General features: G+C 67.6%; 57 protein-coding genes, 1 tRNA gene and 3 pseudogenes (2 of these 61 cut by a window edge). 28 read left to right on the top strand and 33 right to left on the bottom strand.

All coding sequences use genetic code 11. From position 1 onward, the window contains the following. A protein-coding gene (locus A3OM_RS0112335; RefSeq protein ID WP_043764331.1) for a transporter substrate-binding domain-containing protein crosses the window boundary here: on the top strand, positions 1 to 691 show its 3' portion. 158 nt of this gene lie to the left of the window's left edge; 691 of the gene's 849 nt are visible here — the last part of the coding sequence; its start codon lies off the left edge, out of view; the stop codon is at positions 689 to 691. A gap of 37 nt (positions 692 to 728) precedes the next feature. Here A3OM_RS0112335 and A3OM_RS0112330 read toward each other — a convergent pair whose 3' ends face one another. Continuing rightward, positions 729 to 1,793: a nitronate monooxygenase family protein gene (locus tag A3OM_RS0112330; protein WP_018044069.1), complete on the bottom strand. Its 1,065-nt coding sequence runs from the start codon at positions 1,791 to 1,793 to the stop codon at positions 729 to 731. 249 nt (positions 1,794 to 2,042) lie between these two features. On the opposite strand from A3OM_RS0112330, the pseudogene A3OM_RS26660 reads away from it, so the two are divergent. From A3OM_RS26660 to uraD, 5 genes and pseudogenes are all read left to right on the top strand, one after another. Further along, positions 2,043 to 2,450 (top strand): annotated as a pseudogene (locus tag A3OM_RS26660) (MFS transporter); the annotation flags it as partial. A gap of 70 nt (positions 2,451 to 2,520) precedes the next feature. After that, positions 2,521 to 3,411 (top strand): MFS transporter, encoded by an 891-nt coding sequence (locus tag A3OM_RS23940; protein ID WP_245257789.1) that lies wholly within the window; start codon positions 2,521 to 2,523, stop codon positions 3,409 to 3,411. A 46-nt stretch (positions 3,412 to 3,457) separates the two neighbouring features. Beyond that, a complete protein-coding gene (gene uraH, locus A3OM_RS0112320; RefSeq protein ID WP_018044066.1) occupies positions 3,458 to 3,994 on the top strand; it encodes a hydroxyisourate hydrolase in 537 nt (178 codons plus the stop codon). A gap of 51 nt (positions 3,995 to 4,045) precedes the next feature. Beyond that, positions 4,046 to 4,399, top strand: coding sequence for a hydroxyisourate hydrolase (gene uraH, locus A3OM_RS0112315; protein ID WP_018044065.1), 354 nt, complete (start codon positions 4,046 to 4,048; stop codon positions 4,397 to 4,399). Between the two features lie 5 nt (positions 4,400 to 4,404). Next, on the top strand, positions 4,405 to 4,923 hold the full coding sequence (gene uraD / locus A3OM_RS0112310; RefSeq protein WP_018044064.1) for a 2-oxo-4-hydroxy-4-carboxy-5-ureidoimidazoline decarboxylase: 519 nt from the start codon (positions 4,405 to 4,407) through the stop codon (positions 4,921 to 4,923). Between the two features lie 48 nt (positions 4,924 to 4,971). On the opposite strand, the gene A3OM_RS24775 is transcribed toward uraD, so the two are convergent. Continuing rightward, positions 4,972 to 6,477 carry a calcium-binding protein gene (locus A3OM_RS24775; protein ID WP_018044063.1) on the bottom strand — a complete coding sequence of 502 codons (1,506 nt, stop codon included), beginning with the start codon at positions 6,475 to 6,477 and terminating at the stop codon, positions 4,972 to 4,974. A gap of 258 nt (positions 6,478 to 6,735) precedes the next feature. Here A3OM_RS24775 and A3OM_RS0112300 point away from each other — a divergent pair, with 258 nt between their 5' ends. Continuing rightward, complete coding sequence (locus tag A3OM_RS0112300) at positions 6,736 to 8,436, top strand: lysine--tRNA ligase (RefSeq protein WP_026175983.1); 1,701 nt, start codon at positions 6,736 to 6,738, stop codon at positions 8,434 to 8,436. A gap of 16 nt (positions 8,437 to 8,452) precedes the next feature. On the opposite strand, the gene A3OM_RS0112295 is transcribed toward A3OM_RS0112300, so the two are convergent. The 9 genes from A3OM_RS0112295 to A3OM_RS0112250 all read right to left on the bottom strand — a co-directional run bounded on the left by A3OM_RS0112295 (position 8,453) and on the right by A3OM_RS0112250 (position 17,528). Continuing rightward, positions 8,453 to 8,701, bottom strand: coding sequence for a type II toxin-antitoxin system RelE/ParE family toxin (locus A3OM_RS0112295; protein ID WP_245257788.1), 249 nt, complete (start codon positions 8,699 to 8,701; stop codon positions 8,453 to 8,455). 65 nt (positions 8,702 to 8,766) lie between these two features. Continuing rightward, complete coding sequence (locus tag A3OM_RS0112290) at positions 8,767 to 9,018, bottom strand: type II toxin-antitoxin system ParD family antitoxin (protein WP_018044060.1); 252 nt, start codon at positions 9,016 to 9,018, stop codon at positions 8,767 to 8,769. Between the two features lie 116 nt (positions 9,019 to 9,134). Then, positions 9,135 to 9,995 carry an SDR family oxidoreductase gene (locus tag A3OM_RS0112285; RefSeq protein ID WP_018044059.1) on the bottom strand — a complete coding sequence of 287 codons (861 nt, stop codon included), beginning with the start codon at positions 9,993 to 9,995 and terminating at the stop codon, positions 9,135 to 9,137. 46 nt (positions 9,996 to 10,041) lie between these two features. Then, positions 10,042 to 10,221 carry a DUF1328 domain-containing protein gene (locus A3OM_RS0112280; protein ID WP_018044058.1) on the bottom strand — a complete coding sequence of 60 codons (180 nt, stop codon included), beginning with the start codon at positions 10,219 to 10,221 and terminating at the stop codon, positions 10,042 to 10,044. A gap of 48 nt (positions 10,222 to 10,269) precedes the next feature. Then, the gene (locus A3OM_RS23930) at positions 10,270 to 11,640 is read right to left on the bottom strand and encodes a chloride channel protein (RefSeq protein ID WP_051074321.1); all 1,371 of its coding nucleotides are present in this window, start codon (positions 11,638 to 11,640) and stop codon (positions 10,270 to 10,272) included. A gap of 272 nt (positions 11,641 to 11,912) precedes the next feature. After that, entirely contained in the window at positions 11,913 to 13,331 is a 1,419-nt protein-coding gene (locus tag A3OM_RS0112270) for a deoxyribodipyrimidine photo-lyase (RefSeq protein WP_018044056.1), read from the bottom strand. Between the two features lie 439 nt (positions 13,332 to 13,770). Further along, entirely contained in the window at positions 13,771 to 14,868 is a 1,098-nt protein-coding gene (dctP, locus tag A3OM_RS0112265) for a TRAP transporter substrate-binding protein DctP (RefSeq protein ID WP_018044055.1), read from the bottom strand. A 121-nt stretch (positions 14,869 to 14,989) separates the two neighbouring features. Further along, positions 14,990 to 16,081 (bottom strand): branched-chain amino acid ABC transporter substrate-binding protein, encoded by a 1,092-nt coding sequence (locus A3OM_RS0112260; RefSeq protein WP_018044054.1) that lies wholly within the window; start codon positions 16,079 to 16,081, stop codon positions 14,990 to 14,992. Positions 16,082 to 16,358: 277 nt separating this feature from the next. After that, positions 16,359 to 17,528 (bottom strand): polysaccharide biosynthesis/export family protein, encoded by a 1,170-nt coding sequence (locus A3OM_RS0112250; protein ID WP_018044052.1) that lies wholly within the window; start codon positions 17,526 to 17,528, stop codon positions 16,359 to 16,361. Positions 17,529 to 17,899: 371 nt separating this feature from the next. Between A3OM_RS0112250 and A3OM_RS0112245 the strand changes: the two genes are divergently transcribed. The 8 genes from A3OM_RS0112245 to A3OM_RS0112210 all read left to right on the top strand — a co-directional run bounded on the left by A3OM_RS0112245 (position 17,900) and on the right by A3OM_RS0112210 (position 24,951). Then, positions 17,900 to 19,120 (top strand): hypothetical protein, encoded by a 1,221-nt coding sequence (locus A3OM_RS0112245; RefSeq protein ID WP_018044051.1) that lies wholly within the window; start codon positions 17,900 to 17,902, stop codon positions 19,118 to 19,120. A gap of 41 nt (positions 19,121 to 19,161) precedes the next feature. Continuing rightward, the gene (locus A3OM_RS0112240; protein WP_051074406.1) at positions 19,162 to 19,674 is read left to right on the top strand and encodes a gluconokinase; all 513 of its coding nucleotides are present in this window, start codon (positions 19,162 to 19,164) and stop codon (positions 19,672 to 19,674) included. Next, positions 19,671 to 20,498 carry a Cof-type HAD-IIB family hydrolase gene (locus A3OM_RS0112235; protein ID WP_157196480.1) on the top strand — a complete coding sequence of 276 codons (828 nt, stop codon included), beginning with the start codon at positions 19,671 to 19,673 and terminating at the stop codon, positions 20,496 to 20,498. The genes A3OM_RS0112240 and A3OM_RS0112235 overlap by 4 nt, the downstream gene beginning before the upstream one ends. Positions 20,499 to 20,725: 227 nt before the next feature. After that, positions 20,726 to 21,637, top strand: coding sequence for a transglycosylase SLT domain-containing protein (locus A3OM_RS0112230; RefSeq protein WP_018044048.1), 912 nt, complete (start codon positions 20,726 to 20,728; stop codon positions 21,635 to 21,637). 434 nt (positions 21,638 to 22,071) lie between these two features. Then, complete coding sequence (locus A3OM_RS0112225) at positions 22,072 to 23,028, top strand: helix-turn-helix transcriptional regulator (protein ID WP_081612664.1); 957 nt, start codon at positions 22,072 to 22,074, stop codon at positions 23,026 to 23,028. Positions 23,029 to 23,245: 217 nt separating this feature from the next. After that, a complete protein-coding gene (gene cysE, locus A3OM_RS0112220) occupies positions 23,246 to 24,106 on the top strand; it encodes a serine O-acetyltransferase (protein ID WP_018044046.1) in 861 nt (286 codons plus the stop codon). Positions 24,107 to 24,227: 121 nt separating this feature from the next. After that, complete coding sequence (locus tag A3OM_RS0112215; protein WP_018044045.1) at positions 24,228 to 24,440, top strand: DUF3126 family protein; 213 nt, start codon at positions 24,228 to 24,230, stop codon at positions 24,438 to 24,440. Between the two features lie 184 nt (positions 24,441 to 24,624). Next, positions 24,625 to 24,951 carry a hypothetical protein gene (locus A3OM_RS0112210; protein ID WP_018044044.1) on the top strand — a complete coding sequence of 109 codons (327 nt, stop codon included), beginning with the start codon at positions 24,625 to 24,627 and terminating at the stop codon, positions 24,949 to 24,951. 103 nt (positions 24,952 to 25,054) lie between these two features. Here the strand turns inward: A3OM_RS0112210 and A3OM_RS0112205 are convergent, their stop codons facing one another. The 4 genes from A3OM_RS0112205 to A3OM_RS0112190 all read right to left on the bottom strand — a co-directional run bounded on the left by A3OM_RS0112205 (position 25,055) and on the right by A3OM_RS0112190 (position 28,265). Continuing rightward, a complete protein-coding gene (locus A3OM_RS0112205) occupies positions 25,055 to 25,738 on the bottom strand; it encodes a transglutaminase-like cysteine peptidase (RefSeq protein WP_018044043.1) in 684 nt (227 codons plus the stop codon). Between the two features lie 153 nt (positions 25,739 to 25,891). After that, positions 25,892 to 26,488: a transglutaminase-like cysteine peptidase gene (locus A3OM_RS0112200; protein ID WP_156462872.1), complete on the bottom strand. Its 597-nt coding sequence runs from the start codon at positions 26,486 to 26,488 to the stop codon at positions 25,892 to 25,894. A 420-nt stretch (positions 26,489 to 26,908) separates the two neighbouring features. Beyond that, on the bottom strand, positions 26,909 to 27,535 hold the full coding sequence (locus tag A3OM_RS0112195) for a PilZ domain-containing protein (protein WP_018044040.1): 627 nt from the start codon (positions 27,533 to 27,535) through the stop codon (positions 26,909 to 26,911). A 112-nt stretch (positions 27,536 to 27,647) separates the two neighbouring features. Further along, positions 27,648 to 28,265, bottom strand: a complete 618-nt coding sequence (locus tag A3OM_RS0112190; RefSeq protein WP_018044039.1) for a PAS domain-containing protein — start codon at positions 28,263 to 28,265, stop codon at positions 27,648 to 27,650. A gap of 317 nt (positions 28,266 to 28,582) precedes the next feature. Here A3OM_RS0112190 and A3OM_RS0112185 point away from each other — a divergent pair, with 317 nt between their 5' ends. Both A3OM_RS0112185 and A3OM_RS0112180 read left to right on the top strand, forming a co-directional pair. Further along, a complete protein-coding gene (locus A3OM_RS0112185) occupies positions 28,583 to 29,407 on the top strand; it encodes a rhomboid family intramembrane serine protease (RefSeq protein ID WP_018044038.1) in 825 nt (274 codons plus the stop codon). A gap of 127 nt (positions 29,408 to 29,534) precedes the next feature. Then, positions 29,535 to 29,966, top strand: coding sequence for a CBS domain-containing protein (locus tag A3OM_RS0112180; RefSeq protein WP_026175981.1), 432 nt, complete (start codon positions 29,535 to 29,537; stop codon positions 29,964 to 29,966). A 28-nt stretch (positions 29,967 to 29,994) separates the two neighbouring features. On the opposite strand, the gene A3OM_RS0112175 is transcribed toward A3OM_RS0112180, so the two are convergent. Genes A3OM_RS0112175 through folE form a run of 3 tightly spaced genes read right to left on the bottom strand, consistent with a single transcriptional unit; the run spans position 29,995 to position 32,341 of the window. Beyond that, on the bottom strand, positions 29,995 to 31,008 hold the full coding sequence (locus A3OM_RS0112175; protein WP_026175980.1) for a patatin-like phospholipase family protein: 1,014 nt from the start codon (positions 31,006 to 31,008) through the stop codon (positions 29,995 to 29,997). Positions 31,009 to 31,055: 47 nt separating this feature from the next. Further along, complete coding sequence (gene hisI, locus A3OM_RS0112170) at positions 31,056 to 31,496, bottom strand: phosphoribosyl-AMP cyclohydrolase (protein WP_018044035.1); 441 nt, start codon at positions 31,494 to 31,496, stop codon at positions 31,056 to 31,058. Between the two features lie 17 nt (positions 31,497 to 31,513). After that, positions 31,514 to 32,341, bottom strand: a complete 828-nt coding sequence (folE, locus tag A3OM_RS0112165; RefSeq protein ID WP_026175978.1) for a GTP cyclohydrolase I FolE — start codon at positions 32,339 to 32,341, stop codon at positions 31,514 to 31,516. 231 nt (positions 32,342 to 32,572) lie between these two features. On the opposite strand from folE, the gene A3OM_RS0112160 reads away from it, so the two are divergent. From A3OM_RS0112160 to A3OM_RS0112150, 3 genes are read left to right on the top strand one after another with little or no spacing between them, the layout of a single operon-like run. Next, on the top strand, positions 32,573 to 33,016 hold the full coding sequence (locus A3OM_RS0112160; RefSeq protein WP_018044033.1) for an iron-sulfur cluster assembly scaffold protein: 444 nt from the start codon (positions 32,573 to 32,575) through the stop codon (positions 33,014 to 33,016). A gap of 4 nt (positions 33,017 to 33,020) precedes the next feature. Beyond that, complete coding sequence (gene yidD, locus A3OM_RS0112155) at positions 33,021 to 33,353, top strand: membrane protein insertion efficiency factor YidD (RefSeq protein WP_018044032.1); 333 nt, start codon at positions 33,021 to 33,023, stop codon at positions 33,351 to 33,353. A 40-nt stretch (positions 33,354 to 33,393) separates the two neighbouring features. Next, entirely contained in the window at positions 33,394 to 33,864 is a 471-nt protein-coding gene (locus A3OM_RS0112150) for an OsmC family protein (RefSeq protein ID WP_018044031.1), read from the top strand. On the opposite strand, the gene A3OM_RS0112145 is transcribed toward A3OM_RS0112150, so the two are convergent. Then, positions 33,851 to 35,212, bottom strand: a complete 1,362-nt coding sequence (locus A3OM_RS0112145; RefSeq protein ID WP_018044030.1) for a 2-hydroxycarboxylate transporter family protein — start codon at positions 35,210 to 35,212, stop codon at positions 33,851 to 33,853. The genes A3OM_RS0112150 and A3OM_RS0112145 overlap by 14 nt on opposite strands. Positions 35,213 to 35,567: 355 nt before the next feature. Between A3OM_RS0112145 and thrS the strand changes: the two genes are divergently transcribed. Continuing rightward, positions 35,568 to 37,595: a threonine--tRNA ligase gene (gene thrS, locus A3OM_RS0112140; protein WP_018044029.1), complete on the top strand. Its 2,028-nt coding sequence runs from the start codon at positions 35,568 to 35,570 to the stop codon at positions 37,593 to 37,595. Between the two features lie 553 nt (positions 37,596 to 38,148). On the opposite strand, the gene A3OM_RS0112135 is transcribed toward thrS, so the two are convergent. The 6 genes from A3OM_RS0112135 to A3OM_RS0112110 form a co-directional block, all read right to left on the bottom strand. Further along, positions 38,149 to 39,270 (bottom strand): branched-chain amino acid ABC transporter substrate-binding protein, encoded by a 1,122-nt coding sequence (locus A3OM_RS0112135; RefSeq protein WP_026175977.1) that lies wholly within the window; start codon positions 39,268 to 39,270, stop codon positions 38,149 to 38,151. A gap of 76 nt (positions 39,271 to 39,346) precedes the next feature. Beyond that, positions 39,347 to 39,703 (bottom strand): DUF6867 family protein, encoded by a 357-nt coding sequence (locus A3OM_RS0112130; protein ID WP_018044027.1) that lies wholly within the window; start codon positions 39,701 to 39,703, stop codon positions 39,347 to 39,349. Positions 39,704 to 39,893: 190 nt separating this feature from the next. After that, positions 39,894 to 40,664, bottom strand: a complete 771-nt coding sequence (locus tag A3OM_RS0112125) for an ABC transporter ATP-binding protein (RefSeq protein WP_018044026.1) — start codon at positions 40,662 to 40,664, stop codon at positions 39,894 to 39,896. Continuing rightward, on the bottom strand, positions 40,661 to 41,473 hold the full coding sequence (locus A3OM_RS0112120; RefSeq protein WP_051074405.1) for an ABC transporter ATP-binding protein: 813 nt from the start codon (positions 41,471 to 41,473) through the stop codon (positions 40,661 to 40,663). Before A3OM_RS0112120 ends, A3OM_RS0112125 begins: the two co-directional genes overlap by 4 nt. Before the next feature lie 104 nt (positions 41,474 to 41,577). Next, complete coding sequence (livM, locus tag A3OM_RS0112115; protein ID WP_026175974.1) at positions 41,578 to 42,906, bottom strand: high-affinity branched-chain amino acid ABC transporter permease LivM; 1,329 nt, start codon at positions 42,904 to 42,906, stop codon at positions 41,578 to 41,580. 25 nt (positions 42,907 to 42,931) lie between these two features. Beyond that, the gene (locus A3OM_RS0112110; RefSeq protein ID WP_018044023.1) at positions 42,932 to 43,849 is read right to left on the bottom strand and encodes a branched-chain amino acid ABC transporter permease; all 918 of its coding nucleotides are present in this window, start codon (positions 43,847 to 43,849) and stop codon (positions 42,932 to 42,934) included. Positions 43,850 to 44,163: 314 nt separating this feature from the next. On the opposite strand from A3OM_RS0112110, the gene A3OM_RS0112105 reads away from it, so the two are divergent. From A3OM_RS0112105 to A3OM_RS0112090, 3 genes are all read left to right on the top strand, one after another. Then, complete coding sequence (locus A3OM_RS0112105; protein WP_018044022.1) at positions 44,164 to 44,790, top strand: acyl-homoserine-lactone synthase; 627 nt, start codon at positions 44,164 to 44,166, stop codon at positions 44,788 to 44,790. Positions 44,791 to 44,869: 79 nt separating this feature from the next. After that, positions 44,870 to 45,061, top strand: coding sequence for a hypothetical protein (locus A3OM_RS0112100; RefSeq protein ID WP_018044021.1), 192 nt, complete (start codon positions 44,870 to 44,872; stop codon positions 45,059 to 45,061). 284 nt (positions 45,062 to 45,345) lie between these two features. Next, on the top strand, positions 45,346 to 45,978 hold the full coding sequence (locus tag A3OM_RS0112090) for a PRC-barrel domain-containing protein (protein WP_018044019.1): 633 nt from the start codon (positions 45,346 to 45,348) through the stop codon (positions 45,976 to 45,978). A 269-nt stretch (positions 45,979 to 46,247) separates the two neighbouring features. Here A3OM_RS0112090 and A3OM_RS0112085 read toward each other — a convergent pair. Together A3OM_RS0112085 and A3OM_RS0112080 are read right to left on the bottom strand one after the other, a co-directional pair. Continuing rightward, positions 46,248 to 46,332: transfer RNA gene (locus A3OM_RS0112085), tRNA-Leu, on the bottom strand. 115 nt (positions 46,333 to 46,447) lie between these two features. After that, a complete protein-coding gene (locus A3OM_RS0112080; protein ID WP_018044018.1) occupies positions 46,448 to 46,753 on the bottom strand; it encodes a FliM/FliN family flagellar motor switch protein in 306 nt (101 codons plus the stop codon). A gap of 68 nt (positions 46,754 to 46,821) precedes the next feature. Between A3OM_RS0112080 and lipB the strand changes: the two genes are divergently transcribed. The 3 genes and pseudogenes from lipB to A3OM_RS25255 all read left to right on the top strand — a co-directional run. Continuing rightward, positions 46,822 to 47,544 carry a lipoyl(octanoyl) transferase LipB gene (gene lipB / locus A3OM_RS0112075; protein ID WP_043764675.1) on the top strand — a complete coding sequence of 241 codons (723 nt, stop codon included), beginning with the start codon at positions 46,822 to 46,824 and terminating at the stop codon, positions 47,542 to 47,544. A 386-nt stretch (positions 47,545 to 47,930) separates the two neighbouring features. Then, a complete protein-coding gene (locus tag A3OM_RS0112070; protein WP_018044016.1) occupies positions 47,931 to 49,091 on the top strand; it encodes a PepSY-associated TM helix domain-containing protein in 1,161 nt (386 codons plus the stop codon). Between the two features lie 208 nt (positions 49,092 to 49,299). Beyond that, positions 49,300 to 49,609: pseudogene (locus tag A3OM_RS25255) on the top strand (transposase); the annotation flags it as partial. 21 nt (positions 49,610 to 49,630) lie between these two features. Here the strand turns inward: A3OM_RS25255 and A3OM_RS25250 are convergent. From A3OM_RS25250 to attM, 6 genes and pseudogenes are all read right to left on the bottom strand, one after another. Then, positions 49,631 to 50,021 (bottom strand): annotated as a pseudogene (locus tag A3OM_RS25250) (transposase); the annotation flags it as partial. A gap of 453 nt (positions 50,022 to 50,474) precedes the next feature. After that, on the bottom strand, positions 50,475 to 51,236 hold the full coding sequence (locus tag A3OM_RS0112065; RefSeq protein ID WP_018044015.1) for an SDR family oxidoreductase: 762 nt from the start codon (positions 51,234 to 51,236) through the stop codon (positions 50,475 to 50,477). A gap of 2 nt (positions 51,237 to 51,238) precedes the next feature. Next, complete coding sequence (locus A3OM_RS0112060) at positions 51,239 to 51,670, bottom strand: cupin domain-containing protein (RefSeq protein ID WP_018044014.1); 432 nt, start codon at positions 51,668 to 51,670, stop codon at positions 51,239 to 51,241. 20 nt (positions 51,671 to 51,690) lie between these two features. Continuing rightward, positions 51,691 to 52,476: an SDR family NAD(P)-dependent oxidoreductase gene (locus A3OM_RS0112055; RefSeq protein ID WP_018044013.1), complete on the bottom strand. Its 786-nt coding sequence runs from the start codon at positions 52,474 to 52,476 to the stop codon at positions 51,691 to 51,693. A 2-nt stretch (positions 52,477 to 52,478) separates the two neighbouring features. Beyond that, positions 52,479 to 53,324, bottom strand: coding sequence for a fumarylacetoacetate hydrolase family protein (locus A3OM_RS0112050; RefSeq protein ID WP_018044012.1), 846 nt, complete (start codon positions 53,322 to 53,324; stop codon positions 52,479 to 52,481). Between the two features lie 21 nt (positions 53,325 to 53,345). After that, positions 53,346 to 54,131: an N-acyl homoserine lactonase AttM gene (attM, locus tag A3OM_RS0112045; RefSeq protein WP_018044011.1), complete on the bottom strand. Its 786-nt coding sequence runs from the start codon at positions 54,129 to 54,131 to the stop codon at positions 53,346 to 53,348. Between the two features lie 174 nt (positions 54,132 to 54,305). Here attM and A3OM_RS0112040 point away from each other — a divergent pair, with 174 nt between their 5' ends. Further along, on the top strand, positions 54,306 to 54,310 hold the start of the coding sequence (locus A3OM_RS0112040) for an acyl-CoA thioesterase (protein WP_198290824.1). The gene runs 403 nt beyond the window's last position; 5 of the gene's 408 nt are visible here — the first part of the coding sequence; its start codon is at positions 54,306 to 54,308; its stop codon lies beyond the right edge, outside the window.

Here is a 54,310-nt window from a genome sequence, read left to right as displayed (position 1 = left end):
CCGCTTCCTCACCGACGACGAGTTCCCGCCCCTGCATTTCGCCGGCCCGGACGGCGCACCCACCGGCTTCGTGGTGGAACTCGTCCGGGCGGTCTGCGAACGCCTGTCGCTCAACTGCACGATCCAGGCGCGGCGGTTCGATACGCTGCTCGACGCCCTGGCCGACCGGCAGGGCGACGTGGTCGCGGCCGCGATCCCGCTCACCCCGACCCTGCGCAGCCGCTTCCTCGCCACCCGTCCGTATTTCCGCTGGCCGGCGCGCTTCGCGGCCCGCACGGACAAAGGCCTGCCCGCCCCCTCGGCCAAGGCGCTGGCCGGCAAGTCCGTCGGCATCGTCGGGGCAAGCGCCCATGCGGCCTATCTGAAGGCGTTCTTCCCCCAGGCGGAGGCGCGCGAGTTCACCGACCTCGCCACCGCCGAAGGGGCGCTCCGGCGCGGCGACGTGGATTACGTCTTCGCCGACGGGCTCAACCTCGCTTTGTGGATCGGCGGCATCGATTCCTCGAATTGCTGCGCACTCGTGGGCGGCGACTACCTGGAGAACCGCTATTTCGGCGAGGGCATCGGCCTCGTCACCCGGCGCGAGGACACGGCCCTGTCGCGCGCCCTCGACGAAGCCCTCCAACGGCTCTGGGACGAAGGGAAATACGCCGAGCTGTATCTGCGGTTCTTCCCCGTCAGTCCGTTCTGACTCGCCGGCCCATCCCCCTCGGGGCGCCGGGCCGGCCTTACATCCTCAGCATCCCGCACGCCTCGTCCGCCAACCGCAGGGTCAAATCCGCAGCCCCCGTTTCCCGTGCCAGAGCCGCCGCCTGTCCCGACCAGAGCGGCGAGAAGTCGCCCGAGCCTGCAGCCTCCGCGCGCTGGCGCAGGGGCTGGAGCGCCACGGCAGCGGAGGGAAAGGCCGGCGCGTCGGCGCTCACCGGGCCGAGCTCCGCCAAAGCACGGTTGACGAGACCTCGGGCGGGGCGCCCCGTGAACACGTTGGTGAGCGCGGTATCCTCGTCGCGGGCGGCCCGTAGCGCCGCGAGATGGACGGCGGAGATGCCGGCCTCCGGGCAGAGGAGATAGGCCGTGCCGATCTGGACGGCGGACGCGCCGAGGGTGAGCGCCGCGGCGACCCCGCGCGCATCGGCGATGCCGCCCGCCGCGATGACGGGCACGCGCACCGCGTCCACCACCTGCGGCACCAGGGAGAAGGTGCCGACCTGGGACTCCACCGCATCGGTGAGGAACATGCCGCGATGGCCCCCGGCATCGGCCCCTTGGGCGATGATCGCGTCCACGCCGCGCTCTTCGAGCCAGCGGGCCTCGCGCACCGTGGTGGCGGAGGAGACGACGAGACAGCCCGCCTCCCTGACGCGGCGGAGGAGGGCGGCCTCGGGGAGCCCGAAATGGAAGCTGACCACCACCGGGCGCAGATCCTCCATGACGGCGCACATCGCCTCGTCGAAGGGCGCACGGTTGGCCATGGCGACGGGTACTGACGGGTCGAGGCCGAGTTCGCGGTAATAGGGCGTCACGCGCTGGAGCCATGCGGCCTCGCGGGCCGGATCGGCGGCGGCCGGCGTGTGGCAGAAGAAATTCAGATTGAACGGACGATCCGTGCTCCGGCGGATCGCCGCGACCTCGCTGCGTAACTGCTCGGCGTTCAGGGCGGCGCAGGCCAGCGACCCGAGGGCGCCGGTGGTGGAGACGGCGGCCGTGAGCCGGCCCCGAGGCCCGACCATCGGGGCCTGGACGATGGGATGATCCAGACCGGCGAGATCGAGAAAGCGTCTGTCGGGCCACATGGCATGGTCTCCTTGGCAAGGCGTCGATCACCGTCTGTCTACACCATCGAAGCGCGATGGTTTCCGGTTGGCTCCGCAGCCCGTGAGGAACGCGATGGAAAGTCTCGCTCGGGGTGGATAACCCCGCTCGCAGGCGAGTTTCGCGGCCCGTCCGGATGTCGGATCGCGCGGGAACATGGTCCAACTATTGCTGGTGTTTCGGCGAGGTTTGCATCGGCGCCGATGGTGTGACGGACCTCGAGGCGATCCATGGCGATCCGGTCATATCCCGTTCCCGATGCGTCATCGACCCGGCCTCGCCCGTCGCTCGACGCGGCCTACCGCCGGATTACCTGGCGCCTGCTGCCGTTCCTGATGGCGCTCTGGATCCTGTCCTGGATCGACCGCGTCAATATCGGTTTCGCCAAGCTGCAGATGCTGTCCGATCTCAAATTCAGCGAGACGGTCTACGGCATCGGCGCGGGCATCTTCTTCATCGGCTACTTCCTGTGCGAGGTGCCGAGCAACCTGCTGCTGGAATATATCGGCGCCCGCAAGACCATCGCGCGGATCACGTTCCTCTGGGGCGCCTGCTGCGTGGCGATGATGTTCGTCACCACACCGGCCTTCTTCTACGTCCTGCGCTTCCTGCTCGGAGTGTTCGAGGCCGGCTTCTATCCGGGCGTGATCCTGTATCTCACCTACTGGTACCCGAGCGAGCGGCGGGGCGAAGGTGTTCGGGCTGTTCATGTCGGCCTCGGCGATCGCCGGAGTGATCGGCGGGCCGCTGGCCGGGGCGATCCTCACCGGCATGGACGGCGTGAACGGCTGGGCCGGCTGGCAATGGGTGTTCCTGCTGGAGGGCATCCCGTCGATCCTCGCGGGGTTCGTGACGCTCCTCTACCTGACCGACCGTCCCGCCAAGGCCAATTGGCTGACACCGGAACAGCGGGCAATGATCGAAGCCGATCTCGCCCGCGACGCCGAGGCCTTGGGTCCGCGCGAGCACCGCATTCTCGCCTCCCTGAAGGATGTCCGGGTCTGGCAGTGCATCGCGATCTTCTTCTGCATCATCATGGCGAACTCGGCCCTGACCTTCTTCGGGCCGAGCGTGGTGCGCGATGCCGGCTTCACCGATCCGCTCACCGTCGGCTGGATCATGTCGGCGGCCTATCTGTGCGGCGGCATCGGGATGATCCTCAACGGGCGCCATTCCGATCGCACCGGCGAGGCGCGCCTGCATTGCGGGATCCCAGCGACGATCGGGGCGCTCGCCATCGCCCTCGTCGGGTTCCTCGTCCCGGCCAGCCCGGCTCTGGCGATGCTGGCGCTCGCCGTGGCGATCGTCGGCACGATGAGCGCGATCCCCGTCTTCTGGCAGATCCCGGGGCGGTTCCTGGCGGGCTCCGCCGCCGCGGCCGGCATCGCCCTGATCAATTCGGTGGCCAACCTCGCAGGCTTCGGCGCTCCCGCCCTCATGGGTTACCTGCGCGAACATACCGGCTCGGCCTCCGCCGGCCTGTGGCTGGTCGCGGCCTTCGAGCTCGCGACGATCGTGCTGATCCTCGCCTTCGTCCCACCCGCCACCCCGGCGCTGGAGCGCCGGGCCGCCGCCCGTGCCGCCCATGAGCCGGCCTGACCCCGCCCCCGGTCACGCCGGAACCGGCCCTCTGCAGGAGACACAGTTGAACCACCCCCCTGAGCGACCCGACCTCACGCGCCGCAGCCTGGTCGGCGCCGGCCTCGCCGGAATCGGTCTCGCCGGCACGGTCGCCGCCACCGGCACCGTGCTGGCCCAGGGCGCGCCCGCCCCGGCTCCGGCACAGCCGGGTGCCCTGACCACCGGCCCGACGATGCAATCGGGCCTCGGCCCGCGCCTCACCATGCACGCCATCGACAATTTCCACGGCACACCGGGCGCGGGCATGGTCTGCGACCTCTCCGTGCGCGATGGCGACACCTACCGGCCGATCAAGACGATCACGACGGGAGCCAACGGCCGCTCGCCCGAGCCGCTCCTCATCGACGACACCCTGAAGACCGGGCGCTACGAGTTGCTGATGCATGTGGAGGAATACTTCGCCCGGATCGGCGTGGCGCTGCCGAGCCCGAACTTCCTCGGCCTCGTCCCGATCCGCTTCCACATCCGCGACGCGAGCCAGCGCTACCACCTGCCGATCCTGTTCACGCCCTGGGGCTACTCGTACTATCGCGGCAGCTGAGAGCCCCGACCGTCCGCAACCGCTTCCTCACGACACGATCCGAGAGACCCGATGGCCGGCATCACGACACATATCCTCGACTCGGAGCGCGGGCGCCCCGCGCCCGGCGTGCGCATCGACTTTTCGGTGATGGAGGAGGGGCGCTGGCGCCTCGTGAAGAGCGTCGTCACCAATGCCGACGGGCGTACCGACAAGCCGATCCTGCCGGCGGACGAGGCGAAGATCGGGCAGTATCAGCTTGAATTCTTCATCGACAGCTATCTGAAGAGCCGGCCCGGGTTAAGCGAGGCGGACATCTTCGTAGACAATCCGGTGGTGCGGTTCGCCGTCTTCGACGCCAAGCAGCATTACCACGTGCCGATGCTGTGCACGCCCGGCAATTGCACCACGTATCGCGGGAGCTGAAGCCTTTGTCGGATCTGGCCGCCATCCACCGTCTCGACCGGGACGCCTTCGTCGCCCTGCTCGGCGGGGTGTTCGAACACGCGGCCTGGGTCGCCGAGGCGGTGGCGCCGGCCCGCCCCTTCGCCAGCGTGGCCGAGTTGCACGCCGCGATGATGGACGCGGTGCGCCATGCGCCCGAGGCGCGGCGCCTCGCCTTCCTCAACGGCCACCCGGAACTCGCCGGCCCCGAGGCACGGGCGCGGGCGATGACGGCCGACTCCGCGAGCGAGCAGGGCAGCGCCGGCCTCGACCACCTCCCGCCCGAGGATGCGGCGGCCTTCGACCGCCTGAACGCCGCCTACCGGGAGAGGTTCGGTTTCCCCTTCATCATCGCCGTGCGAGGCCGCAGCCGGGCCGAGATCCTCGCGGTGTTCGAGGCTCGGCTTCGACGGGAGCGGGCCGAGGAGGAGGCCACCGCCCTCGACGAGATCGGCGCGATCACGCGGATGCGCCTGGACATCCTGATCGCCGGGACGGGCGACTGAGAGCGCATCGGGGCTCCGGACACGGAACCCACCGACTCGCGAACCCGCTCAGATGATGAAATCCGCTTCGCCGAGCGCCGAAGCGGCGACGTCGTGCAGGATGATGCGGTGGTCGATGCCGGTATAGTTCGCGAAGGTGACGAGGGTGTCGTCTCCGCCGTGGACCGACGTGATGACGACATCGTCGAAATTCGTCGTCAGCGGCACCACGTTCAGCTTGTCCCTGCCGAGCTCGAACTCGTGGATTTCGGTGCGGCCCTTGTCCGACCGGAAGATGAACTGGTCCTTGCCCACACCACCGAGGACGGTGTTGTCGCCGCTCCAGGCGTCGATCCGGTCGCCGCCGCTTCCCGCCCTGATGCGATCGTCCCCGGCGGTGCCGACGATCTTGCCGTGATCGCCCGCGACGCTCTGCGAGATGATCGACGTTCCGAGAGTGACATCCCTCATGTCGATGGACCCGTCGCTGCGGACGGCCACCTTCTCGATGCCCGAGAAGGTCTCGTCGCTGAGATGGATCGTCTCGAGATACGGGTTCACCTCCACGATCAGGACGTCCCGTCCCGCGCCACCGTCGACCTCGACGGGCGTGGACGAGACGATCAGGCGGTCGTTGCCGTTGTTGCCATAGAGCCTGTCGGCGCCGCCATTGCCGTCGAGGGTGTTGTCCTTGCCGTCGCCCGCGAGCCGGTCGCCGTAGAGGCTGCCCGTCACGTTGGCGATGTCGTAGAGCGTGTCCTCGTTCGCATCGCCGCCGCTGACCTGATAGTTGCGGAAGAGATCGATCGTGACCCCGGACGAGGAATGCTCGTAGCTCGCGGTGTCGATCCCGCCGCCGCCGCGGATGGCATCCGCGCCTGCGCCGCCTTCGATGAGATCGTCGCCGCCGCCGCCATCGATGCTGTCATCCCCGGCGCCACCGTCGACGGCATCGTCGCCGCCGCCACCGCCGATGACGTCCTTCCCAGCGCCGCCCTCGATACGATTGGCGCGGCCGTCTCCCGTGAGCACATCGCCGAAGCGGGTGCCGCGCACGTTCGCAATGCTCGACAGAGTATCCTCGTCGCCGGTGGGAACTGTGTAGGCCCGGGAATCCTCCAGATACACCTCGATGCTGTATTGGGCGTGCTCGTAGCTCACCGTATCGGAGCCGGTGCCACCCTTGATGACGTTGTCGCCCTCGCCGCCCTCGAACACGTCGTTGCCGCCGCCGCCGCGGAGGGTGTCGTCGCCGCTTCCGCCCCGGAGCACATCCCCGAACGTGCCACCGGTCAGGCTCAGCGATGCCGTGTTGTCGGACAGGTCGAGGAAGACCGCGTAACGGTCGCTCGTCAGGGCGGCGTAGCCCCCCGGGACGGGCCGCGCGGCATCGGTGAAGGTCGCGCCGCCATCGTCGAGGGCGCCGGTGTCGTTCAGGATGAAGCGGCCCTGACCGTCGGGGCCGAAGGCGTGGCTGCTGGCCGGCCCGGCATAGGAGGCGAGGGGGTTGCGATCCAGGCGGATGGTCTTGGCGGAATCGTAGTCGTCGTCGAGGGTGAAGGAAACGGATGCCATCGGGGTCGCCTTTCCGCTGCATATGCCGGGATCGGGCCGCGGCACGGTTCCCGCCCGTCTCGATCGTCGCCAGGGTCAGGGATGCCCGCTTGCATAAGGCGCCGAGGATTAAAGCCGGGTTTCACGCGAAGTCCGCTCCCGCCTCGCCTTGCCTCGCCCCTCCGCGTTGACCCTCCCCGGCCCGCTCCCTAGGGTGCCGGGCCGCATCCGGCCGGCTGCGGCCTTCCTGTTTCTCCTCACAGAACTGACGCTGTTCCCATGTCCCCCCCGCCTGCTTCGTCTCCCCTCACCCTCGACCCCGCCCTCGTGGAAGCCGCCGCCAGCGCGGCAGCATGGCCGTTCGAGGAGGCGCGCAAGCTCGTGGCGCGGCTGGAGCGCAAGCCGAAATCGGAAGTGCTGTTCGAGACCGGATACGGGCCGTCGGGCCTGCCGCATATCGGGACGTTCGGCGAGGTGGCCCGCACCTCCATGGTGCGCCACGCCTTCCGCGTGCTCACCAACGACAGCGTGCCGACCCGCCTCATCGCCTTCTCGGACGACATGGACGGCCTGCGCAAGGTGCCGGACAACGTGCCGAACAAGGAGATCCTGATCCCGGCGCTGAACCAGCCGCTCACCCGCGTGCCCGATCCGTTCGGCACGCATGACAGCTTCGGCGCCCACAACAATGCCGAGCTGCGCCGCTTCCTCGACGCGTTCGGGTTCGATTACGAGTTCCGCTCGGCCACCGAATGCTACAAGGCCGGCCTGTTCGACACGGCCCTGCTCACGGTGCTCGACCGCTACGAGGCCGTGATGGCGATCATGCTGCCGTCGCTCCGGGCCGAGCGTTCGGCGAGCTACTCGCCGTTCCTGCCGCTGCACCCGGAGACCGGGGAGGTGATGCAGGTTTCCATCGACGAGGTGCGGGTCTCCGCCGGCACCCTGGTCTGGCGCGATCCGAAGACCGGCACCGCCTACGAGACCCCGGTCACCGGCGGCCACGCCAAGCTGCAATGGAAGCCCGATTGGGCCATGCGCTGGGTGGCGCTCGGCGTCGATTACGAGATGGCCGGCAAGGACCTGATCGATTCGGTGAAGCTGTCGGGCGAGATCGCCCGCGCGCTGGGTGGCGAACCGCCGGAGGGATTCAACTACGAGCTCTTCCTCGACAAGGAGGGCAAGAAGATCTCGAAGTCGAAGGGCAACGGCCTGTCCATCGACGACTGGCTCGTCTACGGCACTGCCGACAGTCTCGCCCTGTTCATGTACAACAAGCCGCGCGAGGCCAAGCGCCTGTTCGTGGAGATGATCCCGCGTCAGGTCGACGATTACCTGAACTTCCTCGAGAAGTTCCCCGGTCAGGAGCCGGCGCAGCAACTCGGCAACCCGGTCTGGCACCTGCATGCGGGCCATCCGCCGGCGGCCGAAGCCGTGGGCAAGGGCGGCTCGCTGAACTTCGCCATGCTCCTCAACCTCGCGGCGGTGGCCAATACCGAGGACCCGGCGGTGCTGTGGGGCTTCATTCGCCGCTACGACCCGGAGATCGGGCCACAGACCCATCCGGTCCTCGACAAGCTCGTGGGCCATGCGCTCGCCTATTTCCGCGACCTCGTGCGTCCGGCCAAGACCTACCGGACGGCGACGGAGGAGGAGAGGGCGGCGCTGGCCGACCTGTCGCTGACGCTGGACGCCCACAAGGGCTCCACCGATCCGGAGGGGCTGCAGGCCGTGGTCTACGAGGTCGGGCGGCGGCACTTCCCCGACCTGTCCGGCAAGGCGAAGAGCCCGGACGGACGGCCCGGCGTGTCGCAGGCCTGGTTCACCACCATCTACAACGTGCTGTTCGGCGAGGCACGCGGACCGCGCTTCGGCTCGTTCATCGCGCTCTACGGCGTGGCGGAGACGCAGGCACTGATCGAGAAGGCCCTGTCCGGCGCGTTCGTGCCGGCCTCGTCCGAGACAGCCTCTCTCGCATGAACCTCGACCTCACCGATCATTCGCTGGTAGGATGATCGGTGAGGTGAGGACCGGGATCCCGGCTGGAATGCAGGATCGCGACGATTTCCACCGTTCCGGCATCATAGCGGAAGAAGATCACGTAATTTTCGCAAGGAAAGCTGCGGAGGTTGCTGTGCAATTCCGGACGTGCCCGACCGAGCCGCCCCGGGAGCGTCGCCAATCGATGGCATTGCCGGCGAAGTCGCGCAACGAATCCCTGCGCGGTGGCGAGGCTGCCACTCATTTCCGTGACGTGGACGAGGATATCGACGAGGTTTGTTCGCGCGAAGGCGAGGAACCGAACCTTGCTCACTCCCCATAGCCCAGAGCCTTGAGTTCCGCGCTCTTTGCCGCGAGCGCGGCATCGATCTCATCCTCGCTCGCGTCGCCGCCTGCCTCAACGGCCTCGCTCAAGGTCCGACGCAGGGCCTGGAGTTTCACCTCGCGCTCTTCGACGAGGCGAAGGCCTTCGCGAACCACCTCGCTCGCCGAGCCATAGCGGCCATCCTGCACGATGCGGGAGATGAACCCTTCCCACCGGTCGCCAACAGATACGTTCATGCCATCCTCGCCTCTCAATCGACGCGACGAATAACATAGACAGTGCATTTTTTGATATGGAAACGGATTGAGAAGGGGCCGACATCAGGCGATCCCACCGGCGGGCGGCCGTCGCCCTATTCTGCCCGTCCGAGCTGCCGCAGGCTCAGCGCCCAAACCCGTTCCTGAAGCGCCTGATCGCGACCGTGGCGTGAGGTCGGCACGGGGCGGCGCTTCGAAAAATACAGGCCGGTGACGCCGTCCACCTCAGGCGAGGTCGCCAGATGCAGCGAGGTCGCCGCCCCATCGGCCGGGTTGCCGAGGAAGGGCCGGATCAACGACCAACTGACGCCGAACCATCCTCCGGTGCCGCCGGCGAACCCGCTGGCGATCACGCCGGGATGGAGGGAGTTCGCGGTGACACCCGTGCCGGCGAGGCGACGGGCGAGGGCGGCGGTGAACAGCACGTTCCCGAGCTTGGCCTGGGAATAGGCTTTCCACGTGCCGTAGCGGCGCGCCCCGTCGATGTCCTCGAGATCGATCCGGCCGCGCTTATGCGCCATCGACGCGACGTTGACGATGCGGGCGGGCGCGCTCGCCTTCATCAGGTCGAGGAGGTCCAGGGTCAGTTGCATGTAGGCGAGATGGTCGAGCGCCCAGGTCCGCTCCAGGCCATCCACCGTGAGGCGCCGGGCATCGAAGACGGCCCCGGCATTGTTCACCAGCACGTCGAGGCGCGGGTAGAGCGCCCGCACCTCGGCGGAGAGACGCCGGATCTCCGCCTGTGAGGACAGGTCGGCGAGAAACACGTCGATGACGGCCCCCGGCACCGCGTCGCCGATGCGGGACGCCGTCGCGTCGGTTCGGCCGGCATCCCGGCCGACGATCCCGACACGGGCCCCCGCCCGTGCCAGGCCCAGGGCCGTCTCGTAGCCGATGCCCGAGGTGGCGCCGGTCACGAGACAGATCTTGCCGGGGATGGGTGCGGCGTTCGCCATGGACGTCACGAACTCCCGCAGGCCCGGTTCCCGATCGGATGACCGCTTAGAAGACCGCCTGGCCGACAGCCAGGGCGAGCACCACGATCACGATGGCGATCACTAGGAACACACCGAACAGGATGCGCGACAGGGAGCGCGCGCCCGAGGCGATGCCGGTGAAGCCGAGGCCGCCCGCCAGGAGCGAGATGACGAAACAGATGAGGGCCCATTTGAGAAGGGTCATACGCGCAAAACTCCAGCGTGCGGAACGACCGATAACCCTCCTGTCGGGTCAAGCGTTCCGCTCAAGCTTGTGCGGCGTCGCGATGACGGGCGCGGCACTGGATTCGGCCTTCTCCAGGATGGTGGCGGCCAGCGCGTGATAGAGCCCTTCGCGGCAGATCAGCTTGGAGACCGCATCGGCGATGAGGGCGGTGACCATGAGTGGGATCATCATCGCATGGTCCTGGGTCATCTCGGTGACGATGACGAAGGCGGTGATCGGCGCCTGCAGGGTACCGGTGAGGTAGGCGGTCATGCCGATGAGCACGAGCGCGCCGATGGGCACGTCCGCGAACAGGCCGTGAAGCCAGACGCCCATCCCCGCCCCGACGCTGAGGGAGGGGGCGAACAGGCCACCGGGAATGCCGCTGATGGAGGAGAACACCGTCGCGAGGAATTTCAGCGGGGCATAGGCCGGATGCCCGGTATCGGTGCCGTGGAGCATGGCGCGGGCCTCCTCGTAGCCGGTGCCGTAGACCGTGCCGCCGGAGGCGAGACCGCAGAGGGCGACGCCGAGCCCGCAGAGGGCACCGAAGACGATGGGGTGGCGGCGGATGGCGGCGCCGATCCGGCCGGGCATTCCCCTGGCGAAGAGGAGGGTGACGCGGCCGAACAGGCCGCCCGCGATGCCCCCGACCACGCCGAGGATCGCCACGGCGAGCCATCCCGGCCCGAAGGGCAGGGCGGCCTTGGTGGTGCCGAAATACGTGTAGTCGCCCTGGATCGCGAGTGCGGTCAGCCCGGCCGCGATGACGGTGGCGACGATGAGGCCGCTGGTGCGCGCCTCGTAGGTCCGGCTCAGTTCCTCGATGCCGAAGACGATGCCGGCGATGGGCGTGTTGAAGGCAGCGGCGACTCCCGCCGCGCCACCGGCGAGGATGACACCCGGCAGGCGCTCCGCGTCGAGCCGGCCAACGGCCGCCATGATCGCGGCCCCCACCTGGACCGTCGGCCCCTCGCGCCCCGTCGAGGCGCCGCAGACGAGGCCGAGGGTCATGACCAGGATCTTGCCGAACGCGGTCTTCAGGGAGACCAGGGCGTTGCGGATCGCCGGGTCCTCCGTATGGCGCGCGGCGATCACCTGGGGGATCCCCGAGCCTTGCGAATTCGGAAATACCCGGATGGCGAGCAGGATCGCGATGGCGAAGCCGAGCGGCGTCAGAACCAGGGCGACGAGGGGGGAGGGCGAAACGATCCAGCGGAACGCCTCGTGCGCCCAATCCGCGAGCTTTGCCATCGCCACCGCGGCGAGCCCGACGCAGAGGCCCCCGAACAGGAACAGCAGGCGCTGCCGCCACAGGGGCGCCGCATCGGAGGCCGCGCCGCGCAAGCGGTCCAGTCGCCTGCGCGGCGGAGGGGAGGCGGGAGCGGGGTCAAGCATGATCGCCGGCCTCAGCGGGCGATCGATCGTCGGATGGGCGACACGTCCGTGAACCGACCCCGTCTTTCCGGGGCTGCGCGGCAGAGCCCGGATTCCAGAACCAGAGGTCGATCGTCATTCTGCTCCACCGGCGGTTCTGGATTCCGGGCTCATCGACGGCGTTCCGGAAGGGCTGGAAGGACTATGAGCGTGTAGGGCGCTTGTGCCGGTACGAACTCAAAACTTGAGGACACTCGCCAAGCAAGGCCCGCGACGCAAGGCGCATACCGCCCTCAGCTCTTCTTGCCCGTTGTCCGTCCCGCCTTCTCCTCGGCTTGGCAGAGTTCGCGGACGGTCTTGAGATAGGCTTTGGCGTCAAACTTCCGGAGCGAGTTCTCGCTCTGGTAGCGCACCGTCCCGAAGATCGGACGGCGCGCCCAGGGACGGTCGTGCAGGCCGTAGACCCAGGCGACGTTGGTGAAGGAATTGGCGTCGCGCCCGTCGAGAAAGTAGCGGTTGTTGAGGCGCAGGGTGCGCTGGAACCCTTCCTCCGCACTCGGGGACCATTCGAGGATCTTCTTGCCCCAGTACATGCGCAGGTGATTGTGCATGTAGCCGGTCATCCGCATCTCGGCCTGGGCGGCGTTCCAGTATTCGTCGTGGGTCTTGCCCTCGGCGAGCTCGGCCTCGGTGTAGAGCGTGGGCCGCTCGTCATCGGCGTGTTCGGCCAGGGCCTTGCGCGCCCAATCCGGCACCGCGTGCTCGAAACTGTCGTAGCGCTCCGTGTAGTTCACATGGTTCATGGCGAGCTCCCGCCGCACCACCAGTTCCTCGAGATAGGAGGCCTTGTCCTCCGACGCCCCCGCCTTCGAGGCCCGTACCGCCAGGGCGATCTCCACCGGCGAGATCTGCCCGAAATGCAGGTAGGGGCTCATATGCGAGGCGGCCCCCGCTTCGGGCCGGTTGCGGTCGCTGCCATAAGAGCGGAACGGCCCGGCGAGATAGGCCTTGAGGCGCCGGCGCGCTTCCGTCTCGCCACCGGTGAAGCGCGTCACCGGGGCGACCTCGCGGTCGAGGCTCATCCCCGCCAGCACGTCCTCGGGGTCCGAGACGTCGATCTCGCTCTTCGGCAGGCCGCGCCCGGCCTTGTGCTTCACGGCACGGGGTTTGAGCTCCTCCACATACTCGTCGAGGAGCTTCAGGATCTTGGGACGAAGGGTACGGGCCGCGTATTCGTGCTTCGGGGAGGCGGCCTCCACCGGAACCACCACGTCTCCCTCCACCTGGACGACGCGGGTCTTCACCGCCTCCACGATCTCCCCGTACCAGCGCTTCTGGATCGCGAGGTAGCCCCGGTCGAGGACGAGGAGGGCCGCCTTTGCCGAGAGGTCGATGGCGATCTCGGCCGGCGAGACCTTGCGCATCACGAAATGGATGCCGCGCGCCTCCAGCCCTGCCTTCGCGTCGGCGAGTCCCTGCAGCAGGAAGGCGTAGTGGCGCGCATTGGCTTCGGGAAACCCGTTGGCCCCGTCGAGAAGTCCGAAGCAGACGACGACGGGAAGGCCGAGCCGGTTGGCCTCCTCGATGGCCAGTTCGAGCGCCGGGTTGAAATGGGCCCTGTTCGCCTGCTGCAGCAGATAGAGGACGTAGGATCCGTCCGCATCCGGTTCGAAGTCGTTCAGTTCCCGAACCCGCTTCGCCTGTATCGCCATCGTGTGAGACCGCCCCGCCACCGTCGAAGTTTATGCCCCCGCCAGGCGGGAATCAGGAATTATCAATCTCGCAAGCTGGCCGTCAGGGAGACGGCTGCACTAGAATTCGCGATCGCGCGGGCAATGCAGATGGGGCGTCTCCCATCGCGGTCATTGCCTCCGGAGGCGGAGGGGTGAGGAAAGACTGATCTGACCTTGCCCCGCGACATTTTCGACACATAAGAATTAGGAAGTGCGGCCTCACACGAAAACGCATGGCGCCGTTGCACGAACGACCTTGCAATTCCGTGCGGGACGATCAGATTGTGCATTGCGGGAACGCGATGGCGTCGCGGTCCTGCTGCCCTTCTTGGGCGTTTCCTCCCTAGACTTCGGGCCGCTCTTCGGAGCGGCCTTTTTTCTGTCCGCAGCCCTTCATCACCCGTCGGCCACGCAGTGCTCATCCCCGAGCGCGCGCTCGGATCATGAAATTGTCGTAGGTGTACTCCGCCACCTGGAACCAGAGGTATTCCTCGTTCCGGAACGTCTTCATCGCCTCGTAGATGCGCTTGAAATCGGCGTTCTTGGCCGAGATCTCGGCATGGACATCGTTGGAATGCTTCAGGGCCGTCTCCATGACGTCCTGGGGGAAGGGCCGCAGCTGTGCACCGGCGGCCACCAGACGGCGCAGGGCGCGGGGGTTGCGCGCATCGTATTTCGCCAGGACCTCGGCATGGGCCTGCGTGGCTGCGGCCTGCAGGATCGCGCGATAGACCTTCGGCAGGGCCTTCCACGCCTCGGCGCCGATCCAGAAATGCAGCATCGCGCTGCCCTCCCAGAATCCGGGGTAATGGTAGGTCGGCGCCACCTTCTGCAATCCGAGCTTTTCGTCGTCGTAGGGGCCGATCCATTCGGCCGCATCGAGGGCCTTCGATTCGAGGCCGGCATAGATCTCCGGCCCGGGCGTCGTCTGGGGCACCGCGCCGAACTTCGCCAGAACCTGACCACCGAGACCCGCGATGCGGATCTTCATGCCCTGGAGGTCGGCGGCGCTCTTCACCTCGCGGCGGAACCAGCCGCCCATCTGGGCACCGGTATTGCCGCCGGGAAGGCTCACGAGACCGTGCTTGGCGAAGACCTCCGCGAACAGGTCGGCCGCGCCGCCCTGGAGCCACCATGCATTCTGGCCGCGGGCATTGAGGCCGAAGGGAAGGGCGGAGGCGAGAGCGAAGGTCGGGTCCTTGCCGCTGCCGAGGGTGGCCGGCGCATGCCCCATCTCCACCGTCGCGGCCGACACCGCGTCGATCACGCCCTCGGCCGGCACCGGCTCGCCCGGCGGAAGCACCTGGATCTGGAAACGACCATCCGTCGCCTCGGCCACGAGACGCGCGAGCGTCTCCGGCGCACCGAACAGGACATCGAGGGATTTCGGGTAGTGGGAGGCCAGCCGCCAGCGAGTCTCGGGCATCGTCTCGGCTCTGGCCGCCCCCATCGACAGGGCGGCGGCACCGCCCAATCCGGCGGCGAGCAGGCTGCGGCGCGCTGGGTGTGAGGCCATGACAACTCGCTTCAAAAACTCGCTTCCCCCGTCTCTCGGTCCGTTCACGAACGGGGCAGGAGGCAAATCGATCCGATATTCCTTCGCGCGCCGTCGTTTCCGCTTCGCTGGCCGGTTTCCGTCAGGGAGGAGGCGCGTAGGTGAAGGTCCCGTCCTTCCAGACATAGAGCACGTAGCCCTGTGCGGTGACGTCGCCCTTGCCGTCGAAGCCGACCGAACCGAGGACGAGATCGAACCGCTCCGTGTGCAGGGCGGAGGCGATGCGGCGCGCATCCGTGCTGCGGGCGAAGTTCCCCGCCTCCACCAGGGCCTGGAGAGCGGCGTAGCCATAGATCGTCGAGCCCTCCACGTCGCCGCCCTGCGCCTTGAGCGCCTGGACCACGGCGGCCGCCTCCGGCTTGCGGCGCGGATCGAGATAGAAGGTCATCAGCACGCCGTTGCTGGCCGGTCCCGCCGCGGTGGCGAAATCCTGCGTGGCGATGGCGGAGGTGCCGAACCATTGCGGCCGGAAGCCCCGCTCGGCCGATATCCGCACGAGGCGGCCCATCTCCTGGGCGTCCCCGCCATAATAGGCCACCGCGATCCCCGCCTCCTTCAGCCGGTCGGCGAGGGCCGCATCGTCCGCGTCGCTGGCGACGAAGGCGGTCGCCAGGGCTTCGTTGATGCCGATCCGGTTGAGATTGTCCTTGGTGGCGGCGGCGAGCGCCCGGGAGCCGGGGCTCTGGTCGTTGAGGATGGCGATCTTCTTGTCTCGGAAGCGCTCGGCCAGCACCGTGGCCGAGAGCTTGGCCTGATCGTCGTCGCGCCCGCAGACCCGGAACACGTTCGCCAGGCCGCGATCGGTGAGCTTGGCGGCGACGGACGCCGCGGTGACCATGGTCATGCCGTTGGCGGCATAGACTTCCGAGGCGGCGAGCGAGGCGTTGGAACAGACATGGCCGACGACGAGGCGCACGTCGCTCAGGGCGTAGTGCTTGGCCACCGCCACGGCCTTGTTGGAATCGCAGGCATCGTCCTGGACATCGAGCTGGATGGTCTGGCCGGCGAGGCCGCCCTTGGCGTTGGCGTCCCGCACGGCGGCGCGGACCCCGCGAAGGACCTGCTCGCCGACGGCGACATACGCGCCCGATTGCGGCACCGCCACGCCGACCGTGACATCGGCTCGGGCGGAGGAAACGACGGAGAGGACGATCAGGAACCCGGAAGCGAGCATGCTCGGCGCGCCGCCCGTCCGCCCCGGCAGGGACCTCCGAACGCCCCCGCTCGCCGGCCCGAAGAAGCGGGCCACCCGTCTCATCCTCATGTCGCCCCGCCCCAACGCCCGTCCGGCCCACTGAAAGACAAGCGAGCCCCGCGAGTGCCCCCAGGCCCTCGTGGCATCGCGGATGCCGTGCGGCAAGGCCAGCGAGAACGCAAGTACCCCGGCCCTTCGGCCCGACCCGGCGGCTCCATCGAAGGGCCTATCCCGATCCGTGAGGATCGGGACGGCTTCAGTCAAACGCGCTGCCCACGCGGACGCCGGTCGTGATCGGCTGAGACGCGGCGGCGAAGACGGACAGGACCTTTTTGATCTCAGTGAACGGCGCATTCGAGACGTAGATCATGTCGCGGTTGCGCATGCGGAAGGCCTGGGTGAGGAACAGGCTGTTCGGATCGCGCATGTCGACCCGGTAGACCACGGGGACCAGCGGCGTTCCGAGAAGGGGGCTTCCCGGCTTCAGGCGACGGACCACCGCCGCCGGCTCGAAGCGGAAGATGAAGGTCCCGGTCGGGTCGGCATCGGCATCGCGCTGACCGCGCGCCTTGGCCAGTGCCTGCGCCAGGGTGATGCCCTCGGCCTGGAACGGGATTTCGGTCGCCTGCCCCAGCGCGCCCACCGCCAGGAAGGTCTGGGGATCGCGCACCAGGGTGAGGTTGTCGTTGGGGCGCAGGTAAATGTTTTCCTTGGGGTTCGACACCACGGTGGTCAGCGGAACCGTCGCCGTCGTGCCGCCCCGCGAAAGGCGCACGAAGGTCTCGTTGACGGGCGTCTTGACCCCGCCCGCGGTGGCGATGACGTCGAGAATGCGATCGCCCTGAGTGCCGAGCGGGACGCGGGCGCCGCCGATGGATTCACCACCGACCGTCACCGATTGCGAAACAGGCCGGGTCACGGTGACGATCACCTGAGGCTGGATCGCCTTGCCGGCGAGCTCGGTCTCGATCAGCGACTGGACGTCCTGCGTCCGCCGTCCGGCCACCTGGATGCGGCCGGCATAGGGCACCGAGATCGCGCCGTCGCGCGAGACGATCTGCTCGGGCAGCTGTGCCGCCTTCGAGCCGGCGGAGAACGAATTGACCGTGAGTGGGCCGGAGAACAGGCCGCCCGAACCGGCTTCGAACACCGAAACGGAGACGGCATCGCCGACGCCGATCACGGATTCGGCCGGAGCGCGACGATCGCCGAAGGACGCGAACAGGCTATCGAGGGAGCGCCCGCGCAGGGCCTCGACCACGGCGGAGTTCATGTCGATGAATTCGTAGCGGGCGAAGGTTCCTTCGCTCGTCGCCTGATCCGCGCCGTCGACGACGGCCGAGGTCGACGGACCGGCGGCGGGCAGGAAGGCGCCGCATCCCGACACCGAAAGCGTGGTGATAAGGACGATAGGCAGAGTGCGCATGCAGTTTCGCCTGTCGGTTTCTCTCATCCGCTGCCTAAACCAAAGCCTTGTCACTGTCCGTGGCGGGTTGGACACAGTGCCGTCCCGTCGGGACGCGTGCAACGGATCGTCCCCGATACCCACATGCAGGCCTTCTGGACTTGCCGTCGTGGCTCCGCAACGGACGACGTACGGGGCTAATTGGCCGCATCCGCCTCGTCTTGCTGCCGAAATCGCTCGACGCTGGGCGGATCGGCATGCGAATTTCCCGACTTACGAGCAGGGGGCACCTGCGAGGACAGCCGAGCAGGATGCCTTTGTCTGACACGATCCCCGACCGCCCTCCCGGAGCGCGCGCCGCACGGACCCACGATGACGGCGCACGAGGCCCGGTGCGGCGCCGGCACGTCTTCTATGTGCCGGGCTACGATCCGGAAGGGCGCACCCGCTACCGCATGCTGTTCGTGCGGGAGCTGACGCTCCATGCCAAGAGGTTCGGTGAGCCCAAGCGCCGCCCCGGACGCGCGGTCATGGGAGCGGACGGGCTTTCCCAGCGCTGGACCGTGGCCGCCGAACCGGAGGTCGGCGGAGCGGAGACGAGCTACGACGTCCTGCTCTGGGACGACATCGTGCTCAAGGACTTCGCCCGCTGGCGCATCGTCAGCGTCCTCTTGCTGTTCGCCGGCAGCCTCCAGGCCATCGTCTCGGGCATGGCGGTCAAGTTCTACCGGCTGAACTGGAAATACGGCAACGTCATCCTCTATCCGCTCGGCCTGATCCTCCTCCTCACCCTCGTGAGCGGCCTGATCGCGCATCAGATCCATGCTCATCTGGGCGACGGATTCGGGCACAGCCTGCAATGGCCGGCCTGGGTGACGGTGCCGCTGGGCCTCGCGGCCGGCCTCGTCTGGATCAAGTCCCTCGATGTCCTGCTTGAACGCGCGTTCTTCTGGCAATTGCTCAACGACTGGGTCTTCAACTGGCAGCACGGCCAGGGCTGGCGGCGCGACTACGAAACCCGCGTCGACGCCTTCGCCGCCCTGGTGGTGGACCGCCTCGCGGCATTCCGGGCGGAGGGCACCGAGCTCGACGAAGTGCTCATCCTCGGCCATTCGACCGGCGCGCTCACGGCGGTGGAAGTCGCCGCCCGCGTGCTCGCCGCCGATCCGGTGATCGGCACGGAAACGACGGCCTTCTCCTTGCTGACCCTCGGCTCGGGCCTGCCCATCGTAGCATTGCAGAAGGAGGCGCGCCGGGTGCAATCGGACATCGCGAGCCTCGTCGTCTCGGAGCGGATCGTCTGGGTCGATTATTATGCCCCCCAGGACTGGATGAACTTCCCCGATTTCGATCCGGTGGAGCGCCTGCCCCTCGACCTCGGCGGCCGCCCCCCGCGCAACCCGCTGGTGCGCTCGGCCAAGTTCCGTGAGATCATCGACCCGGAGACCTACCTCAAGGTGCGATGGCGGCCGTTCCGGATGCATTTCCAGTTTCTCTTCGCCAACGATCGTCGCGGCGAGTACGATTTCTTCGCCATGGCGCTCGGTCCACAGCGCCTGGGGGAGCGGGTGACCGGACCCCGGATCGACGCCGCCACGGCGACCAGGCCTTGAGCGCGGAACCGGAGACGGGGCTGCCCCGAATCATCATCGTGATGGGCGTCTCGGGCTCGGGCAAGAGCACGGTCGCCGGCTTGCTGGCCGAGCGCCTCGGGTGGGATTTCGTCGATGGCGACGCGTTCCACAGCCCGGAACACGTGGCCAGGATGCGGGACGGCCACGCCCTCGACGATGCCGACCGCGCCCCCTGGCTGGCAGCGATGGCGGCCTGGATCGGCACCCGCCTCGAGACCGGCAAACCGGGCGTTCTCGCGTGCTCGGCCCTCAAGCGGGCCTATCGCGATGCGCTCATCCAGGGCCGGGCGGGCATTCGCATCGTCTATCTCGACGGCGACCGCGACCTGATCGCGGCCCGCATCGCCCGCCGGACCGGCCACTTCATGCCGGCCGCCCTCCTCGACAGCCAATTCGCCACGCTCGAACCGCCGCGTCCGGAGGAGGGGGCGCTGGCGGTGCCGATCGTCGGCAGCGCGGAGGCCATCGTGGCAACGATCCTGGACCGATCGGGTTTGCGGCCCGACGATCCCGTCAGACAGGACACGGCATGATGGCGGACCCTCCCTCCGGCGACCGGACGATCGCCTTCGTGATCTCCGACGTGGACGGAACCCTCGTCACCTCCGACAAGAGCCTGACACAGCGCAGCCGGGATGCGGTCCGGCGGCTCGACGCGGCCGGTATCGGCTTCACCATCGCGTCCGCCCGGCCGCCGATGGGGCTCACGTCTCTGATCGCCGACCTCGGCCTGCGTCATCCGATCGGCGCCTTCAACGGCAGCACCCTGCTCGCCCCGGATGGGCACATCCTCGCCGAACATCTCATCCCGGAAGAGACGGCCCGGCAGGCCGTGCGGCTCCTCGACGGGTTCGGTCTCGATATCTGGGTGTTCGCGCGGGGGCAGTGGAACCTGCGCGACCCCCATGGGTCCTACACCGATCTCGAACGCCGGACCCTCCAGGCCGAGCCCACCCGTGTCGAGGATCTCGGGCCCCTCCTCGTGGGCGCATCGAAGATCGTCGGCGTCAGCGCCGATACCGATCATCTGGCCGCATGTGAGAGCCGGGTCTCCGAGGCGCTGGGACACGGCGCCGACATCCATCGCTCGCAGGCCTATTATCTCGACGTGACGCCGTACGGGCGGGGCAAGGGGACGTTCGTCGACGAGATCGCCCGTCGCCTCGGGATTCCCCGCGCGCGGATCGCGACCCTGGGCGACGCCGCCAACGACGTGGCGATGTTCGCGCGCAGCGGGTTCTCGGTGGCCATGGGCAATGCGACGGAGGCCGTGAAACGGGCCGCGTCGGCGGTCACGTCGGGAAATGACGACGACGGGTTCGCAAATGCGGTGGATGAATTTCTCTTGACGCGTTGACGGGCAAACTCCGCCGATCCTCGTCCCGTACAGCCCAGCTCCTTGGCATCGTTCGCGAATCTTTCGGACCGATGCGGGGGCTCGCGTTCCGCGCCTGTGCCATGTGCGCCACAGCACGCGGAGAAACGGCTCCGCTTCCCCGCAATCATGGCAGTGGAGCCGCCTTCCGGCCTCAATTGGCCTCGACCCTGAGCGCCAGATCAAGAACGACGCCACCGGGTTTCCGAATGAATCAGCGCCTTCTGCTCCTCGCCGTGGTTGCGGCCGTCCTGCCGGGTCCCGTTCTCGGCCAGGGAACCCCGGCCCGCGACAACATCGATGCGCTGATCGAGGAGCAGGCAAAGGCAAACGGCGTCCCGGCGAGCTTCGTCCACCAGGTCGTCAAGCGGGAAAGCAACTACAATCCCAACGCGAAGGGCGGCAGCGCCCTCGGCCTGATGCAGATCAAGCATGCGACCGCACGCGGCATGGGATATCGTGGGGATGCGGCCGGTCTCTACGATCCGAAGATCAATCTCCGCTATGGCATTGCCTATCTCGCCGGCGCCTATCGCACCGCCAAGGGCAACACCCACCAAGCCTATACGTATTACAACCGGGGCTATTACTACGCCGGAAAGCGCCAGGGCACCCTGGTCGCCGGTCTCGAGGACACCACGGCCGCCTCGCCGCAATCGAGCGCGGCCTTCAGCGACGTGTTCACCCGTGGCTTCGGCACGCAGCGCAAGGCGCAGCCCGATGCGAACGTCACCGCTGCCGGAACGGCCCTGGCCTATGCTCCGAGCCTGACCACACCGCCCGTGCCGACCGAGCTGGTGGAAGTCCCGCTGCCGCCGCGCCGCCCGGCCGCCTTGTCCGGCCTCGCGCCCGCCGTGGCGGAGATCGGCCCCGCCCATGCGCCGGCCATTACCCCCCAGGCCACGGCTTTGGCCGCCCTGTCGGTCAATCCGGCAATGCCGCAGCCCGCCGCCGTTACGGCCGCCGCCGAATTCTCCGTGACGGAGAAAGTGGAAGTGCCGCTGCCGCCGCGTCGGCCATCGGCCATCGTCCTCGCCTCAGTCGGACGGCCGATCGTGGCCAAGAAGGCGCCGACCCCCGGTACGATCATGGAAGCCTCGGCTCTTCCGCCGAGCCAGTAGGTTCCCAAGGGTTCTCTGCCCCCGACGCATCGCCTCACCGGGCCGGTCGATCCTCCCCACCCGAACCGGCTGTGTGTCTCAGACCCAGACAAGCGAATATCGTTTTTCGAAACCACGCCACGCAAAAGCTCCCTCGGCCACGCTGATTGCGGCAAAGCCAACACATGTTTCGCTTGCGTATGACGCAAGCCCACATCACATGGTGCAGTGCGGCATTCAGAGACCACGGCCTTGCAAGATCGGGCTTCCAACGTGAAGCGCGAAGTGCAAGTCTTGGACATCAAGCCCAACGCCGACGATAGTGAAGCGTAGTCGCGAGCCTGATCTTGGTCGAACGACCACGGAACAAAGGACCGCGACCGGCGCTCGGGAGCCCGCTGCAATCGATCTCGCCAGCACGATCTTCGTGCCGAGTGAGGATCGCGTGGCGGGATATGGTGAGGTCATCAGCCTCCGGGACGGTCAGGTCCGGGACGCGAACACGGAAGACGGACGACGGCATGGCCGGCGCGGCTGAACAAGAATCGATTTTCCTGGCCGAACTCGGTCGGCGTGTCAGGCACGCGCGGACGGTGCGTGGCCTTTCACGAAAACTCCTCTCCCAAACCTCGGGGCTGTCGGAGCGCTACATCGCCCAGCTCGAGAGCGGGCAGGGCAACGTCTCGATCATCCTGCTGCGCCGTGTGGCGGATGCGATGGGCGTGCGGCTCGACGACATGATCACCGTGCAGGACACCCCGCCGGACTGGCACGTGATCCGCGATCTCCTCGCGACCGCATCGGCGGAACAGATCACGCTGGCGAAGGGCATCCTGTCCGGCCACGCCACGGCCAACGGCGAGACCCCGATGCCGCGGGTGGCCCTGGTCGGCCTGCGCGGAGCGGGGAAATCGACCCTCGGCCGCCGGGTGGCCGAACGCCTGGGCTGGACCTTCATTGAGCTCAACGCCGAGATCGAGCGCGAGAACGCGCTGTCCGTGAAGGAAATATTCGCGATCTATGGCCAGGAGGGGTATCGCCGCCTCGAACAGGCCGCCCTGCGGCGGCTGACCGAACATCCCGGCCCGATGATCCTCGCCACGAGCGGAGGCATCGTCGCCGAGCCCCTGACATACGACCTCCTCCTCCAGGCCTTCTTCACGGTCTGGCTTCGGGCCAAGCCCGAGGAGCACATGCAGCGCGTGCGCGACCAGGGAAAACTCGCCACCACGGGGGATCATGCCTCGGCCATGCAGGAGCTGCGCGCCGTGCTGCTCAGCCGCGAGCCACTCTATGCCCGTGCCCCGGCGGTGGTGGACACATCCGACGTCGCCTTGGAAGAGATGATCGACCGGCTCGCCGCCGTGATCGACGCGCGTTTCGGATCGGCGGATTACCGGCGCAGTGCCTGACCGGCCTTCGGTACGGGCGGGAACCCCTTGATACCGGGGATGCCTTTCCCCACGCTATGGGGAGAGCCCGAGGGAACGGAGTGCTCCGTCCGCCCTTGACCTCGGGGGAGAGCGTTCTCCCGTATCGGTTCCCGACAAGGCCGTCCGGGCCTGGACGAGGCGATCCAGCCGTCCGGGCCGCGCCGTTCGCCTCAGATTCCGCATTGCGGAGGAGTCCATGTCCGCCAGCCCACTCTCGAATCCCGCGATCGGACACGAATCCATCGCCGGGACCGTCGATCCGGTCTGGTCGCGCCTGCGCGGCGAGGCCGAAGCCGTGGTTCGCGAGGAGCCTCAACTCGCCTCGTTCATCGTGGCGACCATCCTCAACCAGGCGACGCTCGAAGCCGCCGTGTCCCACCGCGTCGCCGCGCGTCTCGGCCATCCCTCGCTGCCGGCGGAACTCGTGGCGCATGGCTTCCACGAGGCCATCGCCGCCGACCCACGCATCGGTGACAGCTTCCGCGCCGATATCGGGGCCGTGCTGGATCGCGACCCCGCGGCGGCGCGGGCCATCGAACCCGTCCTGTACTTCAAGGGCTTCCACGCCATCCAGGCCCATCGTCTCGCGCACTGGTACTGGACCAGCGGCCGCCGCGACCTCGCGCTCTACCTGCAGAGTCGCTCGTCCGAGGTCTTTCAGACCGACATTCATCCGGCCGCCCGCATCGGGCGTGGCATCTTCCTCGATCACGCCACCGGCGTCGTCGTCGGCTCCACCGCCGTCATCGAGGACGACGTCTCGATCCTGCATGCCGTCACCCTCGGCGGCACCGGTAAGCAGGGCAGCGACCGCCACCCCAAGATCCGTCGCGGCGTCATGATCGGTGCCGGTGCCAAGATCCTGGGCAACATCGAAGTGGGCGAGTATGCCCGCGTTGCCGCAGGCTCCGTGGTCCTGCGCCCGGTTCCGGCCCATACCACGGTGGTGGGCGTGCCCGCCCGCGTGGTCGGCACCGCCGGCTGCGCCGAACCGGCCCGCGCCATGGACCAGTTCGTCAATATCGACCAGTTCATCCACATGGCCGAAGGCATCTGAACCCGTCCGCCCGCGCTTGCCCGGCGCGAAGCGGCATGGCAAGCGGTGCCCATCCCGAGGCGCTGGACCGCTCGAACCGGTCCCGCCTCCACCGACCACCGACGAAGCAAGAGGCGAAAGCGTGAACAAGACCGACATCGCGAAGGTCCAGGATTTTATGCGCCGGACGTTCGCCAACACGAATATCCGCCTCGTGGCCCGCCCCAAGAAGGACGATTCGGCCGAAGTCTATATCGGCGAAGAGTTCCTCGGTGTGGTCTCCGTCGACGACGAGGACGGCGATCGCTCGTTCAACTTCGCCATGGCGATCCTCGACATCGATCTCGAAGACTGAAGCTGCCGGGCCGAGAGGCCTCGCACCTCGATCGCGGGCTCCCTGGAGCCGCGATCCGCATGACGCTGGAATCCGCGTAGTTCTCCTTGTGCGTCGGCCAATCCTGACGCCGGGAAATCCTTAACAACTCGTAAACGCTCTGGCAGAGTGCGTGCTCAATCCGTCGTCAACGGTCGAGCGCGCCATGGACATCAGCCCCTCCGCCATCGAATCGATTCGGACCCTGTGTGTCGGTCTCGCCTTGTCGGGCCTCCTCGCCAGCGCCTTCGAGCTCGTCTCCGACCGCCGCGCGAGCTTCAGCCTGCTGGAACGCGGCGGTGTCGGGGCGGTGGCGGCTCTGCCGATCCTGGCCTTCGGTGCTCCCTTCATCATCCTGCGCAACACCGTCCGCGGTCGCCGGATCGAGGGCCGTCCGATCCCCTTCGTCATGATCGCGACGATCATCGCCTGCGGCTGGAGCCTGCTCTCGGGCAGGATCGCCCTCGATCTCGCCCACATGATCACCGGTTGAGCGGAACGAGCCGCGCCAGCGGCTCGATGCGAGACGTCGCCGAGCCTCGCGTTTCGTCCGTCCGGGTCAGGACCAGCGAAGGGCGGATCGAGGCCACGATCGATCAGCGGTTGGCGGTGGCCACCGGCGAGGCGACGCCGTTGAGCGAGACCCAGGCCATGCTGTCCTGGCCCTCACGCTTGACGTAGGTGTAGCCGGTGCGGGGCGCGGACAGGATCGCGGTGGTTTTGTTGTCGAGGATGAGATCGCCCTTGTCGGTGCGGACCATCAGGACCGCATGGCCTTCGCCGATATCGTCGATGACGACGGTCATCCGTAGGGCACGACGGGGGAGGCCGCGCTCCACCAGCATCCTGCGCTTGAGAAGCTGGAAATCCTCGCAATCGCCGAAACCGTCATCGGGAAAGTCCCACCGGTCGACGACGCCCCAATGGGCCATGTCGGTGATCGGATGGATACGTGCGTTGACACGGCGGTTGACGCTGGTGAGCGTGCGCCAGATCGCCGGGTTGAGGGCGATGATCGCTGGCTGCGATGTGTCGACGATGCATTCGGCGGGGTATTTGGCGCAGAACCCGTTCCAGGCCGCCACCGGCCGGGCGCCGCCATTCTCGTTCACGGCCGGCGCATCGGGTAGGGCGGCGACCGGGCGCGCTTGCGTGGCGGCCCCGCCGAGGAGCAGGATGGAGCCCACCAGGGACACCCTGGCCGCACGGCCGACCCGTCTCAACAGCCCGCTTCCCGAGAAGCTTCCGCCGTCGACGCCTCGCAGAATCGCGTGCCGCATTCCGGTCGCCCTGCCATTCGTTGCCGAAGGCAAGAAACTGGCACGCCCGGAGCCGGGGCTCAATCCAAAAGTTAAACCGGAATTAACTTCCCACTGGCTCGGGAGTTCCAGGGCAGAAATGTGATGTTTTCCGGCAACCCCGGAGAATCCGGTTCAGCGGTTCGCGGTGGTCACCGGAGACGTGACGCCGCCCAGGGACACCCAGGCCACGGAATCCTGGCTCTCGCGTTTGATGAAGACGTAACCGGTCCGATACCAGGGCAGGATCTCGCTGGTCTTGTTGTCGAGGATGAATTCGCCACGGTCGGTCAGGAGCGTCAACACCGCATGGCCCTCGCCCTTCTCGTCGATGACCACGGTCATCCGCATGGCGCGGCGGGACAGGCCGGCATCGGCGAGGCGCTTGCGCTTGACGAGCTGGAAATCCTCGCAATCTCCCATTCCGTCCTCGGCGAGGTCCCAGCGGTCGGCTTCGCCCCAATGCTCCGCATCGGTGACGGCGCGCAGACCGGTATTCACCCGACGGTTGACCGAGACGATCAGGCTCCAGGTGGCGGGGGTGAGGGCGATACGGGGCGGCTCATTCGCGTCGATGGCGCATTCGGCCGGGTAACGCTGGCAAAACGACACCCAGCCGACGATGGGGCGGGCGGCACCGAGAACATCGGCGGATTGCGAGGGCGAGGGCAGGGCGGCCATGGTCTGGGCCTGTGACGCCCCGGCGCCGAACATCGCCAGCGCCGCGAGCATCCCCAGCAAGAATGTTTTCGTCCGTGCCATCGCGACCACCTCGTCCAACGAGGACCACGATGCCGCCACGCTTCCTGTGCTGCGCTGAAACGGATCGGCGCAATTTTATCGATCCGACCTCGAAGCCGGGCCGCTGGCAGACAAAGCCAACCGGCGGCTGAACCAAGGACTCGCATTGGCGCGATCGCGGCAGGTAAACCGTAACCATGACGAGGCGGATGCGATCGGCGAGGATCTCATCCCCACCTTGCCCGGGCGCCGTGGATGTCGGAACGAACGACGAGGAAAGCCGGCACGGCCATCCCGAGCCGGGAGGCTCCGACCTGTTGGACCGTATCTCGCCGACGCCAGGACGACCGAACTGTCGGGAGAACCCGAAGAGGCGGCGCTCTCAAGCCGAGGCGAGGCGGGGGGACGCTCTCAGAGCGTCAGGCCCTCATGGAACAGGTCGGGCGAGATCGGGAGCATGAAACCCACGCCGATGCCGCCCTCGAAGTAGCGCACCACGCGACCCGGCGTCCGCCCCACCATGACGCTTGTTCCAATCGGTGGCTGCGCCTGGGTCGAGAGGGCGACGCCGGACAAGGAGACGTCGATGATACGGGCGGCGACCTCGCGCCCGCCTTCGAGCTTCACCGTCACCCCGGTTTCCTGGGGCGTGAGACGCTCGTGGTTGCGCCCTTCGGGCAGGCCGAGGGCCTCGCGGTTGGAGATCCAGGTGAGCTGGGATGCGATCTTGTCGCGCTTGCGTTGAGTCGCGTTCAGGCGAACCGCGATGCCGCCGCTGGGGAACCGGGCGATGGTCCCCTCGATGCGGCCGATACTCTCGAGATACAGCACGACGCGCTCGTCGAGTTCTCCCAGTACCGCGCAGGTCAGGCGGACGCCGCCCGGTGACATGTCGACGGTCTGGCAGGGAAATTCGCGGCGGTCGGCCAGCATGTAACGGCCGAGGAGGGCGACCTTGACCCGCTGATGGCGACGCAGATCCGACGGCCGCAGCAAGCGAACCGGCTTCGCTTCAGTCTGCGCGAGAGCCTCGATCATCGCGGAATCCGCACTCGGGTTGGATCGTCGTCAGCACAATCGTACAGGTCTCTTGGTTACGAAAATCTTTGCCGGGATAGACGCGTCCCACGCATCGTCCGTCAAAAGCCGATCAGGCCCGCCCGCCGGGATGCACCATCAGGTGGCCGCGACGCACCGGCAGGCTGTCATTGGCGGGTTGCGGTAGGTTCCTGAGATTTGCCGCGGCGTCGCTCCTGGCGAGGTCGATGACGTCGTAAGTCGGATCGAGGACGCGCAGGGACACGGATTCGAGCCGTTCCACGGGGCGCAGCCCCAGCCATTGCGGAACCACCTTGGGGCTGAGCGCTCCGAGCAGGCGGACCTGGGTCTGCCCACGGTGGCGCAGGGGAAGGAGCAGGAGTTCGAGGTCGATCTGCTCGTCCCGCTGCGTCATCCCGCGCAGACCCGCGACGATCCCCACCGTATCGACCGCCACCGTCTCCACGAGACGCCAGGGATCGGCCTGCCCCTCGCCCCAGATGGCGGCGAAGGCGCTGCCGCGCAATTCACGCCCGAACAACGCGCAGACGCGGGTTCCCGCAAGCCTGACCGTCGCGGCGGAACGCGCCATGTCGAGCTCCAGAATGAGGCTCTCGGACAGGAGGTTGCGGATCTCGCCGGGCTCGATCTCGCTCCTCTCGGGCGCGGCCCGCGTACCACGAAGCCGGTCCCAGTAATGGTAGAGCATACGGCTGGTCGGATGCTTCATGGTGTCCCGTCGTGGCACGGCCCCCGGGGGGACCTGTTCGAAATCGGCCCGATCCGCGCAGCGCTGGACACAGCGGACGGTTCGGTTAACAAGCCTGCGCACACCTTATGCCCGTCCAAGGCGGCACGCTCGCTTAAGCTTTGATTAGGGTTAACGCGTCAGGCTCACGCTGCCGCCGGGCAGCCATCGCGGCGATGTCCAGCAGGGTCGGAGCGTTCGGGTAGGGTCGGCGCTTCGCCCAAATCGCGCGCCGCTCGCCTGAATTTGCATGGACCGAGGGCTTGCGGCGGCGGCATCCGCGCCGACATGGTGACGCCATGGATGCCATGCCCGATCTGCCGCGCCAAAACCGCGTCCCCGTCTTCAACATGCCCGGCGCGGTGACGGCATCGATCGCCCTCCTGCTCGGCCTCCATGCCCTACGGGACTTCGTCCTGCCGGACGAATGGGACATCAGGCTTCTCCTGGACCTGGCCCTGATCCCGGGTCGCTGGCTCGCCTCGGTGGACCCGGATCGGGTCGCGGAGATTCTGTCGGCCGCCCCCTCGGCCTTGGGCGACACGGACGTGAACCAGGCCCGTGCGGCTTTCGCCCAGTACGTGGTGGCCAACCCTTCGGCGAGCCTCTGGACCTTCGCCACCTATGCGTTGCTGCACGGCTCGTGGACGCATGTGATCTTCAACGTGGTCTGGCTCGCCGCCTTCGGCTCCCCCGTGGCGCGGCGATGCGGCCCCTGGCGCTATGGCCTCCTCGGGCTCGTCGGCGCGGTTGCGGGAGGCGTCCTCCACGTGGCGATCGACCCGTTGAGCACCGCCCCGCTGATCGGTGCCTCGGCCGCTGTCTCGGCGCTGATGGCCGCCGCCGCGCGCTTCGTGTTCCAGCCGCCGCCATCCTTCCTTGCCGGCCAGCCGTGGCAGCGCGTGGCGCATCCGCCGCTTCAGACCATCCCCGAACTCCTGCGCAACCGCACGGCGGTGATGTTCCTCGGCATCTGGCTCGTCACCAACTTCGTGTTCGGGATCATCTCGCTGCCGCTGGGCGCGGAATCCTCGACCGTGGCGTGGGACGCCCATCTGGGCGGGTTCCTGGCAGGATTTTTCCTCTTTCCGATGTTTGACCGATCAAGAGGCGCAAAAGCGTAATTTTTCCGCATGTTTCGGCATCGGAAGGGCGGTCCCGTGGGTTGTCACGTCAGAGATGACGTCACACAATTCCGTGATGCGTCGGGATCAACCCGGCCCGCGTAACAGCCTATGGGAGATCATGGTCATGACCGTCGCACGCATCCTTTCCGAGAAGGGCGGCTCAGTCGTCACTGTGGAGCCGAACCGGACCCTGGACGACGCCATCCATCTTCTCGCCGAGAAGCGGATCGGCGCCATAGTCGTGAGCAATGACGAGGGTGCGGTCCTCGGCATCCTGTCCGAGCGGGACATCATCCGGGCCCTGTCGCGGCAGGGGGCTGGGGCGTTCGATGCGCCGATCTCGCAGCACATGACGGCGTCGGTGACCACCTGCACCCGGTCGAGCACCGTCGAGGAGGTCATGCAGCTGATGACCGACGGGCGCTTCCGCCACGTGCCGGTGGTCGAGGATGGACGGCTCGCCGGCCTCGTCTCCATCGGTGACGTGGTCAAGCGCCGGATCGCCGCCGTGGAGGCGGAGCATCAGGCCATGCGCGACTACATCACCATGGCCTGAAGCGGCGTCGATCGCGCCAGCTGGGGTCTCAGACCCGTTCGGCCGCCAGGGCCACGAGTTCCCTGATGCGCGGCAGGGCGGCCTTGGCCGCTTCCCGCCCGAGGAGGATCGCCTCTTCGGCGCGGTGGAACTCGAACAAGCCCATCTCCGCGAGGCGCGGAGACAGCATGAGATCCGGCGGGTCCCGCTCCAGCCTTGCCCTCGAAATCCGGTCCTGGGTGATGTTGAACGCGTCGAACATCACCCGCCCCATGCCGGGAGGGCCGGGCTCGCGGGGCGGGGCAGGGCGTTGCGCCGGCCCGCGCCGACCGGTGCCGCGCATGCGGTTCAGCAGGTTCCATCCCCGGCGCGACGTGGTGAGGGGCAGGGCCGGCGAGGCGGCCCCGTCGCCGTCAGGCCCGATCACCAGGCCGGGCTCGGCCCGCGGATCGCCGTTGAGGTTCACGCAGATCACCAGTTCGGCCCCGAGCCCGCGCGCGAGCTTGACCGGCACCGGATTGACCAGCGTTCCGTCCATCATCAGGCGCCCGTCGAGGCGCACCGGGGGAAACAGGCCGGGGAGGGCGTAGGACGCCCGGATCGCCTCCACCAGGGAGCCACGGGTCAGCCAGACCTCGTCGCCCGAGCCGAGATCCGTCGCGACGCTGGCGAAGCGGATCGGCAGGTTCTCCACCCGCCGCGTGCCGAGGTCGCCTTCGAGGCGGCGCTTCAACCGCTCGCCGGCGATGAGGCCAGACCCCAGGCGCAGGTCCAGGAGCCCCATGACCCGCCGCCGCGTCAGCGACAGGGCGAAATCCTTGAGCAGATCGAGTTTGCCGGCGGCGTAGCAGCCCCCCACGACGGCACCGATGGAGCAGCCGGCCACCATGTCGGGGTGGATGCCGGCTTCTTCCAGCACCTCGATGACGCCAATATGCGCCCATCCGCGCGCGGAACCGCCGCCCAGTGCCAGACCGATTCGCGGTCGCGGCGGCGGCTGTTCGGCCACGGGCTCGACACTGCCCCGTGGAAAGACCGGCTTCTGCGACAGGGTGGACAGCATGCCCTGGCGGTAGAGGGCGACCCCGCGAAAGGACAGCCCATCCCAGGTCACGGCCCGGCGGGTCCGAGGAGGGCCTCGCCGGAAACCGGATCGAGGGAGACGGCGCGGTAGAAGCAGGAGCGTCGCCCGGTATGGCAACATCCGCCATCGCCCCCGACCTCCACCGAGATCAGGAGCGCGTCCTGGTCGCAATCGACCCGCATCTCGACGACACGCTGGACCTGTCCGCTCGTGGCGCCCTTGTGCCAGAGCTCGCTCCGCGAGCGCGACCAGTACCAGGCCTCGCCGGTCTCCAGGGTGAGCCGCAGGGATTCGGCGTTCATGTGGGCGAGCATCAGGACCCGGCCGTCATGGGCATCGACGGCGATGCAGGCGACGAGACCGTTCGCGTCGAAGCGCGGGGTCAGCGTTCCGCCTTCCTCCACATCCTTGCGCGAACCGGGCAGGGAGAACCCACCGGGCGCGGCGGAAGCTTGGCTCACCGTCATCGCGTGGAATGTCCGCGTCAGTTCTTGTTGTTGCGGACGAGGGTCAGGAACCGGACCTGCTCGTTGGCATCGTCCTTGAACACGCCGCGGAACTGCGTGGTCAGGGTGGAGACGCCGGCCTTCTGCACGCCGCGCATGGCCATGCAGAGATGCTCGGCCTCCACCATCACGGCGATGCCGCGCGGCTTCAGGATGCTCTCGATCACGTCGGCGATCTGGGCCGTCATGGTCTCCTGCGTCTGCAGGCGGCGGGCGAAGGTGTCCACCACACGGGCGAGCTTCGACAGGCCGACCACGCCCTTGGTGGGGTAATAGGCGATATGGGCGAGGCCCATGAACGGCACCATGTGGTGCTCGCAATGGGAATAGAACGGGATGTCGCGCACGAGGACGATGTCGGAATAGCCCTCGACCTCTTCGAACACGCGCTCGAGCAGGGCATCGGCATCCTGCTCGTAGCCGCCGAAGAGCTGACCGTAGGCCTTCGCAACACGGGCGGGCGTGTCCTTGAGGCCTTCGCGACTCGGGTCGTCACCGGCCCAGCGCAGCAGGGTGCGCACGGCGGCCTCGGCCTCCTCCCGGCTCGGGCGGCCGGTGGCCACGGCATCGGGCACGCGCTTGGCCGAAGCGGGCAGGGGGGCGACCTCGGCGGGGGCCTCCACGGGGCGGGAGTTGTCGTTGCGCATCCCGTTCAGGGGCGCGGGCACAGCCTTGGCAGTCGGGTCCATTCCCTGATGATCCGTCTCGGTCAGCCGGTAGGAAAGGGATTTGAGCGCGGCATCCATGGCATCTCCCGCACGGGCGACCCGTGCGTTCATCGTCGAACTATCTGGTTTTGCGTACATCGTCGAACCATCTCGGTCGCGTTTTCAGCCGCGTTGCCGCAGGCCGGCGCCCGAACGATGAGAATTTCCTTGGCCGTGGGCGCGACCCTGGTCGACGAACCGCCTCCTCGCGAAACGGTACGCTGGCGCCTATATCGTCGTTATCGCGCCGCCGCGCAATGCGGGGAATGCGGATCAGACCATCGTGATCGGAAGCCGGCTGCCTGTCGGCGCCCCGACGGGACCTCGCATATGCTCGACGATATCTACAACCGCCGCATTCTCGAACTCGCCGCCGACATCCCGCGTCTCGGCCGGCTCGACGCACCGGATGCCAGCGCCAGCGCCCATTCCAAGCTCTGCGGCTCCACCGTCACCGTCGATCTCTCGGTCAAGGACGGCACAGTGACGGACTTCGCCCATGAGGTGAAGGCCTGCGCCCTGGGCCAGGCGTCATCCTCGCTCATGGCCCGCCACGTGGTCGGCGCAAAGGCGGACGAGTTGCGGGAGGTGCGCGATACGGTGCGGCGCATGCTCAAGGAGAACGGGCCGGCGCCGCAGGGCGAGTGGGCCGACCTCGCCGTTCTCGAGCCGGTGCGGGATTTCAAGGCGCGCCACGCCTCGACCCTCCTCACCTTCGATGCCGTGGTGAATGCCCTCGATCAGGTCGCCGCCAAGGCCCAGGCCGCCGAATAGAGCCATGGTCCGCCGCGCGGCCCATTGGGCGATCCGGGGCTACCAGCTCACCCTGTCGGGCCTGATCGGCCGGCAATGCCGGCACTGGCCGTCCTGTTCGGACTACACCGACGAGGCCATCCGCCGGCACGGATTGTGGCCGGGCGGCTGGATCGGGTTCTCGCGCATCTGCCGCTGCGGCCCGTTCGGCACGCATGGCATCGACATCGTGCCCGAGACCCTGCCGCCGCGCTCGGCCTGGTACGCCCCCTGGACCTATGGGCGCTGGCGCGGGGTGAACGCGCCGCCATCGCCGTTTGCGTGCGAGGCGGTGGAGGACGAGCGCAGGGGAGGGTAGCGTTGCCCCATCACCGGCGATGCGACGGAAGAAACACTGCATGTCGACCCATATCGCGGATGTCGCCTGGGCCCTGAAGCCCGGGGAGGATTTCGCCGCCGGGCGTTACGGCCGGGGGCACACAGTGACGTTCGATGGCGGCGTGACGCTCGCCGGCACCGCATCGGCGCACGTGGTCGGGAAATGGGCCGCTCGCGAGGCCGTCGACCCGGAGGAGATGCTGGTCGCGGCGCTGTCGAGCTGCCACATGCTGACCTTCCTCCATCTCGCGCGCCTCGCCGGATTCGGCGTCACCGCCTATCGGGACCATGCCGAGGGCGTGCTGGAGGAGACGAGGCCCGGACGTCGTGCGGTGACGCGGGTCACGCTCCGCCCGGACATCGACTGGGCCGGCGCCGCGCCGGATCCGGAACGGCTCGCGGCGCTCCACGAGGCCGCGCATGAGGAGTGCTTCATCGCGAATTCGGTGAGGACGGAGGTCGTCGTGGCCGCTCCCCTCAGCCCCCGCTGACCCAGCGCATCACCACCAGCGTCCCCGTCACCGTCAGCGCGCCGCCGATGCGGGTGGCGATCTGGGCGAAGGGCATCAACGCCATGCGGTTGGCGGCGGTGAGGATCGCCACGTCCCCGGTGCCGCCCTGGCCGCTATGGCAGGCATTCACGATGGCGGTCTCGATCGGGTACATGCCGAGGCGGCGTCCCACCAGGAAGCCGGTGGCCATCAGCGTCACCACCGTCGAGACGATGGTGATCAGGTTCGCCAGCGTGAACGCCGCCACCAGCTTGTCCCAGGGGGTCATCGACACGCCGATGGCGAAGAGCAGCGGATAGGTCATGCTGATCTGCACGAACTTGTAGGCGACGAAGCCGCCGGCCTGGAGGCGGGGCGAGACGGCGCTGGCGAGCTTGGCGAGCACGGCGAGGAACAGCATCGCCACGGGAGCGGGGAGCCCGGTGAGGTGGTGCATCATCACGCCGAGGAGGTAGAGCGTCACGGCGGTGAGCGCGGCCGCTCCCACCGTCGCCGCATCCACGGGCGCGTCCTCGACCTTGGCGGCGGTGACGTCGTTGTCCCGGTCCGGTTGCAGGCGGCCCTCGCCGGTGAGATGCGGCATCCGCTTGCCCACGGCATTGAGGGTGCCGGCCAGCACGATCGCCGTCAGGCTGCCGAGCATGACGGGAGGCAGAACCTGAGCGAACACGTCGCCCTGGCCCTGGCCGAGGATGGCGGCGTAGCCGATGGAAAGCGGGATCGCCCCCTCGCCGACGCCGCCGGCCATGATCGGCACGACGATGAAGAAGAAGGTGTGATAGGCGCCGAGGCCGAGCAGGGTGCCGACCAGCGTGCCCACGCAGGCCGCCGCCACGGAGCCGGCCGCCAGGGGTACGAAGATCTTCAGGAAGCCCTTGATCAGCACCTCCCGGTCCATGCCCAGGATGCTGCCGACGATGATCGTGGCAATGTACAGGTAGAGGAAGTTGGTGAACTTGGTGAAATCCGTGATCGCCTTCACCAGCGGCGTCGGGATCAGCATGTAATAGACCAGAGCCGAGGGGATGAAGGTCGCGAAGATCGCGCCTGCCCCGATATTCTTCAGGACCGGCAGCCGCTTGCCGATCTCGGCGCAGGTGAAGCCGCCGAGCGCCAGCACCGCGATCATCGTCGGCGCATCGGCCTTGATCTCACCCTCCGAGGTCAGGACGGCGAGGAGGGCGACGAGGATGAGATAGACCGGCAGGGGAATGATGCCGATCTTGATATCGACGAGCCGCCACCAGCCCTGCGGCCAGAACCGGCGCGCGGGCGTCTCCGCCGCCGGGACGGGCTCGGCGGCAGCGGCGGAAGCTGGATTCGCCATCGATACTCTCCCTTCGGCCGGTCGCCTTTCGGGCCGGCCTGCTTGATCGGACCTTCTCGGCGAACCGGCACGAGCATCCGCCCGCTGCCGGCCATCCCGGTTCCGTGATGCGTGAATGGGCGGATGGGGCCGGAAGCTTGTCAATCGCAGCTTGTATCAACCGGTCCGGATCGTCTCGGAAGTTCGTTCACGTCCGCGAGAGCCCGTAAAAGGCCGGCCGAGGCCCCGCGCGGATTTCTTCCTCCTGCGAAACGGTCTAAACCGCGCCGCACGCGCGGACGCCGCGCGCCACCTCAATCCCAGATCCGCTTACCTGCCTCGTTCGCAGGAGTGAGCCCCCGGAGACTCGTTCGCGATGCCCATTCTGACATTCCCCGACGGCAATACCCGCAGCTACGACGCCGCGGTGACCGGCCGTACCGTCGTGGAGGGCATCGCCAAGAGCCTCGCCAAGCGCACCGTCGCCATGGCGCTCGACGGGCGGGTCCGCGACCTCGACGACCTGATCGATGCGGATGTGCGCATCGAATTCCTCGACCGTGCCGACCCGCGCAGCCTGGAACTGATCCGGCACGATTGCGCCCACGTCCTGGCGGAGGCCGTGCAATCCCTGTGGCCGGAGACCCAGGTCACCATCGGCCCGGTGATCGAGAACGGGTTCTACTACGACTTCGCCCGCGACCAGCCGTTCACCCCCGAGGACTTCCCCAAGATCGAGGCGAAGATGCGCGAGCTCATCGCCCGCGACGCCCCCTTCACCAAGGAGGTGTGGAAGCGCGACGACGTGCGGGCGCTGTTCGAGTCGAAAGCCGAACAATACAAGGTCGAACTCGTCGACGCGATCCCGCCCGGCGAGGACCTGAACATCTACCGCCAGGGCGAGTGGTTCGATCTGTGCCGCGGCCCGCACATGACCTCCACGGGCAAGGTCGGCACCGCCTTCAAGCTGATGAAGGTGGCGGGCGCCTATTGGCGCGGCGATTCCAACAACCCGATGCTGACCCGCATCTACGGCACCGCCTGGGCCACGAAGGAAGACCTCGACGCCTATCTCCACCGGCTGGAAGAGGCTGAGCGCCGCGACCATCGCCGCCTCGGCCGCGAGATGGACTTGTTCCACTTTCAGGAGGAGGGGCCGGGCGTCGTGTTCTGGCACGCCAAGGGCTGGACTATCTTCCAGGAGCTCATCGCTTATATGCGCCGGCGCCTGAAGGGCGACTACGCCGAGGTGAACGCGCCGCAGATCCTCGACAAGTCGCTCTGGGAGACCTCCGGCCACTGGGACTGGTACCGGGAGAACATGTTCGCCGCGCAAAGTGCGGGCGACGAGGCCGAGGACAAGCGCTGGTTCGCGCTCAAACCCATGAACTGCCCCGGCCATGTGATGATCTTCAAGCACGGCCTGAAATCCTACCGCGACCTGCCCCTGCGCATGGCCGAGTTCGGCATCGTTCACCGCTACGAGGCCTCGGGCGCCATGCACGGCCTGATGCGCGTGCGCGGCTTCACCCAGGACGACGCCCACGTCTTCTGCACCGAGGACCAGCTCGCCGACGAATGCCTCAAGATCAACGACCTGATCCTCTCGACCTATAGCGATTTCGGCTTCGGCGACATCGTGGTGAAGCTCTCGACACGGCCCGAGAAGCGGGTCGGCTCGGATGCCCTGTGGGACCATGCCGAGGAGGTGATGACCCGCGTCCTGGTGCAGATCGAGGAGCAGTCGGGCGGCCGGATCAAGACCGAGATCAGCCCGGGCGAGGGCGCCTTCTACGGGCCGAAATTCGAATACGTGCTCCGCGACGCCATCGGCCGCGACTGGCAGTGCGGCACGACCCAGGTGGATTTCAACCTGCCGGAGCGCTTCGGGGCGTTCTACGTCGATGCCGACAGCCAGAAGAAGGCGCCGGTCATGGTGCACCGGGCGATCTGCGGTTCGCTGGAGCGTTTCACCGGCATCCTGATCGAGCATTTCGCCGGCCATTTCCCGCTCTGGCTCGCGCCGGTTCAGGTGGTGGTGGCGACGATCACGCAAGATGCCGACGGCTACGCCCGCGAGGTGGTGGCCGCGCTCAACCGCGCCGGGCTCCGGGTCGAGTCGGACCTGCGCAACGAGAAGATCAACTACAAGGTCCGCGAGCATTCCCTGGCCAAGGTGCCGGTCATGCTCGTGGTCGGCCGCAAGGAAGGCGAGGAGCGCACCGTCTCGATCCGGCGGCTCGGCAGCCAGCAGACCCGCACGGCCGCCCTCGACACGGCTCTCGCCGACCTCCTCGCGGAAGCGACCTCACCGGACATCCGCCGGGCGCAGGCCGTGAACGAGAGCGTGCCCAGCGCCGATGTGGCGCTCGACGGCCAGCACGGGGAAAGCCCGACGCCTTGAGGCAGTCTCGGTGAGCACTGCCTTTCCCCGCACGCGGGGAGGGGCGGAAGACTATGCCCTACGGGTTCTGTTCCGAAAGGCCAGCGCGCACTCCCTCTCCCCGCACGCGGGGAGAGGGAAGCGACGCCCCTGTCGTCAGCGCGGCGAGGCGGCAGCCGACGGTGAGGGGGCTTGGCTGGAGGAGCCATACCCGGAGTCACCCCCTCACCCTCGCCCTGCCGGGCTCACGCCGCCTCCCGACAAGGGGAGGACGACGTCCTCTCCCCGCCCGGCGGGGAGAGGGGGCCCCCGACTCTTCCGAAATCGGAGCGTGCCCTATGGGTTGTGTTCCGAAAGACCGGTGCGCATTCCCCTCTCCCCGCACGCGGGGAGAGGGCCGCGACGACCCCGTCGTCGACGCGGCGAGGCGGCAGCCGACGGTGAGGGGGCGCTTCCGGAGGAGCCATACCCGGAGAGACCCCCTCACCCTCGCCCTGACGGGCTCACGTCGCCTCCCAGCGAGGGGAGGACGACGTCCTCTCCCCGCCCGGCGGGGAGAGGGGTCGGCCCCGCCCTACGGGACCTCGTTGCCGGCGTAGTTGATGGAGCCGTCGGCGCCCTTCTTCCACATGTACATGACGTAGTCGGGCCGGGTGATGTCGCCCTTCTTGTCGTAGGAGATGTCGCCGATCACGGTGTCGAACGGCTTGCCCTGGTGCAGATGTGCGGCGAGCTTCTGCCCATCCGTCGATTTTGTCGCCTCCATCGCCTGTTTCAGGATCTGAACGGCGGCGTAGGAATAGAGCGTGTAGCCTTCCGGCTCGAACTTGATCGCCTTGAAGGAATCGATCGTGGCCTTGGCCTTGGGGTTCTTGCGGGCGTCGGGCGAGAAGGTCATGAAGGTGCCTTCGGAGCCGGGGCCGCCGACCTGCGCGAATTCACGGTCGGCGAGAGCATCCCCACCCATGAGGGGAGCCTGGAGACCCTGGTCGCGCATCTGGCGGATCAGCAGCCCGGCCTCGGTGTAGTAGCCGCCGAAGTAGATCACATCGACATTGGCCTGTTTGAGCTTCGAGACGAGGGCAGAAAAATCCTTCTCGCCGGGCGTGAGGCTCTCGGAGATCGCAGCGGACCCTCCCTTGGCCTTCAGCGCCTTCAACGTCTCTTCGGCCAGCCCTTTACCGTAGGTGCTCTTGTCGTGGATGAAGGCGACCTTCTTGCCCTTGAACTTGTCGGCGAGATACGCCGCCGCGACCGCGCCCTGCTGGTCGTCACGGCCACAGGTGCGAAACGTGTTCCAGTTGCCGCGTTCGGTGAACTTGATCGCCGTGGAGGCGGGGGTGATCTGGATGATGCCGGCCTCGATCAGCGCTTCGGAGACAGGAATCGAGACGCTGGAATTGAAGTCGCCGACCACCATCTTCACGCCCTCGCCGGCGAACTTGTTGGCGACCGACACGCCCTGCTTCGGGTCGGAGGCGTCGTCACCGACCGAGACGACGAGTTTCTCGCCGTTGACGCCGCCGGCCTTGTTGATGTCCTCGACCGCCTGAACTGCGCCGTTCCGGATCTGCGCGCCGAACGCGGCGCTCGGCCCCGTGATCGGCGCGATGACGCCGATCTTGATCTCGGCCTGCGCGGCACCCGCCAGCATCAGCGCACCCAGCGCCACGCTCATCGCCATCAGTGTCTTCATGGTCATTTCCCCTCGATCAGCGCGGCGGATTGAACGTGTCCCGCTTGGCGCATGGTTGCACGAAGATGTGTCGGGCTCACGTCCCTTGCCGGTCCCGCCAGGATAGCGGGCCGGTGCGCTCGTAGAGCCAGCGATACTGGGTGGTCATCTGCCGGGTGCGGGTGACCCGGTAGCCGAGCGCGCCTATGGCGAGGATCACCACCGCGTCGAGGGCGTAGCCGGCCGGCGAGAGCAGCGTGCCCGAGAACAGGGCGTAATGCAGGAAGCGCGAGACCGCCGCGATGGCGAGCCCCGCCAGCACGCACTGCCAGAACGGACGCCATCCCCTGGCGAAGCTGCTGCCCGCCATCCAGGCCGCCCCCCCGCCCATCGCCAGCGTGACGAGGAGGAAGATGCCGAGATTGGGCGTGTCGAGGGACAGGGTCTCGGTCATGATGCCTTGCCTACCGATGCCATCCGAAGCGGGACGCGCTTTCCCTCCCCCCTCAGCGGGGGAGGGTGGCCCGCGAAGCGGGTCGGGAGAGGGGAGCGACGGCTCCGGAGAGGGCGCCCCCTCTCCCGCCTGCTCCGCAGGCACCCTCTCCCGCAGGGGGGAGAGGGTGGGGGCGTCATTGCCAACCCGCTCAATGCTGGCCCCCTTCGAGATAGGCTGCCTTCACCTGCGGGTTGTCGAGGAGTTCGCGGCCCGTGCCGCTCATCGTCACCGCGCCCGTCACCATGACGTAGCCGCGATGGGCCAGCTTGAGGGCGTGATAGGCGTTCTGCTCGACGATGAAGACGGTGAGCCCCTCGCGCTCGTTGAGCTCGCGCACGGCCGAGAAGATCTGCTTCACGATGAGGGGGGCGAGGCCGAGCGACGGCTCGTCGAGCATGAGCAGGCGCGGGCGGCTCATCAGGGCGCGGGCGATGGCGAGCATCTGCTGTTCGCCGCCGGACATGGTGCCGCCGCGCTGGTCGAGCCGCTCCTTCAGGCGCGGGAACAGGACGCACATGCGCTCCAAATCCTCGGCGAAGTAGCGCCCGCCATGCAGGGCCGCGCCCATCTGCAGGTTCTCGCGCACGCTCATGCGGGAGAAGATGCGCCGCCCTTCCGGCGACTGGGCGATGTTGAGGCGCGCGATCTCGTGGGTCGCCATGCGGGTGATGTCGCGGCCCGCATAGGTGATGCTGCCGGTCCGTGCCTGCGGCTGGCCGAAGATCGTCATCATCAGGGTCGACTTGCCGGCCCCGTTGGCGCCGATCAGGGCGACGATCTCGCCCTCGTTCACGTGCAGATCGACGCCTTTCAGGGCCTGGATGCTGCCGTAATAGGCAGAGACGCCGCGCACATCGAGGAGCGGCGCCTGAAGCGCGCGGGTCTCCTCCACGAGGACGTTGATGCCGGCGACACTCATGCTTGCGTTCCCGTCAGGCCGACCTCGGCCTCCACCGCCGCCACCTCTTCGTCGTCGACGCCGAGATAGGCGGCGATGACGCGGGTATCGGTGCGGATGTCGTCGGGCGTGCCGTCGGCGATCTTGGTGCCGTAATCGAGCACGACGATCCGGTCGGAGATCTGCATCACCACCGACATGTCGTGTTCGATGAGGAGGACGGAGGTGTCGTACTCGTCCCGGATCAGCCGCAGCAGGGTGTTCAGCTCCGAGGATTCGCGCGGGTTGAGGCCGGCGGCGGGCTCGTCGAGGCAGAGCAGCACCGGATCGGTGCACATGGCCCTGGCGATTTCGAGCCGCCGCTGATCGCCGTAGGGCAGGTCGCCGGCGGCATCGTCGGCCCGCGCCGTGAGACCGATCCGGTCGAGCCAGGCGGCGGCCTTCTCGATTCCCGCCTTCTCCGCGCTGCGATAGGCCGGCAGGCCGAGAATGCCGAGGATCGAGAAACCCGAGGCGCGCATCAGCGGCTTGTGCATGGCCACCAGCAGGTTCTCCAGCACGGTCATGCGCGGGAACAGGCGGATGTTCTGGAAGGTGCGGGCGACGCGGGCGAGCCGGTTCACGTCATGGCCGGGCAGGCGCTCGAGGAGGTAGGTCTCCCCGCCCTTCTGCACCAGGCGGATCATGCCCTCGCTCGGCTTGTAGAAGCCCGTGATGCAGTTGAAGACCGTGGTCTTGCCCGCGCCGTTGGGGCCGATCAGGGCCGTGATGTCGCCGCGCCCGACCTTGAACGAGAGGTCGTTGACGGCGGTGAGGCCGCCGAACCGCATGGTCAGGTGGTCGACGATCAGCACCGGATCGGCGGGGCCACCGGGAATCGCGGCGGGGGGCTCGTCCTGCAAGGTGGCGAGCCGGTTGATGCCTGTGGCGAGGGTCATCGGCCGCGCTCCGCGATGGTGACGGAGGGCGTTCGCTCGGAGATGAGACCGCGTGGGCGGAACACCATCATCGCCACCATGGCGAGGCCGAACAGGAGAAGGCGGTACTCGTTGGGGTCGAACCCTTCGCCGAACACGGCCTTGAGGAAGCCGAGATTGCGCAGGAGTTCGGGGCCGCCGATCATGACGATGGCGGCGATGGCGACGCCGATCTGGCTGCCCATGCCGCCGAGCACGACGATGGCCAGGATGATGGCGCTCTCCAGGAAGTTGAAGCTCTCCGGTGAGACGAAGGCCTGCCGCACGGCGAAGAACGATCCGGCGAAGCCCGCGAACATCGCCCCCAGGGCGAAGGCGGTGAGCTTGGTGATGGTTGTGTCGATGCCGAGCGAGCGGCAGGCGATCTCGTCCTCGCGCAGCGCTTCCCAGGCCCGCCCGAGGGGCAGGCGCCGCATGCGCAGGGTCACGAGGTTGGTGACGAGCGCCAGGACCAGGATCAGGTAATACAGGAAGACCAGCCGGTGCATGGCGTTGAAGCTGAGCCCGAACGTGGCGGCGAACCCGTTCTCCCCCGCGGTGAAGGGCAGGCCGAAGAAGCTGACGCGCGGGATCGAGGAAATGCCGGCGGCGCCCCCCGAGAAGTCGGTCCAGTTGATGAGGACGAGGCGGATGATCTCGCCGAAGGCCAGGGTCACGATGGCGAGGTAATCGCCCCGGAGCCTGAGGACGGGGAAGCCCAGCAGCACGCCGAAGGCGGCGGCGAACAGGCCGGCCAGGGGCAGGCAGATCCAGAAGGACAGGCCGAACACGGTGGAGAGCAGGGCGTAGGAATAGGCCCCCACCGCGTAGAAGGCGACGTAGCCCAGATCGAGGAGGCCCGCGAGGCCGACCACGATGTTGAGCCCCCATCCGAGCATGACGTAGGTCAGGATCAGGATGCCGAGATCGATCCAGTAGCGGCCCTCGCCGAGGGACCCGGTGAGGAGGCTGGCGATTAGCGGCAGGGTGAGGGCGACCACGAGGGTGATGGGCGCGAGGATCGCGGCGAGGCGGCTCGCCCCTTCCACCACCGGCGCACGGGCGGCCCGCCGCCGCGCCCGCCCGGTGAGGTAGAGCTGCTGCAGGAGGCGCAAGCCGAAGATGGCGGCGCAGAGGGCGAAGACGGTGCCCCAGCGGCTGGTGATGACGAGGCCGATGCCCTGGCCGAGATCGGTGCGGTAGCTGACGATGGGCACGCAGAGGCCCAGCGTCACCAGGGCGAACAGCCCGGCATCCTTGATCAGGCCGGGCAGGGGAGAGGCCTCGGCGCGGGCGGTCGCGGCGATGGGGGTGGTCGAACCGGATGCCACGTCAGACCTTCTCCACTTCGGGCCGGCCGAGGATGCCCGAAGGCTTGAAGATGAGCACGACGATGAGGATGAGGAACGCGGCCACATCCTTGTACTCGATGGTGAAATACGCCGACCAGAAGGTCTCGATCAGGCCGATGATGATCCCGCCGATGACGGCTCCGGGAAGCGAGCCGATGCCGCCGAGCACGGCGGCGGTGAAGGCTTTCACCCCGGGCACGAACCCGTCCGAGAACGAGACCACGCCGTAATAGAGCAGGTAGAGCGTGCCCGCGACGGCGGCCAGGGCCGCGCCGAGGACGAAGGTCAGGGAGATCGTGCGGTCGACGTTGATGCCGAGCAGCGCCGCCATGCGCCGGTCCTGCTCCACGGCGCGCTGCGCCCGGCCGAACGGCGTCTTCTGCACGAGGTACCAGAACCCCGCGAGCAGCACGGCCGTGGTGATCATGATGATCGCCTGCTTGTAGGACAGGGTCACGGTGTATTGCTCGTTCTGGTAGAGCACGACCACGTCGCGCACGAGGGGCGGCACCGGCTTGTTGCGGGCGCCCTGCACCACCTGGACGAAGTTCGACAGGAAGATCGACACGCCGATCGCCGAGATCAGCGGTGCGAGGCGGAACGAGCCGCGAAGGGGCCGGTAGGCCACCCGTTCGATCGCCCATCCCCACAGGGCGGTCAGCGCCATGGCGATGACGAGCACGATCAGGAAGACCAGGGCGACGGAGGAGAGGCCGAGCCAGGTGGTGAGGATGAGGAACGCGATGAGCGCGATGAAGGCCGAGACCATGAAGACGTCGCCGTGGGCGAAATTCACCATGCCGATGATGCCGAAGACCATCGTGTAGCCGATGGCGATCAGGCCGTAGATCGACCCGAGGGTCAGGCCGTTGATGAATTGCTGGGCGAAGAATTCCATCGATGGGCTTTCGCGAATGGCATGCCAGATGGCCGCCCGGGGCTTTCCCGCGGCGGCCCACCGCCAGGATCGAGCGTGTTCGGCGCGGGCGAGTGTCTGCAAGAACGCTTCGGGGTCAATGCGGAAATCGCCACGGTCCGAAGGGATTGTCAGCCCTCGTCACGGTGCCGTCCCCGGAAAACGACGGCACGAAGAGACGAATACGCTCCGCCAGCACCCTGGCGTGGGGCAACTCGCCATCGACCCTACGGTTTCCCGTAGTACGCAGCGTCTCCCGGCACTGCCAGACATGCTCCGAAGACGGAGAGGCTGGCATGATCCACATCGTTACACCCGCCAACGAGACCATGTATCGCGACGAGATGGAACAGGCTTGGCGCCTGCGCCACGACATCTTCGTGACCGAGAAGGGATGGACGGACCTCGCCAAGCCGGATCGTCGCGAGATCGATCAATTCGATACGCCGCATGCCATCCATTTTCTGGCGATCGAGGAGAGCAGAGTCATCGGCTATAGTCGGCTTCTCCCGACGACACGCCCGCACCTGCTGTCGGACATCATGCCCCAACTGTGCGAAGGCGAACTCCCGCGCGGCAGCGATTGCTGGGAATGGACGCGGCAGGCGGTGGCGCGCTCGCACCGGGCGCGGGGCAAGGCGGTCAACCCGGTCTCCCTCGCTCTCCTCACCGGCATCGTCGAATGGGGAATGCATCACGGCGTGAACCGGCTCGTGCTGCAGATGCCGACGCTTTACCTGCTGCATGTGGTGCAGCTGCATTTCCGCGCCCGCCCGCTCGGCCTGCCCCACGCGATCAGCGGCGAGGACATCATCGCGGCGACCGCCGAATTCGACGAGCGCACCCTGGCGCGCCTGCGCAACGTCAGCGGCAATCCGGATTCGGTGCTCGCGCCGGCCTCCTACGCCTACCTCGCCGCCTGAGCGAAGGCCGCTCGACGACCCATCCAGACCATTTCGAAGAGGGGGCTCTTCGACAAGATGAAGAACAAGGGCTGACATCATGTACGCATCGGTGATCGAGAGAGACGAAAGTCTCGACTCGTTGGCAGGACATTGCATCGCGGCACGGACCATCATTGAGGCTTCGGGCACATCGGTGATGCGCCAATTGATCGACCTCCTGCTCTTCGAGATCGGCGTGGCCATGGCGAAGGCGACGGAGACCGAACAGCAGCCGGCACGCAGCAACTGACGCGGTGGAGGGTACGATCCCGCTCGGATTCGTGCCGTCTTGGTCCCGGCATCTCGAACCCGCTCCCTCGAACGAGGCGAGGACTCTGCCGACGGGCGCGGCCTCGCCATCGACATGGGGGACATGCGCACGGGCCCACCGCTCTCCTGGCGGAGCAATACCGACCGCATCCATGCCGGCGAGGGCAAGGACGCCATCGTCGGGGGCAGGGCAGGGATGAACCAGTATCCGTCCGCGCGTGTTGAGCCCCGGTAGATCGCTCCGGATCGCACGGAAGAACCCACATGCCGATACTAGCCCGCATCCTTGCGCTCATCCTCGCAGTCTCCGCAGGGCCGGCACTCGCGCAGGAGGGACAGGCGGCCGAGGGGCGGCAGGCGGCCAAGCCTGCCTTCCTCACGCAGGCGCCGCTGGGTAGTGTCAAGGTGTCCAGGATCATCGGCCTGCGCGTGGTCGGCCAGGATCACGTCAAGGTCGGTACGATCGAGGACGTGATGGTGGACGGCAGCGGCCGCGCTCAGGCCGTGGTGATCGATGTCGGCGGCTTCCTGGGGGTCGGTGGCAAGAAGGTCGCGGTGCCCTTCGACCAATTGGTGTGGAACAGCCACGCGAAGGCGGGGCAGGCACCGGACCCCTCCATCGTCAAGCCGAAGGACGCCCCATCCGAGGCCCGGGCGGCCGAGGTGAGGCCGGAGACCATGCCCGGCGCAAAGTCCGGCAACGCCGTCCTCAACGCGGAGACCACCGGCGACACCAACCAGGCCACCGGCCCAGCCGGCGCCGCCGTCACGACCGATGCCACGAAGGACCGGGCGACGGTCCAGATCGGAGAGCCGGTCGAAGCAGAGATCCGCCGCACGAAGGCGGAGCTGGAGGCAGCACCGGCATTCACCTATCCGACACAGACGGCGCCGTGATGCGTGGTTCGGGAATGGCCGCGACGATGCGGTCCGCTGGTTGAGACACCCGTTTGAGGCGCAACGGGAAGCCTCCGGTCAGTCACGACCGGGCGCCATGCGGATCAGACCGCCAGTAGAATCTCGCGAAGCGTGCCCGACATCGTCGGCCCCTAGCCGGGATCGAGGCAGCGCAGCGATATTCAGACCGATTTCGATGTAACGAGCCCGGAGGCACTCGAGCCTTCATCGGGCATCAGACGCTTTGGGGTACATCAACTCGAAAGAGTTGGTGCGGCCAAGAGGACTCGAACCTCCACCCCTTGCAGGACTAGCACCTCAAGCTAGCGCGTCTACCAATTCCGCCATGGCCGCATCGGTACCACCCGTTCCGCCGCGCTCTCCGCCGGAGGGCGGTGCGGGGCGTTTCGTGTGGCGCGGCGCAGCGGATAACAGATCGAATCTGCCACGACAAGCGCCGTCATGCGTCTCAGATGAGATCCACCGGTCCATCGAGGATCTGGACCGCCCCGTCGCCGATGGTCACGCCGGGCGTGCGCACCACTTCCGCCTTGCGGATCAGTTCGGTGATCTCCACCGAAATCCGGTTTCCCGTCACGACGATCTGGCCGCGGGCGATCGGGTGGTCGTTGGCGAGAATCTCGACCATATCGGTTTCCGTGGATTCGAGTTCGATCACGGCGCCGCGTCCCATGCGCAGCAGCATGTGGAGCGGCATGTGGCTGCGCCCGAGCACGACCGAGAGATCGACCTTGAGGTCTTCGAAAACTGCCACGCGCCACGAACTCCATCGGCCCATATCGGGCCTCACTCGACAGAGTGTTCCTGAGATATGGTGAAGCCTTGGTAAACGATGCCCCCCGCAGTGCCCGGCTTTCCGCCTCGACGGCCGATTTTCGACCGCGATCCGGCATGCGGCCGGTCCTGTGGCGGATCAGCGACACCCTAGTCCCCTACGACGAGGCGGTGGCGGCAATGGAAGCCCATGCCGGGCGGATCGCGAGCGGGGAGGCGGCCGAGATGGTCTGGCTGCTCGAACACCCGCCGCTCTACACCGCCGGCACCTCGGCAAAGACCGCAGATCTCGTCGAGCCCGACCGGTTCCCGGTCCACGCCACGGGGCGGGGCGGCCAGTACACCTATCACGGGCCGGGGCAGCGGGTGGCCTATGTAATGCTCGACCTCAACCGGCGCAGACCGGACCTGCGCGCCTACGTTTCCGCCTTGGAAGCCTGGATCATCGCCACCCTCGGCGCCTTCAACGTGCGCGGCGAACGGCGCGAGGACCGCGTCGGCGTCTGGGTGCGCCGGCCCGAGAAAGGGGAGGGGGTGGAGGACAAGATCGCAGCGATCGGTATCCGCGTGCGGCGCTGGGTGAGCTTCCACGGCATCAGCCTCAATGTGGAGCCCGACCTGTCGCATTTCACCGGCATCGTCCCCTGCGGCATCAGCGGCCACGGCGTGACCAGCCTCGTCGATCTCGGCCAGATCGTCACCCTGCCCGAAGTGGACATGGCACTGCGTGCCTCGTTCGAAGCGATATTCGGAGAGACGCAAGACGGATGAGGACGTGTGCAACACGGACACAGGGTCCGACATGGGATCGACGACGGTTGCGCAATACTGCTTTTTGCAGATTCAATGCCCCGGCGATCCCGCCAAAATATTGAATTATAATTTGTTTTATCGGATCGTCGCCGACAAAGCCTTCAGATAATGACCGTCGGCGCCCGGGCCAACACGATAAAACCATTCTCAATCAAGCATCGATTCGCTGTGACTTGACGACGGACAATTGACAGGCCCGTGGTCGCGTTTGTAGCCCTTGACTGAGCGTGGTCAGGCAGAGCGGCGATCCGTCTCGCGTAGCGCCGCCCGGCTCCGGTATCGAGCGTTGGGCCATCCGTTCCACGCGATCGTGACCGCACGGCTGTTCTGGTAGGCGCCCGCTCATGACGATCCGCACCGTTCTGTTCCGCCTGCATTGGCTGCTCGGTCTTACGGCCGGACTGGTCCTCGCCCTCGTTGGCGTGACCGGCGCGATGCTGAGCTATGAAGAAGCCCTGACGGAATGGGCGAACGGCGACCGCGCCTTCGTCGTCGCGAGCGATGCGCCCCGCCTCTCGCCCGCCGCCCTCAAGGCGAGGATCGAGGAGCAGCGGCCAGGCCTCACGGTGAGTTCCCTGATTCTTTGGGCCGATCCGGAGCGAAGCCCGCGCATCCGCTTCGCTGGCGATGCCAAGCTGAGCGCGCGACCGCCGACACTCTATCTCGACCCCGTCGACGGCCGCGAACTCGGCGAGATGCGGCTGGAGGGCGCTTTCGCCACGATCCGCAAGCTGCATCGCTGGCTGCTCCTGCCGGGGGACGGCAAGGGCTGGGGCCGCAGCATCACCGGCATCTGCACCATCGCCCTGCTCCTATTCCTGGGAACGGGGCTCTACCTGCGCTGGCCCAGGATCCATTCCTGGAAAATCTGGCTGAAGCCCTTCCTCAAGCGGCCCGGTCGGCCGCGCTGGTGGTCGCTACACAGCATCGCCGGGACCTGGCTCATTCCGTTCTACGCCGCCATCGCCCTGACCGGGCTATGGTGGTCCTACGACGCCTATCGAAACGCCGCGACCTGGCTGCTCACCGGCGAAACCCGAGCCGCGCGGGCGCCGCGCAGTCCGGGCGCACCCCCGCGGGTCCACGCGTCGGCCCTGGATATGGCCTGGGCGACCTTCAGCGCCAGCGAGGGGGCGGGCGCTCACATGGCTCTCATCGCACTCCCTGGGCCGGAACTGGCGACGATCCGCATCCGCTTCCTCGCCGCTCCCTCTGATCTGCCGAAGGCGCGCGACGAAGCGACGTTCGATCCCGTCACCGGCGCCCGCCTCTCTCAGACCCGATTCTCCGACAAGCCTTTGGGCCAGCAGATGGCCGAGAACATGCTGGAGGTGCATCGCGGGCGTTTCTTCGGCGGCATCGTCGCCTTCCTGTTCTTCACAGCGGCCCTGGCCATGCCGCTCTTCGCGGTCACCGGCCTCGTCCTCTACGTCCTGCGCCGCGGCGCCCGGCGCCGCAGATCGATGGCCGCGGCACCTGTCGGCGCAACGACGAGTCGCGCCTGATCTGATGGCTGGTCCCGGCGCGGTGGCCTGCCGCCAGTTTCATGGACATCGAGATCGGGTGCTTCAGGAGGCCGGAGATGGCCTGTGCAGGGAAAACGATCTGGGCGTGAATTCAAGATCGAGGCGGTTCGCCCGATCAGGAAACACGGCGCATGAACTGAACCGCACCGGGTTTCCCGGAGGCCCCGACTCTTGCGAGGTTGGAGCCATGACGAAGCGAACCCCACCGTCTTCCCCTGAGGTCCGTGAACGCGCTGTGCGGATGGTGTTGGAGCACCAGGGCGAGTACGACTCTCAGTTCGGTGCGATCCGCTCGATCGCCGCGAAGATCGGCTGCTCGGGCCAGACTCTGCGGAATTGTGTAGGCCAGGCCGAGCGGGAGCGGGGTCAACGAGCGGGCCCGACGACGGACGAGCGCGAGCGGATCAAGGCGCTGGAGCGGAAAATCGCGAACTCCGGCAGGCGAACGAACCGAAGGACCGCGCAGCGAGATCCTGAGAAAAGCATCGGCGTATTTCGCCCAGGCGGAGTTCGACGGACCGTGGCACTGCGCCCTTGTCCATCAAAGCGTCCAGCGCGAACTGCTCGTGGCGCTCGCCGGCCGTCAGCACCGCCGCGACCGGCTTGCCGCCACCCTCGGCGCGCAGATCCAGTTTGGTCGAGTACCCGCCCTGACTGCGCCAGTAAGCGTTGCAGAACTTGGTCGAACATTCCGGCCTGCCGCCAGCGGTAGAACTGGCTCGACATGGACCCGACAGGACCATAGGGCACCGGCAGATCCGCCCAGGGCGCACCCGTGCGTAGGATCCACAGCATGCCCTTCAAGACCTGACGCTGATCCTCGGCAGGCCGGCCCGTGCGCGGCTTCTGCGCAGGCAGCAGCGGGGCGATCTGTTTCCACTGCGCGTCGGTCTGTTCGTCGCGTCGCATCCCGCCAGCATGGGGGTTGATCACTCTACCTGTGAACCCTTTGCAGAGACGCCCTGGTCAGCGGTGGAGGCTCGGGGCTCATGGGGCACGTGGCTCTTTCCTTTCAGCGGAAAAAAGCTCGCGTCCATGTAATGCAGCAAGACAATCGATTCCCGCTCGAACGATGCTCGGCACGACCATGCCGTTGATTGACTATTCACCCGAGCATGCCTTCAATGCAGAAATCTCAGTGGGCGCAGCTCTTAAACGAATGAATGGGACGTAGTTCCACGCTTCTCGGCTTCGAATCAATATTCACCTTGAGACGGATATTACCGTTGTTCGCGTATGCCATCCGGCAGTAGCTTACTTCGATCTCCAAATTCCCGGCATACGAAACCACCGGCAGCACCGTAGAAATCATAAGCGCCGTTCTCGTCTCGACGAACGCCCCTCCGCTTCGAAGGAGGCGGGTCAGAGCTCCCCACCCGCGACCGTGACAACCTGACCGGTCATGGCACCCGCGGCGGCTCCGCAGAGCCAGGCAACGGCGTCGGCGATCTCGTCGGGGTGGATGAGGCGACCCTGGGGGTTGTGGCGCACGAGGGAGGCGAGCGCCGCGTCCCGGTCCCGACCGGTCACGGCCATGATCCGCTCCAGGCTGTCGCCGACGAGGTCGGTGTCGGTGAAGCCGGGGCAGACCGCGTTGACGGTGACCCCGCTGCGGGCGGTCTCCTGGGCGAGCGCCCGGACGAGGCCGACCACTGCGTGCTTGGCCGCGCAATAGGCGGAGACATAGGGGTAGCCCTTCTGTCCGGCGGTCGACGCGATGGCGACGATCCGGCCGAACCCCCTGCGCGTCATGTCCGGCAGCACCGCCTGCGCGGCGTGGACCACGCCGAAAAGGTTTACATCCAGCATTCGCTGGAAGAGTGCGGCGTCGCTGCGTTCGAAGGGGCTGGATTCGGCCGCCCCCGCATTGGCCACCAGAAGGTCCACGGGGGCGCGCGCCGCGATCTCCGCGAAGACGCGGACGATCGCCGGCCCGTCCGTCACGTCGACGGGGACGGCGTGATGCGCGACGCCCTCGTTAACAGCCTGCTCCAGCGCTTCGGCATTGCGCCCGAGGATCGTCACCGTGGCCCCATCCCGGACCAGCCGCGCCGCGATCGCGCGGCCGATGCCGCGGGCGCCGCCGGTGACGACGGCGTGGCGGAGAGGACCGGATTCGCCCACGGTCAGGCTCCGGGCCGGACGTAGCCGGGCAGGCTCGCATCCGGCACGTCGTCGAGATTGACCACGATGTTCTCCGGTGTGCGGGCCGTGAGCCAGACGAGATCGTCGGTGGAGCTCATGTTCGCCTCGACATGGGGCATGAACGGCGGCACGAACACGAAATCGCCCTCGCGCATGTCGATGTACTCGGCATAATCCGGGCCGAAATAAATCCGCGCCCTGCCCCGCAGCACGTAGCCGCCGGTCTCGGCCTCACCATGATGGTGTGGCAGCGAGCGGTAGCCCGGCGCGTTGCTGACCTTGCCGTACCAGATCCGCGTGGCGGGTGTGTGCTGCGGGCTGACACCCGAGATGCGCACCGCGCCGCCGGACTGGCTGGTGCGGGTATCCTCCTCGCCGGCACGGGTGACGACGGGCTTCAGGGGCTCGGACATGTGTGTTTCCCTCGCAATGCTCACAGAAGGCCGGTCTCGATGGCGACGCGGCGATAGGCGGCTCCGGCGGTGAAGCCGCCGTCGATCACGAAATCCTCGCCGGTGATGAAGCTCGCCTCGTCGCTGGCGAGGAACCGGACGAGACGCGCGACCTCGTCGGGCACGCCCGGACGACCCATCGGCGTCAGGCCGATCATCGGGGCGAGATGCGGCGAGCCGGCGTTCAGTCCCGTCACCACGAGGCCCGGGCAGACGGCATTGACACGGATCCGGTCGCCGACGAGTTCCATGGCGGCGGACTTGGTCAGCCCGCGCAGGCCCCATTTGCTTGCGGTATAGGCAGGGTCGGCATGGCCGGAGAAGGCCGAGTTCGAGGCGATGTTGACGATGCTCCCGCCCGTGGACGCCCGCATGGCGGGCGCGACCGCGCGGATGCCCAGGAAGGCGCCGGTGAGATTGACCGCGAGCACCCGATTCCAGGCGTCGAAATCGGTCGCCGCTACGCCGGTGCGGTTGATGATGCCGGCATTGTTGACGAGGATGTCGAGGCGACCCCGCCAGGCCAGGGCCTGCACGACGAGGTGTTCCCAATCCTCCGGTCGGGTGATGTCTGCGGCCTGGAAGCGCGCATCGAGACCCTCGGCCCGCAGGTCCGCGGCATAGGCCTCGCCCGCGTCGGCGAGCACATCGCAGATCGTGACGGCAACGCCGGACTGTGCCAGGAGGCGTGCCTGTGCCGCGCCCTGGCCGCGACTGCCGCCGGTGACGAGGGCGGCCTTGCCGCCGAGATCGCAGAAGGCATCCATCGTCAGGCCCCCTGGACCACGGCTTGGCGCTGCTCGCCGAGCCCGTCTATGCCCAGATGCATGGTTTGCCCGGCGCGCAGGAACACCGGAGGCTTCTGGCCGAGGCCGACTCCGGGCGGGGTTCCCGTGGCGATGATGTCGCCCGGATGGAGCGTCATGAACCTGCTGATGTAGCTGACGAGTTCGGCGACGCCGAAGATCATCCGCGCGGTGCTGCCGGTCTGCCGCCGCACCCCGTCGACATCGAGCCAGAGCCCGAGGGATTGCGGATCCGGCACTTCGTCCCGCGTCACCAGCCAGGGGCCGAGCGGACCGAAGGTGTCGGCACTCTTGCCCTTGGTCCATTGGCCGCCGCGCTCGGACTGGAAGGCGCGCTCGGAAACGTCGTTGACGACGCAGTAGCCGGCGACGAAATCGAGGGCCTCGGCGCGGGTGACGTGCTTGGCGCGTGTCCCGATCACCACGCCGAGTTCGACCTCCCAATCGGTCTTCTCGGAGCCGCGCGGGATCTCGACGGCGTCGTTCGGGCCGCAGACGGCGCTCGTCGCCTTCATGAACAGCACAGGTTCCGTGGGTGGCGTCTTGCCGGTCTCGGCGGCATGGTCGGCGTAGTTCAGGCCGACACAGACGAAGTTGCCGATGGCGCCGACGCAGGCGCCGATGCGGGGTGTCCCGCCCGCGAGGGGCAGACTTTCGAGATCGAGGGCGCGCAGTCGGCTCAGGCTCTCATCCGACAGGCACGACCCGGCGATGTCGGACAGGTGATCTCCGAGGTCGCGGATGCGGCCTCGATCATCGAGAAGGCCGGGACGCTCGACGCCGGGCTCTCCGTATCGCAGCAGTTTCATGCCGTATCTCCGGAAGGTGATTCAGTAGAAGACCGGGAACTGGGCCAGCGTCGGCCACAGGACGGGGTCGTGCCCCGGCACCACGCGGGCCTGCGCCCCCTCGGCGACGGCGCGCAGCTTGCCGACGGAACGCACCGCCTCCGTGACCGAAGTGACGGCACCGGGCAGCGCGCGGTCCTCCCAATGGTCCATGGTGTCGGCAGCATCGATGGCGAGCAGGGTGGCGCCGCGCGGCGTCCGCACCAGGAAGGATTGGTGCCCCACAGTGTGGCCGGGGGAGCGGATGCAGGTGATCGCCCCGTCGCCGTAAAGGTCGTGGAAGTCGCTCCAGGAATCCTCCAGCAGGCGCCAATCGAGGTTCGGGCGGTCGAAATCGGCCCGCACGAAGGCGCCGGCGCAGAACCAGTCGGGGGCGAGGGCGTACTCGAGGGCCGCGCGCTGAACCACATGCCGGGCGTTCGGGAAGACGCCGATAGCGCCCGTGTGGTCGAGATGGAGATGAGAAAGAAGTACGGTGCGCACGTCCGACGGATCGAAGCCCGCCGCCCGCATCTGCGCGGCGCAATCCTGCCTGGGTGCGACGCGCGGCACGAACACCTCGGCGACGGAGCCCCAATGCCCGAACGGGTCGGTGGCACAGACAGCCGGAAAGCCGCCGTCGATCACCACATGCCCGCGCGGATGCGTGATGAGATACCAGGGCACCGGAATCTCGAACGGTTCGCCCAGGCCCTGGTTCAGGTAGATGTCCTGATACCGGCAGCGGAGTGTGCCGGTCTGAAAGAGATGAAGGCGGACCTCGGACATCGTTCCCCCGAAGTTCCTGATCGTATAATTTCTTCAAGCTTGAATTTTATGCAGATTGGCTCGAAGCTTGGACGCCTGTCAAGACATGTTTCAAGCTTAAAGCTTGATCGCCATGCATCCGTCGCCTAGGCTCCCGAAAAGCGGCGGGCGAGCCCGCGTCGGGGGACAGGATCGATGGG

The sequence above is a fragment of the Methylobacterium sp. 88A genome, assembly GCF_000376345.1.
Lineage (GTDB): Bacteria > Pseudomonadota > Alphaproteobacteria > Rhizobiales > Beijerinckiaceae > Methylobacterium > Methylobacterium bullatum.
Note: the sequence above shows the minus strand (reverse complement) of the source record. Positions and strands in the feature narration are given on the sequence as shown.

What these genes read in the sequence shown, in the direction of transcription:
- A3OM_RS0112125 (WP_018044026.1), bottom strand. Translation starts at nt 40,664, where the DNA reads ATGAGTGTCGCCGGCATCAACGTCCTCGTGGAGGAGACCCGCGCGCTT.
- folE (WP_026175978.1), bottom strand. Translation starts at nt 32,341, where the DNA reads ATGTACGCAAAACCAGATAGTTCGACGATGAACGCACGGGTCGCCCGT.
- A3OM_RS0112180 (WP_026175981.1), top strand. Translation starts at nt 29,535, where the DNA reads ATGACCGTCGCACGCATCCTTTCCGAGAAGGGCGGCTCAGTCGTCACT.
- A3OM_RS23940 (WP_245257789.1), top strand. Translation starts at nt 2,521, where the DNA reads ATGTCGGCCTCGGCGATCGCCGGAGTGATCGGCGGGCCGCTGGCCGGG.
- A3OM_RS0112290 (WP_018044060.1), bottom strand. Translation starts at nt 9,018, where the DNA reads ATGAACGTATCTGTTGGCGACCGGTGGGAAGGGTTCATCTCCCGCATC.
- A3OM_RS0112205 (WP_018044043.1), bottom strand. Translation starts at nt 25,738, where the DNA reads ATGCGGCACGCGATTCTGCGAGGCGTCGACGGCGGAAGCTTCTCGGGA.
- cysE (WP_018044046.1), top strand. Translation starts at nt 23,246, where the DNA reads ATGTCCGCCAGCCCACTCTCGAATCCCGCGATCGGACACGAATCCATC.
- A3OM_RS23930 (WP_051074321.1), bottom strand. Translation starts at nt 11,640, where the DNA reads ATGCTTGACCCCGCTCCCGCCTCCCCTCCGCCGCGCAGGCGACTGGAC.
- A3OM_RS0112190 (WP_018044039.1), bottom strand. Translation starts at nt 28,265, where the DNA reads ATGAAGCATCCGACCAGCCGTATGCTCTACCATTACTGGGACCGGCTT.
- dctP (WP_018044055.1), bottom strand. Translation starts at nt 14,868, where the DNA reads ATGGCCTCACACCCAGCGCGCCGCAGCCTGCTCGCCGCCGGATTGGGC.
- A3OM_RS0112295 (WP_245257788.1), bottom strand. Translation starts at nt 8,701, where the DNA reads ATGAGTGGCAGCCTCGCCACCGCGCAGGGATTCGTTGCGCGACTTCGC.
- A3OM_RS0112105 (WP_018044022.1), top strand. Translation starts at nt 44,164, where the DNA reads ATGATCCACATCGTTACACCCGCCAACGAGACCATGTATCGCGACGAG.
- A3OM_RS0112130 (WP_018044027.1), bottom strand. Translation starts at nt 39,703, where the DNA reads ATGACCGAGACCCTGTCCCTCGACACGCCCAATCTCGGCATCTTCCTC.
- A3OM_RS0112300 (WP_026175983.1), top strand. Translation starts at nt 6,736, where the DNA reads ATGTCCCCCCCGCCTGCTTCGTCTCCCCTCACCCTCGACCCCGCCCTC.
- A3OM_RS0112185 (WP_018044038.1), top strand. Translation starts at nt 28,583, where the DNA reads ATGGATGCCATGCCCGATCTGCCGCGCCAAAACCGCGTCCCCGTCTTC.
- A3OM_RS0112280 (WP_018044058.1), bottom strand. Translation starts at nt 10,221, where the DNA reads ATGACCCTTCTCAAATGGGCCCTCATCTGTTTCGTCATCTCGCTCCTG.
- A3OM_RS0112285 (WP_018044059.1), bottom strand. Translation starts at nt 9,995, where the DNA reads ATGGCGAACGCCGCACCCATCCCCGGCAAGATCTGTCTCGTGACCGGC.
- A3OM_RS0112175 (WP_026175980.1), bottom strand. Translation starts at nt 31,008, where the DNA reads ATGCTGTCCACCCTGTCGCAGAAGCCGGTCTTTCCACGGGGCAGTGTC.
- thrS (WP_018044029.1), top strand. Translation starts at nt 35,568, where the DNA reads ATGCCCATTCTGACATTCCCCGACGGCAATACCCGCAGCTACGACGCC.
- A3OM_RS0112120 (WP_051074405.1), bottom strand. Translation starts at nt 41,473, where the DNA reads ATGCGGTTCGGCGGCCTCACCGCCGTCAACGACCTCTCGTTCAAGGTC.
- A3OM_RS0112230 (WP_018044048.1), top strand. Translation starts at nt 20,726, where the DNA reads ATGAATCAGCGCCTTCTGCTCCTCGCCGTGGTTGCGGCCGTCCTGCCG.
- hisI (WP_018044035.1), bottom strand. Translation starts at nt 31,496, where the DNA reads ATGACGGTGAGCCAAGCTTCCGCCGCGCCCGGTGGGTTCTCCCTGCCC.
- A3OM_RS0112260 (WP_018044054.1), bottom strand. Translation starts at nt 16,081, where the DNA reads ATGCTCGCTTCCGGGTTCCTGATCGTCCTCTCCGTCGTTTCCTCCGCC.
- A3OM_RS0112070 (WP_018044016.1), top strand. Translation starts at nt 47,931, where the DNA reads ATGACGATCCGCACCGTTCTGTTCCGCCTGCATTGGCTGCTCGGTCTT.
- A3OM_RS0112210 (WP_018044044.1), top strand. Translation starts at nt 24,625, where the DNA reads ATGGACATCAGCCCCTCCGCCATCGAATCGATTCGGACCCTGTGTGTC.
- A3OM_RS0112195 (WP_018044040.1), bottom strand. Translation starts at nt 27,535, where the DNA reads ATGATCGAGGCTCTCGCGCAGACTGAAGCGAAGCCGGTTCGCTTGCTG.
- A3OM_RS0112135 (WP_026175977.1), bottom strand. Translation starts at nt 39,270, where the DNA reads ATGAAGACACTGATGGCGATGAGCGTGGCGCTGGGTGCGCTGATGCTG.
- uraH (WP_018044065.1), top strand. Translation starts at nt 4,046, where the DNA reads ATGGCCGGCATCACGACACATATCCTCGACTCGGAGCGCGGGCGCCCC.
- attM (WP_018044011.1), bottom strand. Translation starts at nt 54,131, where the DNA reads ATGTCCGAGGTCCGCCTTCATCTCTTTCAGACCGGCACACTCCGCTGC.
- A3OM_RS0112225 (WP_081612664.1), top strand. Translation starts at nt 22,072, where the DNA reads ATGGTGAGGTCATCAGCCTCCGGGACGGTCAGGTCCGGGACGCGAACA.
- A3OM_RS0112240 (WP_051074406.1), top strand. Translation starts at nt 19,162, where the DNA reads ATGGGCGTCTCGGGCTCGGGCAAGAGCACGGTCGCCGGCTTGCTGGCC.
- yidD (WP_018044032.1), top strand. Translation starts at nt 33,021, where the DNA reads ATGGTCCGCCGCGCGGCCCATTGGGCGATCCGGGGCTACCAGCTCACC.
- A3OM_RS0112090 (WP_018044019.1), top strand. Translation starts at nt 45,346, where the DNA reads ATGCCGATACTAGCCCGCATCCTTGCGCTCATCCTCGCAGTCTCCGCA.
- A3OM_RS0112150 (WP_018044031.1), top strand. Translation starts at nt 33,394, where the DNA reads ATGTCGACCCATATCGCGGATGTCGCCTGGGCCCTGAAGCCCGGGGAG.
- A3OM_RS0112235 (WP_157196480.1), top strand. Translation starts at nt 19,671, where the DNA reads ATGATGGCGGACCCTCCCTCCGGCGACCGGACGATCGCCTTCGTGATC.
- A3OM_RS0112250 (WP_018044052.1), bottom strand. Translation starts at nt 17,528, where the DNA reads ATGCGCACTCTGCCTATCGTCCTTATCACCACGCTTTCGGTGTCGGGA.
- A3OM_RS0112145 (WP_018044030.1), bottom strand. Translation starts at nt 35,212, where the DNA reads ATGGCGAATCCAGCTTCCGCCGCTGCCGCCGAGCCCGTCCCGGCGGCG.
- A3OM_RS0112050 (WP_018044012.1), bottom strand. Translation starts at nt 53,324, where the DNA reads ATGAAACTGCTGCGATACGGAGAGCCCGGCGTCGAGCGTCCCGGCCTT.
- A3OM_RS24775 (WP_018044063.1), bottom strand. Translation starts at nt 6,477, where the DNA reads ATGGCATCCGTTTCCTTCACCCTCGACGACGACTACGATTCCGCCAAG.
- A3OM_RS0112055 (WP_018044013.1), bottom strand. Translation starts at nt 52,476, where the DNA reads ATGGATGCCTTCTGCGATCTCGGCGGCAAGGCCGCCCTCGTCACCGGC.
- A3OM_RS0112200 (WP_156462872.1), bottom strand. Translation starts at nt 26,488, where the DNA reads ATGCTCGCGGCGCTGGCGATGTTCGGCGCCGGGGCGTCACAGGCCCAG.
- A3OM_RS0112330 (WP_018044069.1), bottom strand. Translation starts at nt 1,793, where the DNA reads ATGTGGCCCGACAGACGCTTTCTCGATCTCGCCGGTCTGGATCATCCC.
- A3OM_RS0112100 (WP_018044021.1), top strand. Translation starts at nt 44,870, where the DNA reads ATGTACGCATCGGTGATCGAGAGAGACGAAAGTCTCGACTCGTTGGCA.
- A3OM_RS0112160 (WP_018044033.1), top strand. Translation starts at nt 32,573, where the DNA reads ATGCTCGACGATATCTACAACCGCCGCATTCTCGAACTCGCCGCCGAC.
- A3OM_RS0112270 (WP_018044056.1), bottom strand. Translation starts at nt 13,331, where the DNA reads ATGGCGATACAGGCGAAGCGGGTTCGGGAACTGAACGACTTCGAACCG.
- A3OM_RS0112060 (WP_018044014.1), bottom strand. Translation starts at nt 51,670, where the DNA reads ATGTCCGAGCCCCTGAAGCCCGTCGTCACCCGTGCCGGCGAGGAGGAT.
- A3OM_RS0112110 (WP_018044023.1), bottom strand. Translation starts at nt 43,849, where the DNA reads ATGGAATTCTTCGCCCAGCAATTCATCAACGGCCTGACCCTCGGGTCG.